Origin of the sequence: Virgibacillus salinus (assembly GCF_900102415.1) — a bacterium.
GTDB lineage: Bacteria > Bacillota > Bacilli > Bacillales > Amphibacillaceae > Lentibacillus > Lentibacillus subterraneus.
On sequence record NZ_FNKD01000004.1, the window covers coordinates 115,343 to 173,013 of the forward strand.

General features: G+C 38.8%; 60 protein-coding genes and 2 other annotated features (1 of these 62 cut by a window edge). Of the genes, 33 read left to right on the forward strand and 27 right to left on the reverse strand.

Annotated features, from left to right (window positions below; genetic code table 11):
* Window positions 1-47: 47 nt before the first annotated feature.
* The 4 genes from BLS02_RS16160 to BLS02_RS16175 all read left to right on the forward strand — a co-directional run bounded on the left by BLS02_RS16160 (window position 48) and on the right by BLS02_RS16175 (window position 4,816).
* The gene (locus tag BLS02_RS16160; protein ID WP_092494070.1) at window positions 48-674 is read left to right on the forward strand and encodes a DUF4352 domain-containing protein; all 627 of its coding nucleotides are present in this window, start codon (window positions 48-50) and stop codon (window positions 672-674) included.
* 107 nt (window positions 675-781) lie between these two features.
* Window positions 782-1,327: a hypothetical protein gene (locus tag BLS02_RS16165; protein WP_092494071.1), complete on the forward strand. Its 546-nt coding sequence runs from the start codon at window positions 782-784 to the stop codon at window positions 1,325-1,327.
* A gap of 164 nt (window positions 1,328-1,491) precedes the next feature.
* On the forward strand, window positions 1,492-4,071 hold the full coding sequence (locus tag BLS02_RS16170; RefSeq protein WP_092494072.1) for an ABC transporter permease: 2,580 nt from the start codon (window positions 1,492-1,494) through the stop codon (window positions 4,069-4,071).
* A 58-nt stretch (window positions 4,072-4,129) separates the two neighbouring features.
* Complete coding sequence (locus BLS02_RS16175; protein WP_092494073.1) at window positions 4,130-4,816, forward strand: ABC transporter ATP-binding protein; 687 nt, start codon at window positions 4,130-4,132, stop codon at window positions 4,814-4,816.
* 70 nt (window positions 4,817-4,886) lie between these two features.
* Here BLS02_RS16175 and BLS02_RS16180 read toward each other — a convergent pair whose 3' ends face one another.
* Window positions 4,887-5,072 carry a hypothetical protein gene (locus BLS02_RS16180; protein WP_092494074.1) on the reverse strand — a complete coding sequence of 62 codons (186 nt, stop codon included), beginning with the start codon at window positions 5,070-5,072 and terminating at the stop codon, window positions 4,887-4,889.
* A 593-nt stretch (window positions 5,073-5,665) separates the two neighbouring features.
* Here BLS02_RS16180 and ltrA point away from each other — a divergent pair.
* Window positions 5,666-7,462, forward strand: coding sequence for a group II intron reverse transcriptase/maturase (gene ltrA / locus BLS02_RS16185; protein WP_092494075.1), 1,797 nt, complete (start codon window positions 5,666-5,668; stop codon window positions 7,460-7,462).
* Between the two features lie 635 nt (window positions 7,463-8,097).
* On the opposite strand, the gene BLS02_RS16190 is transcribed toward ltrA, so the two are convergent.
* Both BLS02_RS16190 and BLS02_RS16195 read right to left on the reverse strand, forming a co-directional pair.
* Window positions 8,098-9,159 (reverse strand): DUF4030 domain-containing protein, encoded by a 1,062-nt coding sequence (locus BLS02_RS16190; RefSeq protein WP_139180810.1) that lies wholly within the window; start codon window positions 9,157-9,159, stop codon window positions 8,098-8,100.
* Window positions 9,160-9,165: 6 nt separating this feature from the next.
* Complete coding sequence (locus BLS02_RS16195) at window positions 9,166-9,660, reverse strand: sigma-70 family RNA polymerase sigma factor (protein WP_368073029.1); 495 nt, start codon at window positions 9,658-9,660, stop codon at window positions 9,166-9,168.
* A 303-nt stretch (window positions 9,661-9,963) separates the two neighbouring features.
* Between BLS02_RS16195 and BLS02_RS16200 the strand changes: the two genes are divergently transcribed.
* The 4 genes from BLS02_RS16200 (at window position 9,964) to BLS02_RS16215 (ending at window position 13,271) form a co-directional block, all read left to right on the forward strand.
* Window positions 9,964-10,266 (forward strand): MGMT family protein, encoded by a 303-nt coding sequence (locus BLS02_RS16200; protein WP_092494078.1) that lies wholly within the window; start codon window positions 9,964-9,966, stop codon window positions 10,264-10,266.
* An 86-nt stretch (window positions 10,267-10,352) separates the two neighbouring features.
* Entirely contained in the window at window positions 10,353-10,637 is a 285-nt protein-coding gene (locus BLS02_RS16205) for a YhdT family protein (protein ID WP_092494079.1), read from the forward strand.
* Window positions 10,634-12,061: a sodium/pantothenate symporter gene (gene panF / locus BLS02_RS16210; protein ID WP_092494080.1), complete on the forward strand. Its 1,428-nt coding sequence runs from the start codon at window positions 10,634-10,636 to the stop codon at window positions 12,059-12,061. Before BLS02_RS16205 ends, panF begins: the two co-directional genes overlap by 4 nt.
* A gap of 139 nt (window positions 12,062-12,200) precedes the next feature.
* Complete coding sequence (locus tag BLS02_RS16215; protein WP_092494081.1) at window positions 12,201-13,271, forward strand: DUF4097 family beta strand repeat-containing protein; 1,071 nt, start codon at window positions 12,201-12,203, stop codon at window positions 13,269-13,271.
* Between the two features lie 46 nt (window positions 13,272-13,317).
* Here BLS02_RS16215 and BLS02_RS16220 read toward each other — a convergent pair whose 3' ends face one another.
* Window positions 13,318-15,300: an acetoacetate--CoA ligase gene (locus BLS02_RS16220; RefSeq protein ID WP_092494082.1), complete on the reverse strand. Its 1,983-nt coding sequence runs from the start codon at window positions 15,298-15,300 to the stop codon at window positions 13,318-13,320.
* A gap of 214 nt (window positions 15,301-15,514) precedes the next feature.
* Between BLS02_RS16220 and BLS02_RS16225 the strand changes: the two genes are divergently transcribed.
* Complete coding sequence (locus BLS02_RS16225) at window positions 15,515-16,003, forward strand: DinB family protein (protein ID WP_092494083.1); 489 nt, start codon at window positions 15,515-15,517, stop codon at window positions 16,001-16,003.
* Between the two features lie 24 nt (window positions 16,004-16,027).
* Complete coding sequence (locus BLS02_RS16230; protein WP_092494084.1) at window positions 16,028-16,696, forward strand: chlorite dismutase family protein; 669 nt, start codon at window positions 16,028-16,030, stop codon at window positions 16,694-16,696.
* A 606-nt stretch (window positions 16,697-17,302) separates the two neighbouring features.
* On the opposite strand, the gene BLS02_RS16235 is transcribed toward BLS02_RS16230, so the two are convergent.
* From BLS02_RS16235 to BLS02_RS16255, 5 genes are all read right to left on the reverse strand, one after another.
* Window positions 17,303-17,827, reverse strand: a complete 525-nt coding sequence (locus tag BLS02_RS16235) for a type 1 glutamine amidotransferase domain-containing protein (RefSeq protein WP_092494085.1) — start codon at window positions 17,825-17,827, stop codon at window positions 17,303-17,305.
* A 66-nt stretch (window positions 17,828-17,893) separates the two neighbouring features.
* A complete protein-coding gene (locus BLS02_RS16240; protein ID WP_092494086.1) occupies window positions 17,894-18,142 on the reverse strand; it encodes a DNA alkylation repair protein in 249 nt (82 codons plus the stop codon).
* Between the two features lie 58 nt (window positions 18,143-18,200).
* On the reverse strand, window positions 18,201-18,635 hold the full coding sequence (locus BLS02_RS16245; RefSeq protein WP_092494087.1) for a YueI family protein: 435 nt from the start codon (window positions 18,633-18,635) through the stop codon (window positions 18,201-18,203).
* Between the two features lie 161 nt (window positions 18,636-18,796).
* On the reverse strand, window positions 18,797-18,970 hold the full coding sequence (locus BLS02_RS16250; protein ID WP_092494088.1) for a YfhD family protein: 174 nt from the start codon (window positions 18,968-18,970) through the stop codon (window positions 18,797-18,799).
* A gap of 64 nt (window positions 18,971-19,034) precedes the next feature.
* Window positions 19,035-19,832 carry a TIGR00266 family protein gene (locus BLS02_RS16255; RefSeq protein ID WP_092494089.1) on the reverse strand — a complete coding sequence of 266 codons (798 nt, stop codon included), beginning with the start codon at window positions 19,830-19,832 and terminating at the stop codon, window positions 19,035-19,037.
* Between the two features lie 153 nt (window positions 19,833-19,985).
* On the opposite strand from BLS02_RS16255, the gene BLS02_RS16260 reads away from it, so the two are divergent.
* Together BLS02_RS16260 and BLS02_RS19055 are read left to right on the forward strand one after the other, a co-directional pair.
* Window positions 19,986-21,929 (forward strand): aconitate hydratase, encoded by a 1,944-nt coding sequence (locus BLS02_RS16260; RefSeq protein WP_092494090.1) that lies wholly within the window; start codon window positions 19,986-19,988, stop codon window positions 21,927-21,929.
* Between the two features lie 13 nt (window positions 21,930-21,942).
* Complete coding sequence (locus tag BLS02_RS19055) at window positions 21,943-22,116, forward strand: hypothetical protein (protein WP_175476822.1); 174 nt, start codon at window positions 21,943-21,945, stop codon at window positions 22,114-22,116.
* 88 nt (window positions 22,117-22,204) lie between these two features.
* Here the strand turns inward: BLS02_RS19055 and BLS02_RS16265 are convergent, their stop codons facing one another.
* Complete coding sequence (locus BLS02_RS16265) at window positions 22,205-22,816, reverse strand: spore coat protein (RefSeq protein WP_092494091.1); 612 nt, start codon at window positions 22,814-22,816, stop codon at window positions 22,205-22,207.
* A gap of 225 nt (window positions 22,817-23,041) precedes the next feature.
* On the opposite strand from BLS02_RS16265, the gene BLS02_RS16270 reads away from it, so the two are divergent.
* The gene (locus BLS02_RS16270; RefSeq protein ID WP_092494092.1) at window positions 23,042-23,989 is read left to right on the forward strand and encodes an MBL fold metallo-hydrolase; all 948 of its coding nucleotides are present in this window, start codon (window positions 23,042-23,044) and stop codon (window positions 23,987-23,989) included.
* Window positions 23,990-24,178: 189 nt separating this feature from the next.
* Here the strand turns inward: BLS02_RS16270 and BLS02_RS16280 are convergent, their stop codons facing one another.
* The 4 genes from BLS02_RS16280 to selD form a co-directional block, all read right to left on the reverse strand.
* Window positions 24,179-24,571: a hypothetical protein gene (locus tag BLS02_RS16280; RefSeq protein WP_092494093.1), complete on the reverse strand. Its 393-nt coding sequence runs from the start codon at window positions 24,569-24,571 to the stop codon at window positions 24,179-24,181.
* A gap of 90 nt (window positions 24,572-24,661) precedes the next feature.
* The gene (locus BLS02_RS16285; protein ID WP_092494094.1) at window positions 24,662-25,465 is read right to left on the reverse strand and encodes a metallophosphoesterase; all 804 of its coding nucleotides are present in this window, start codon (window positions 25,463-25,465) and stop codon (window positions 24,662-24,664) included.
* A gap of 1 nt (window position 25,466) precedes the next feature.
* Entirely contained in the window at window positions 25,467-26,528 is a 1,062-nt protein-coding gene (mnmH, locus tag BLS02_RS16290) for a tRNA 2-selenouridine(34) synthase MnmH (RefSeq protein ID WP_092494095.1), read from the reverse strand.
* Window positions 26,529-26,559: 31 nt separating this feature from the next.
* Window positions 26,560-27,603, reverse strand: a complete 1,044-nt coding sequence (gene selD, locus BLS02_RS16295; protein ID WP_092494096.1) for a selenide, water dikinase SelD — start codon at window positions 27,601-27,603, stop codon at window positions 26,560-26,562.
* Window positions 27,604-27,862: 259 nt separating this feature from the next.
* Here selD and BLS02_RS16300 point away from each other — a divergent pair, with 259 nt between their 5' ends.
* The 5 genes from BLS02_RS16300 (at window position 27,863) to BLS02_RS16320 (ending at window position 31,561) form a co-directional block, all read left to right on the forward strand.
* On the forward strand, window positions 27,863-28,237 hold the full coding sequence (locus BLS02_RS16300; RefSeq protein WP_092494097.1) for a GntR family transcriptional regulator: 375 nt from the start codon (window positions 27,863-27,865) through the stop codon (window positions 28,235-28,237).
* A gap of 12 nt (window positions 28,238-28,249) precedes the next feature.
* The gene (locus BLS02_RS16305; RefSeq protein ID WP_092494098.1) at window positions 28,250-28,939 is read left to right on the forward strand and encodes an ABC transporter ATP-binding protein; all 690 of its coding nucleotides are present in this window, start codon (window positions 28,250-28,252) and stop codon (window positions 28,937-28,939) included.
* Window positions 28,936-29,766 (forward strand): hypothetical protein, encoded by an 831-nt coding sequence (locus tag BLS02_RS16310; protein WP_092494099.1) that lies wholly within the window; start codon window positions 28,936-28,938, stop codon window positions 29,764-29,766. The genes BLS02_RS16305 and BLS02_RS16310 overlap by 4 nt, the downstream gene beginning before the upstream one ends.
* A gap of 13 nt (window positions 29,767-29,779) precedes the next feature.
* Window positions 29,780-31,030 (forward strand): hypothetical protein, encoded by a 1,251-nt coding sequence (locus tag BLS02_RS16315; RefSeq protein WP_092494100.1) that lies wholly within the window; start codon window positions 29,780-29,782, stop codon window positions 31,028-31,030.
* Between the two features lie 75 nt (window positions 31,031-31,105).
* Complete coding sequence (locus BLS02_RS16320) at window positions 31,106-31,561, forward strand: ASCH domain-containing protein (protein ID WP_092494101.1); 456 nt, start codon at window positions 31,106-31,108, stop codon at window positions 31,559-31,561.
* A gap of 25 nt (window positions 31,562-31,586) precedes the next feature.
* Here BLS02_RS16320 and BLS02_RS16325 read toward each other — a convergent pair whose 3' ends face one another.
* Together BLS02_RS16325 and BLS02_RS16330 are read right to left on the reverse strand one after the other, a co-directional pair.
* The gene (locus BLS02_RS16325) at window positions 31,587-31,787 is read right to left on the reverse strand and encodes a YbbN family protein (protein WP_092494102.1); all 201 of its coding nucleotides are present in this window, start codon (window positions 31,785-31,787) and stop codon (window positions 31,587-31,589) included.
* 227 nt (window positions 31,788-32,014) lie between these two features.
* Complete coding sequence (locus BLS02_RS16330) at window positions 32,015-32,566, reverse strand: CotY/CotZ family spore coat protein (RefSeq protein ID WP_092494103.1); 552 nt, start codon at window positions 32,564-32,566, stop codon at window positions 32,015-32,017.
* Between the two features lie 458 nt (window positions 32,567-33,024).
* Between BLS02_RS16330 and BLS02_RS16335 the strand changes: the two genes are divergently transcribed.
* The 3 genes from BLS02_RS16335 to BLS02_RS16345 all read left to right on the forward strand — a co-directional run bounded on the left by BLS02_RS16335 (window position 33,025) and on the right by BLS02_RS16345 (window position 35,658).
* Entirely contained in the window at window positions 33,025-34,041 is a 1,017-nt protein-coding gene (locus BLS02_RS16335) for a S66 family peptidase (protein ID WP_092494104.1), read from the forward strand.
* Between the two features lie 69 nt (window positions 34,042-34,110).
* Complete coding sequence (locus tag BLS02_RS16340; RefSeq protein WP_254788799.1) at window positions 34,111-34,971, forward strand: AraC family transcriptional regulator; 861 nt, start codon at window positions 34,111-34,113, stop codon at window positions 34,969-34,971.
* 480 nt (window positions 34,972-35,451) lie between these two features.
* Entirely contained in the window at window positions 35,452-35,658 is a 207-nt protein-coding gene (locus BLS02_RS16345) for an SHOCT domain-containing protein (protein ID WP_092494105.1), read from the forward strand.
* A 59-nt stretch (window positions 35,659-35,717) separates the two neighbouring features.
* Here the strand turns inward: BLS02_RS16345 and trpA are convergent, their stop codons facing one another.
* The 8 genes from trpA to BLS02_RS16380 form a co-directional block, all read right to left on the reverse strand.
* Entirely contained in the window at window positions 35,718-36,491 is a 774-nt protein-coding gene (trpA, locus tag BLS02_RS16350) for a tryptophan synthase subunit alpha (RefSeq protein WP_092494106.1), read from the reverse strand.
* On the reverse strand, window positions 36,484-37,689 hold the full coding sequence (gene trpB, locus BLS02_RS16355) for a tryptophan synthase subunit beta (protein ID WP_092494247.1): 1,206 nt from the start codon (window positions 37,687-37,689) through the stop codon (window positions 36,484-36,486). Before trpB ends, trpA begins: the two co-directional genes overlap by 8 nt.
* Window positions 37,690-37,694: 5 nt before the next feature.
* Window positions 37,695-38,288, reverse strand: a complete 594-nt coding sequence (locus tag BLS02_RS19060) for a phosphoribosylanthranilate isomerase (RefSeq protein WP_175559515.1) — start codon at window positions 38,286-38,288, stop codon at window positions 37,695-37,697.
* Window positions 38,278-39,078 carry an indole-3-glycerol phosphate synthase TrpC gene (gene trpC / locus BLS02_RS19065; protein WP_175559516.1) on the reverse strand — a complete coding sequence of 267 codons (801 nt, stop codon included), beginning with the start codon at window positions 39,076-39,078 and terminating at the stop codon, window positions 38,278-38,280. The genes BLS02_RS19060 and trpC overlap by 11 nt, the downstream gene beginning before the upstream one ends.
* Before the next feature lies 1 nt (window position 39,079).
* Complete coding sequence (gene trpD, locus BLS02_RS16365; protein WP_092494107.1) at window positions 39,080-40,105, reverse strand: anthranilate phosphoribosyltransferase; 1,026 nt, start codon at window positions 40,103-40,105, stop codon at window positions 39,080-39,082.
* A complete protein-coding gene (locus BLS02_RS16370) occupies window positions 40,089-40,688 on the reverse strand; it encodes an anthranilate synthase component II (RefSeq protein ID WP_092494108.1) in 600 nt (199 codons plus the stop codon). Before BLS02_RS16370 ends, trpD begins: the two co-directional genes overlap by 17 nt.
* Window positions 40,672-42,078 carry an anthranilate synthase component I gene (gene trpE / locus BLS02_RS16375; RefSeq protein ID WP_092494109.1) on the reverse strand — a complete coding sequence of 469 codons (1,407 nt, stop codon included), beginning with the start codon at window positions 42,076-42,078 and terminating at the stop codon, window positions 40,672-40,674. The genes BLS02_RS16370 and trpE overlap by 17 nt, the downstream gene beginning before the upstream one ends.
* 68 nt (window positions 42,079-42,146) lie before the next feature.
* Window positions 42,147-42,390, reverse strand: a binding site (T-box leader).
* 38 nt (window positions 42,391-42,428) lie between these two features.
* Window positions 42,429-42,678: a binding site (T-box leader), on the reverse strand.
* Window positions 42,679-42,850: 172 nt separating this feature from the next.
* Window positions 42,851-44,161 carry a DUF2254 domain-containing protein gene (locus tag BLS02_RS16380; protein WP_092494110.1) on the reverse strand — a complete coding sequence of 437 codons (1,311 nt, stop codon included), beginning with the start codon at window positions 44,159-44,161 and terminating at the stop codon, window positions 42,851-42,853.
* Between the two features lie 324 nt (window positions 44,162-44,485).
* Here BLS02_RS16380 and BLS02_RS16385 point away from each other — a divergent pair, with 324 nt between their 5' ends.
* From BLS02_RS16385 to ddlA, 3 genes are all read left to right on the forward strand, one after another.
* Window positions 44,486-44,668, forward strand: a complete 183-nt coding sequence (locus BLS02_RS16385; protein WP_245736118.1) for a DUF2188 domain-containing protein — start codon at window positions 44,486-44,488, stop codon at window positions 44,666-44,668.
* 351 nt (window positions 44,669-45,019) lie between these two features.
* Window positions 45,020-46,810 carry a M3 family oligoendopeptidase gene (locus tag BLS02_RS16390; RefSeq protein ID WP_092494111.1) on the forward strand — a complete coding sequence of 597 codons (1,791 nt, stop codon included), beginning with the start codon at window positions 45,020-45,022 and terminating at the stop codon, window positions 46,808-46,810.
* A gap of 120 nt (window positions 46,811-46,930) precedes the next feature.
* Window positions 46,931-48,037 carry a D-alanine--D-alanine ligase gene (gene ddlA / locus BLS02_RS16395; protein ID WP_092494112.1) on the forward strand — a complete coding sequence of 369 codons (1,107 nt, stop codon included), beginning with the start codon at window positions 46,931-46,933 and terminating at the stop codon, window positions 48,035-48,037.
* A 477-nt stretch (window positions 48,038-48,514) separates the two neighbouring features.
* Here ddlA and BLS02_RS16400 read toward each other — a convergent pair whose 3' ends face one another.
* Window positions 48,515-49,075 (reverse strand): nitroreductase family protein, encoded by a 561-nt coding sequence (locus BLS02_RS16400; protein WP_092494113.1) that lies wholly within the window; start codon window positions 49,073-49,075, stop codon window positions 48,515-48,517.
* 202 nt (window positions 49,076-49,277) lie between these two features.
* On the opposite strand from BLS02_RS16400, the gene BLS02_RS16405 reads away from it, so the two are divergent.
* The 8 genes from BLS02_RS16405 (at window position 49,278) to BLS02_RS16440 (ending at window position 55,425) form a co-directional block, all read left to right on the forward strand.
* Window positions 49,278-49,568: a cupin domain-containing protein gene (locus tag BLS02_RS16405; protein ID WP_092494114.1), complete on the forward strand. Its 291-nt coding sequence runs from the start codon at window positions 49,278-49,280 to the stop codon at window positions 49,566-49,568.
* A 41-nt stretch (window positions 49,569-49,609) separates the two neighbouring features.
* Window positions 49,610-49,795 (forward strand): hypothetical protein, encoded by a 186-nt coding sequence (locus tag BLS02_RS16410; protein ID WP_254788800.1) that lies wholly within the window; start codon window positions 49,610-49,612, stop codon window positions 49,793-49,795.
* Between the two features lie 128 nt (window positions 49,796-49,923).
* On the forward strand, window positions 49,924-50,379 hold the full coding sequence (locus BLS02_RS16415; protein ID WP_092494115.1) for a nucleoside deaminase: 456 nt from the start codon (window positions 49,924-49,926) through the stop codon (window positions 50,377-50,379).
* Window positions 50,380-50,656: 277 nt separating this feature from the next.
* A complete protein-coding gene (gene abc-f / locus BLS02_RS16420; protein ID WP_092494116.1) occupies window positions 50,657-52,450 on the forward strand; it encodes a ribosomal protection-like ABC-F family protein in 1,794 nt (597 codons plus the stop codon).
* A gap of 44 nt (window positions 52,451-52,494) precedes the next feature.
* On the forward strand, window positions 52,495-52,890 hold the full coding sequence (locus BLS02_RS16425; RefSeq protein WP_092494117.1) for a hypothetical protein: 396 nt from the start codon (window positions 52,495-52,497) through the stop codon (window positions 52,888-52,890).
* A gap of 16 nt (window positions 52,891-52,906) precedes the next feature.
* Window positions 52,907-53,776 carry a fructosamine kinase family protein gene (locus BLS02_RS16430; RefSeq protein ID WP_092494118.1) on the forward strand — a complete coding sequence of 290 codons (870 nt, stop codon included), beginning with the start codon at window positions 52,907-52,909 and terminating at the stop codon, window positions 53,774-53,776.
* A gap of 212 nt (window positions 53,777-53,988) precedes the next feature.
* A complete protein-coding gene (locus BLS02_RS16435) occupies window positions 53,989-54,441 on the forward strand; it encodes a DUF2269 family protein (RefSeq protein WP_092494119.1) in 453 nt (150 codons plus the stop codon).
* Window positions 54,442-54,879: 438 nt separating this feature from the next.
* Complete coding sequence (locus tag BLS02_RS16440; protein ID WP_092494120.1) at window positions 54,880-55,425, forward strand: hypothetical protein; 546 nt, start codon at window positions 54,880-54,882, stop codon at window positions 55,423-55,425.
* Between the two features lie 54 nt (window positions 55,426-55,479).
* Here the strand turns inward: BLS02_RS16440 and BLS02_RS16445 are convergent, their stop codons facing one another.
* Window positions 55,480-57,363, reverse strand: a complete 1,884-nt coding sequence (locus BLS02_RS16445; RefSeq protein ID WP_092494121.1) for a PTS fructose transporter subunit IIABC — start codon at window positions 57,361-57,363, stop codon at window positions 55,480-55,482.
* An 11-nt stretch (window positions 57,364-57,374) separates the two neighbouring features.
* Window positions 57,375-57,671, reverse strand: partial view of a 1-phosphofructokinase gene (gene pfkB, locus BLS02_RS16450; protein WP_092494122.1) — the 3' end only. It continues 621 nt past the right edge of the window; only the last 297 of its 918 coding nucleotides appear in the window; its start codon lies off the right edge, out of view; the stop codon is at window positions 57,375-57,377.

Here is a 57,671-nt window from a genome sequence, read left to right on the forward strand (position 1 = left end):
AGTATGATACTAAAAATCTACAAAGAATGTAAGGGGGGGGATTTTAGTTGAATAAACACATAAAAATATTAGGCATTTTCGTATTGGCATCAGGCTTAATAGTTGGCTGCTCAGAACAATCTGCAACAAAAAATGAACCTTCACATGACGTTGAAGGAAAAACGCAAGAAGAGAACCCGAATAAACAAGTAAATGAAGAATCTGAAGATGAGTCTAAAGAAGAACCTAAAGAAGAACCTAAAGATGAACCTAAGAAAGTACTTATTAATGAGGTAAATGCTTTACAAATGGGTGATACTGCAGACATCGGTGGTATAAAGGTTACGGTTACCAGTATTGAACGTTATACTGGAGAGATGAGACAGTTTCGTGCATTGAAACAGGATCATGCAGTTAAGATTGGAGCCATAATTAAAAATACAAAGGACAGCGAGATACATCCTACCTCATATAGGTTTACTCTGTATGATGTTGAAGGTAATAAACTCAAATATGCCTGGCCAGCCTGGCCCGGTGGTAAAACTAGATTAAGAGAAGATCTTCCACCAGGAAAGAAAATACAGGGTGATATTTTCTTTGATGTACCTGCACAAGAAGGATCGTGGACACTTAAATATTCATCTGTAGTCAATTATGCAGAACCAGCGGCATTTTGGGAGATACCAGCAAAATAAAATTGGTAATCAACAAACAAATTTAATTATATAAAAAACTAACAAAAGATTTGCTTTGAGCATTATCAATAACTTTAATGTTGCAAATATATCTTGGGGTGATGTAAATGTTAATATTTACATTAATTATTTCAATTTTTATTATAGTTAACCTTTTATTAATTTCAAAACAATTAAAAATTGGTTTCTATTTAAAAAATGCTTTTTTAAAGGAAAATACAAGGAAGCAATTTGTAAATGGAGATAGAGTTAAGAATATTATATTATATAATCATTTGCAGCAGGAAATAAGTTTAGAATCACTGCTAGACAGATTAACAATTTTACTTGTGGTCGATACCGGCTGTGACGTTTGTGATTTGGATTTAAAGGAGTTTGCAAGCGAGTCTCTGCAATACGGATATGAATACAATTTTGTACCAATAATTTTCAATCCAAATACCCTCGATGACAAACTAGATTTTGGAAGGAATCATTTTAAGGAAATATTATTCGCAAATGATGATTTTATAAAAGATTTCAAGATTAGCTTATTTCCTACATTCCTAATAATAGATACTGATAGCAGATTTATTTCCTATGTTAACTTTGCAAGAGAATTTAAATATATAATTGATCCAAAACTCACATCAAATAATCAACCCATATATTAATTTTGTTAAAAATATAGATCAAAGATAATTCCTATTTGCTGATAAGATTTAAACTTTTAAAGTAAGAAGAGTACTTAATTTTTTCATAACATTTTTATAACAAATTTACTGTTTACCCAGATCAATTTATTTCAGATTTATTATAAGAATGGAGGGATATATTTGTGATATCTCTTTTAATCAAACAATGGATGCGAAATAAAGAACGATTTCTCCTATCTATAGTCGGGGTGTTATTAATAAGCGGAGTTCTTATTTATTTATTCAGCTTAACAGAATCGACAAAAGGAACGGTTACTGAGACATTACAAAAGGAATGGAAAAGTGCATATGATCTCGTTGTTACGCCATCAGATACTGAAATACTTAATCAAAATAACTTAATGAAACCAAACTACATAAAAGGGATAAATGGCAGGATTAGTTATGAAAAATATGAAACAATTAAAGAAATAACAGGTGTAGAGGTGGCAGCTCCCCTTTCTGTTATGGGGTATACACAACTTTCGCTGTCTGTAAGAGATGCTTTTAATGTAGCAGATCCAGGGCTATACAAATTAAATATTCAAAAGACACATCATAATAATTTATATAAATCAACATTATTAGATGTTACATATTATACGCTTGCAGGCTTGACCGGTTCACGTCCTGATCTAAACTTTGGTACACATCTTTCTAACCCCAGTTTTACTTTAAGAAACGATCAGTTAATTGTTGGAATAGATCCTGAGCAAGAGGCAAAATTGGTTGGACTTAATGACAGCATAATAAGTTCAAATAATAGTAGATATTTAAACGAAAATGATACAGGAAAACAAGAAAAAACTGATAATGTATTTCATTTACCTGTTATCTTAAACCAAAACAGTTTCGCTAACAGTAATTATAAAGTAACGTTAGAAAAACTGGATATACCCTTTAAAACCGAAGCGCAACAAAAAGAAAGTGCCGAAAAAATTAGAGAAGGAAATGGTGAGGAATTTCTCAACCAAATAGATACGGAACCCGTTGATGAATATACTGTTACAGGAAAAGAACTGGAAGAAATATACTTTCAGACACTACAAAATCCTAGTAAAAATCGATCAATGGATATTGGAATTTCTCAATTAATTTATGCATCGAGTCCATTAAACTATCAAAAAATAAATAGTCCGTTTCCTAAAAGGTGGTCATCCAGTTTTCAAGTTCAAAATCAACAGGTTAACGGTGATGAGGGTTTGTTCCCAAAAGAATACTTACCACCATATGTGTTCAGACAACCTAAACCTGCACCTTACAAAGTCGAAAATGGAAGGCCCTCCTTTACAGTATTGAATTTTAATGTTATTGGTAAATATGATCCTAGTAAACTACAAGTCAGCATGGATCCCTTGACAAAATTACCGCTCCAAACCTACCGACCAGCGGAGGCAACGGTAGTACTAGACGAAAATGGGGAGCCACTAAATCCGGTGAAAAAGATAGAGGGGTCTGGTGCCCCCGCAGCTCTATTGCCAAATCCGCCTAACTTATTAACCACTGTAAAAGCGGCAGAAAAGCTGCTCGGTGGTAACAGTATTTCTTCTATCCGGATAAAGGCAAAAGGAATTGAGGAATTTGGAAATGATTCGCAATCAAAATTAGAGTCGATAAAACAAGAAATTATGGATGAAACAGGTTTACAAGTAACCATCACACGAGGTTCATCTCCACAACCAACTGTCACGAAAATCGTTAATAAAGGGAAAGCTGAGGGATGGATGGAACAGTCATGGATCAACATTGGCGCTGCAATTGCTATTTTCAGAGAAACATCCCTTGGTTATACAACTGTACTACTTGCAGTTCTGCTAATCGGAATTATGTATGTATTGGCGACATCTTACGTGTCTTTTTTAACGAATCGTAAAGAGTATAGTATCTTGCTGGCACTTGGCTGGCGAACTAATAAGCTGCGACAAATGATTGTAACAGAAGCTGTGTCTTATGTTTTATTGATAACTATTTTGGCGATTGGTGTAGAGTATATTCTGGCACAGAATGGAACATCGTTTAGCTTAGCAAAAGTAGGATTAGTTGGTCTAACATCATTTTTCATTTATGGATTTGGCATTTTAATCCCACTGATTCAGGTCGGAAAATTAAAGCCGTATCAAGGGATAAAAACGGGAGAAATTCATTCAAAATCCAAACGAATCTTTAAAAACCAATCCATAACCGGCTTGGTGACAAATCAAATTATGCAGCGTCCCGGGCGTAATTTACTGTCTATATTAGCCATAGCTTTACCATCAACGTTACTATCATTCTATATTTTTGTTTCATTCCATTTGGATGGCGTACTATACACCTCCTATTTAGGAGAGTTTGTCGCTGTTGAAGTGAATGAGTCACATTATTTCATCATGGGGGCCGCATTACTTGTCGCCGTTTTAACAACCGGTGAAATGTTGTGGCAGAACATTGTAGAGCGAAGAAATGAATTAGCTTTGTTTAAATCAATCGGTTGGAAAAACAGGACCATCGGCTTTTCTATTATATTGGAAGGAGCACTAATCGGGTTTCTCTCTGGAGTCGTGGGATTAATTTTATCTATTGCTTACATCGGCATTATGTACGGAATTTTTCCATGGGATAACTTGACTATCCTGTTACTAACTATTTGCATTCCAACGGTTATGGGGATTATTGGCGCAATTATACCAACTGTAAAAGCACTGCGAACCAATCCATATGAAGTTCTTAAGGAAAGTGCGTGAGGATGTCTTCATAAGATTATCTATATAGTAATACACCAGCAGTTAAGGAGATGTGTATATGAGTACTTCAATTAAATGTAAGGATTTAGAAAAGTCGTATAAAGGGGATGGGGTAGAAACCCATGCCCTGCAAGGTATTAACTTGTCATTTAACAAGGGAGAATTTACGGCAATTGTTGGACCTTCAGGATCGGGAAAATCAACCTTATTAAGTTTGATTGGAACACTTGATCAACCATCATCAGGGAATATCTCATACGATGGAAAAAAACTAGCGAGTATGAAGCAGAAACAGATTGCTGATTTTCGGTTTGAACATATCGGATTTGTTTTCCAGCAGTTTCACTTATTACCCACACTAACTTCCTTGGAAAATGTCATGGCACCATTGTTTTCCAGAAAAGTTCCGTACAACAAAAAGGAGCGCGCCCAGGAAGTATTAAAACAAGTAGGCTTGGAAGACAAGGAAAATTCATTGCCATCACAATTATCAGGTGGGCAGCAGCAACGTGTGGCAATTGCAAGGGCGCTTGTCCATGAGCCAGACTGGCTGCTGGCTGATGAGGCTACAGGAAATCTGGATACTGAATCAGGGGAAGTTATTTTTGACATCATTCAACGTCTTAACTCTGAAAAGAATTGCGGAGTTCTATTTGTGACACATGACCATGATTTAGCGAGCAGAGCTAATAGAGTTATTAAGATGAAAGATGGGTCTGTAGTTTCGAGTTTAGTGGAAAGGTAAAGATTAAGAGAAAAGAGAAGAGACTAAATCGTATAATATTTTTTTCAAATAATCTCGGTTACTGTAATACTCAATATTGTTGTGACAGACTTCCGATTAAGGTTAAGGTTGTAATAAATACTTGTTCCGCAAACGGGCGCCGATCGACAAGTTCTGTTATAAGCGTGTTAAACGTGAAAAACAGAAGATTATAAAATAATAATCTTAACGTTACAACCGAGGATGGGAATGACGGAACCATGTTTCCCGAAACCATCCCGTCAATACTCCTGCATGCGTCATGACTGACAGGTCATGGGGTCTGAAGTACAGGTAGATTCGGCAGAACGGAGGCTGAAGCCACTCCATTGGAGAAGGTATGCCAATGGATATGCCGCGCGGCTGAAAAACTGGATAAGGTGAGAATGGTTTCAGCGAAATGAAACTGACGAACAACCGAATGTACGGGTCTATAGTTTGAACATAAGGAAACTTATGGGTCATCCAACGATGACGTGAGTGGTGTGAAGTAAAAATGCGCCCTCTGAAACACGCTATACCGGACGACGGCGGTATCCAGCTCACAGGCTTACAGGGGAACACCTAAGTTCAGAATGGATAGCTAGGTTGTAAGGGACTTGGAAAACTAGGAACGTTGTAACAGGGGCTGTCACCCTAAACGGTTACTATAAGGCTTATGCCGAAAGGTATTTATCCTTTTGAGGGTAGGGGCATGACTGATGAAACTCCTGTAACGGGAGTGGAGGAACAGCCCCAAGTCTAACGATAAAGAAAGGTCATTTTCCATACGTGCATTGCACCGATCGGGTAGGAACGTGGGAACATCACTCCGCAGGGAGGGATGCCACAGTGCAAGCTCTACGCTATTGGGATTACTACAATATGACAGATGCATTTACGGATTTGTACGATAAAGCCAGTCAACAGTATTCCTTTTCTCGTCTTTTTGATGTTATTACATCCCGGGAAAACATTCTACTGGCCTATCGTACCATAAAATCTAATAAAGGATCTAAGACACCGGGAACGGATGGAAAAACCATCACAGACATTCAAAAGTTGTCCGAAAAAGAATTGGTGACAGAAATCCAAAACAAACTAGAGAACTATCGACCGAAAAAAGTAAGACGAAAGCTGGTTGATAAAGGCAATGGTAAATGGAGACCCCTTGGGATTCCGTGTATGCTAGACCGAATTATTCAACAAAGCTTCAAACAGGTACTGGAGCCTATTGCTGAAGCCCAATTCTATAATCATAGTTATGGATTCAGACCGCTCCGATCCGCACACCATGCGATGGCAAGAATTCAGTTCCTTATCAATCAAGCCGATTTTCACTTTGTGGTAGACGTTGATATTAAGAGTTTCTTTGACCATATTAACCATACATTGCTGATTAAGCAACTATGGAACATGGGGATACAAGACCGAATCGTCCTGGCATGCATATCTAAAATGCTAAAAGCTGAAATTGATGGAGAAGGTATTCCTACAGAAGGTTCGCCCCAGGGTGGGCTGTTATCGACATTATTATCAAATATCGTCCTCCAAGATTTAGATCAATGGGTGGCTGACCTATGGGAGTTCTTTCCATTGTCCAAACCCTATCAATCAAAAGTAGGCGAAAGAAATGCCAAAAAACGTTCCAATCTTAAAGAAGGATACCTAGTCCGCTATGCGGACGACTTTAAAATTCTTTGTAAAGATGGAAAAACGGCAGAAAAATGGTACCATGCGATACGGCTGTACCTTAAAGACCGCTTGAAACTGGATATTTCGCCAGAAAAATCACAAATTGTGAATCTGAGAAAACGGGATTCTGAGTTTCTTGGCTTTACCATCCGTGCGAATAAAAAGGGCAAAAAGAGAGTAGCACATACTGGCATTAAAGCTGATAAAAAGCGAAAAATCAAGGAAGAAGTAAAAAAACACATTCGAAGAATAAAGGCTTCGCCTTCTGCTCTTAATGCACTCCTTTTTAACAGCTTTGTTTTGGGGATTCATCACTACTTTAAAAGGGCAACACATGTCAATCCAGAGTTCTCACGTCTTGCCTATGATCTGCAGGCATTCATATACAATCATCTCAAGCCGGTCGGGAAATATGAGCATCCTGCCAATCCTCCCCCGACGTACAAAAGGTTGTACAGCTTGGGGTTTAAAACATTTAAAATAGCTAGTGTTTATCTATTTCCCCTTGCGGATGTTAAGACAGTAAATACTATGGGTTTTAGCCCAAAACTTACACCTTATACCAAGGAAGGAAGAGAAGGAATATACAAAAGGCTTCGCCCAGACATTCAGCGAGAGGTTGGCACCTTGATGAAATCAACGATCCTGAATCGGAGTGTCGAATATATGGATAATAGGATAAGCCGATACAGTATGAAAATGGGGAAATGTGAAATTACAGGCATGTATTTGTCTGCCCCCGAAGTTCACTGTCATCATTACGTTCCATTGCACCTTGGAGGAACCGACCAGTTTCATAATTTACGGATCATCCATAAAGAGGTGCACAAATTAGTCCATCACACAGACAAAGAGATGATTGACGTACTCATACGTAGATTTAGCATAACCAAATCTATGCTTGATAAGATTAACCAGTACCGTGAAGAGTGCGGATTACAATTAATTGAATAATCCTAAACGAGTGAGTAACGAGGAACTTATAATCGAGTAATATCGTTAGATGGAGCGCGGAATGCGGGGAAACCTGCACGTTCCGTGTTGAGCAGGGGAAAAGCTGGAGATGATTTCAAAGGCTTACCTATTGCTGACGATTGTTTAATAAGCTTTTCTTCTTCACCTAAATGGTGCTTTAGTTGAACAAGGAGTTGTCGATTTGGTAGCTCCTATTACTTATTGAGGTAACACCTTTCTTAAGCAAGAATATTCATTAACGGGTAGCTTTAGTTTAACAACAGATATTGGAAAAAAATGGATTGGATATTTTTCCAAGCTTTTTTACTGTGAATTTAATGGTGAAAGTAATGTGATTATAGATAAGATTTAACTTGTGGATCGTTGTTTTACACCTCACAAGTGAACCCGTTAATAATGGTCGATGTATTTTTGTTTGCCTAATAAGCTGTTTATTGGTGGAATGAGTGCCTGGGTTCTTTTCGGATTGCGCGATACGAGCACTCATTAGGGGTATGAGAACCCGGATTCTGTTAAGTAAAAAAGGAGACCAAATCTCTCTCTATGCGATTTGGTCAGTTACTCGTATATGTTACTCCACCAAAGCTAATCAGTCGCAGTGGCTAAATCCTTTTTTAGTTTATTATCTTCTCATCTTTATTGTATACATTAATCTTATACGGGTCATCCTGCACATTTTCTTCAACTTCCCCTGACTCGATAAATTGCCGAACTTTACTTTCTATTCGTTTACCTAACTCCTTTGCATCGGAGTCTGGAGAGTCAATTGATGTTCTGATTGACAGCGTAAGTGGCGAAGGATAGAAGGAATAACCGATACCCTCAACTTTTAGTTCTTCAATACCTAGCAGCCCCGTGGAGATAGTGGATATAACAGGCCTCCATCTTTTATCTGCCTTTTTCTTCTCCGGATCCGTTTTATATACTTTTATTTTGAAGTCGCCCATATCTTTTTCTTTTACTATATTTCTTACAATTTGCTTCATTTCGTCTACTCTTTTTTCTGAAACAGGTATTTCTAATGGAATAAACTTCTCAACATCATTGATTCTGACATGTGCAGAAAAGATCTCGTAATTCTGTTTTTCAAATGCTTCTAAAATAGTATTTTCCACCTGATTACTTTGCTTTGCATATGATTCATTTTTCTTCTTCTGTTCTTCGGGAATCTCTTCTGGTACGTATTCCTTTTTAACTTCCACATTATAGGCATCCAGCCCTTTAGCGTTTAAAACATTTTTTACTTCCTTCTCTACTTCCCCTTTGACTTCATTATAATAATTTTCATCTCCCCTGATAGATATCCCTATAGTCTTATCCCGGACTGTTAGAGAGGCGCCGCTGATTTTGTAACCTTGTTCATCAAGGTTATCGGCAATTGTCCCAACTAGAGAAGGATACGGTTCTGATTCTGTCTCTTGCTCAAATAATGTATTTAAAATGGGAACTTGAGCCAAGACATTAGCGACAGTCGGTGAAGCAAATGCAGATCCAATTAATATTCCAATTAGTAGTACTGCAGCTGAGCTAATGTACATTAATTTTTTACCAATACCCATTTTTACCTTTTCATTTCTTATTTCATCAAAAACTGCATTCTTAATTCTATCCGTGGTTCCATCCTTATAGTATTTGCTAAAGTAATAATCCTTTAGCTTTCTGAAAATTTTATCCACAAACAATCACTCTCCTTCAAAAGAAGTTATCTTTTGTTTAAGTTTGTCCCTGCCTCTAGCCAATCTAGTTCTCACTGTGTTGGAATTAATATTGAGAGATACCGCAATTTCATCAATTTTTTGCTCATGGAAATAATATAAAACTAAAATCTCCCGATATTTAATAGGCAGCCTGAAAATAATCCGTAACAGTTGATCTTTCCGGTTTTGTTTCATGAAAATTTCTTCAGAACTCTCACTGTCTAACTTATTTTCAAAAAATTGACGAGGGTATATTAAATTAACTACTTTATTTTTTCGTAAAAAATCCTTCGAGGTATTGACGGTAATACGATATATCCAAGAAGTTACAGAAGCCTCGCCACGGTACTTATCCATGTGTCTGTAGCATTTGATGAAAACTTCCTGAGAGATATCTTCTGCCATTCCACGATCTTTTACAAAAGAGTAGGCAAGCAGATACACTTTCTGTGAATGGGCTGTCATCAGTTCATTTAATATTTCTTCTTTATCTTTATCAGTTGTATACGTTTCGCCTTTACTTAATTAAATTGGGTCATCGCGATAACCACTCATGTTACTTCCCCCTTACCAATCACTATTAAGACCTATTTAATTTGTTTTATGTTTCAATTATTTATAAATTATTTCTAGCAGTTATGAAATTGATTCAACTACTTTTTATTGCATAAATGCAGCCAGGGCACTCGCATTAAGGCATGGCGATTGCCAAGTTTTCTAAAAAGGTGTTTCTCCAATGAAAATGATAGAATATAAGCGGACGATATTATGACGGAGGTAGTTATGCAAAAGTTCACGGCTGATGTTATAGACATTATATCAAACATACCAAGTGGAAAAGTAATGACATATGGGCAGATTGCTAGACTGGCTGGCAGCCCTAGAGGAGCAAGGCAGGTATCCCGAATTCTTCATTCTATGAGCAGGAAATATAATCTTCCTTGGCACCGGGTTATAAATGCCCAAGGGGAGATTAGTATTAAAGACGAGGAGTTATACAATGTTCAGAAACTATCACTTGAGAGTGAAGGTATATTATTCAATGGAAACACAGTTGATTTAGGGGAGTATCAGCAAAAAGTATAAGATATGTAATTTTCAAATATTTACAACGGTAGGTGCTTTCCGTTATATTATAAACAGTTAGCTCTAGATAAAAGGGAGCGTGGAAAATGAGAGATTACCAAGTGCAAGATAATGATTATCGATATAAGATCGCGAACCGCGAGGCATTAATAGGGGTCGGACTGGTTATTTTTAATTTTGTCTGGTGGTTCGCGTTTGCTTATGGATTGGGCGGAAAAGACCCGTCTGAGTATTCATATGTAATGGGGTTTCCTGCATGGTTCTTTTACAGTTGTGTGCTTGGATTTGTAGTAATGGCAGTACTGGTGACGGTAATTGTCAAAAAATGGTTTGTGGATATACCCTTTGAGGAAGAGGAGCATGACGAATGAACTGGCAGGCGTTAATACCGTTAATTGGTCTGTTATTGATAATTTTTGGTGTGGGTATATGGGCAGGAAAGTTTATAAAGTCATCAAATACATTTCTTCAGGAGTACTTCCTTGGTGGACGGAACATGGGTGGCTTTGTTTTAGCAATGACGATGACTGCCACATATGGAAGTGCAAGCAGCTTTATTGGTGGACCAGGTGTCGCATATAACGAAGGCCTCGGCTGGGTATTATTGGCAATGTCTCAGGTTGTGACTGGCTATTTTGTTTTAATGATTTTAGGCAAAAAATTCGCGATTGTTACCCGGAAATATAATGCGGTAACGATGGTGGACTTTTTGAAAGAACGCTATAAATCTAAATGGGTCGTCTTACTTTCTGCATTAAGCATTATTATATTTCTATTTTCAGCGATGGCAGCCCAATGGATTGGCGGTGCTCGATTAATTGAGTCACTTGTTGGCATTTCGTATACGAGTGCATTGTTTATTTTTGCGTTGTCAGTATTGATTTATGTTACGATCGGCGGATTCAGAGCAGTTGCATTAACAGATGCGATTCAAGGAACAATCATGTTTGTTGGAACGCTTATATTGCTGATTGCGGTTGTAATTGCCGGGGGCGGGATCTCCGCTATTATGACAGATCTCAGTACAGAGAATCCAAATTTGATTACCCCATTTGGAGCTGACGGCAGTCTCACGCCTACATATGTTTCATCTTTTTGGATTCTTGTCGGTGTTGGTGTTGTGGCCTTACCGCAAATCGCTGTCCGGGCAATGTCCTATAAGAGTGCCCGTTCCATGCATCGTGCGCTGATTATCGGGACAATTGTTGTCGGTTTTATTATGCTGAATATGCATTTAATCGGTGTATTTGCCCGCCCGGTTTTACCAGGGATTGAAGTAGGTGATAAGGTAATGCCGCTGATTGCACTGGAGGTATTACCGAATTGGCTTGCGGGCGTTGTTTTGGCGGCACCAATGGCAGCGATTATGTCGACAGTAGACTCACTTTTGCTGCTCGTTAGCTCATCAATTGTGAAGGATTTATACTTAAATTATGTCAGGCCAGACGCATCACATGTTAAAGTTAAACGATTGAGTATTGGGATTACTGCTGTATTAGGAATTATTATTTTTATAATGGCATTAAACCCGCCAGATTTAATAATATGGTTAAATTTATTTGCGTTTGGTGGACTGGAAGCGGCATTTATTTGGCCAATTGTAATGGGTCTCTACTGGAAGAAAGGGAATAAATACGGTGCCCTCGCCTCAATGGTTGTCGGGGTAGGGTTATATATCTTATCAGAATCATTCTTCCCTCAACCACTGGGACTTCATTCGGTTGTATTGCCGATTGTTTTGTCGTTCGTTGCGTATGTTGTGGCAAGTTTTAGCACTCAAAAAAGACATATTTAATTGTTTTGGCGCTTTCGATGCATTCGGGGGCGCTTTCTTATTTAAGACTTAAGATGGAGTGCAAATCAATCTAAGGCGGGTTTCTTGAAAAAAATATTCTAGTTAAACTAGAGTTATTAATAGAAAAATAGAGGTGGAAATGATGAAAGAAGGGAAGACAGTTGGTAAAGTAATTGAGAACGTATTGCATGGAGGCAGAAAAGCGGTAAACAAAGAAGTTATCACGCAAAAAGATACGATTGATAATGTTGCTAAGTTAAAGGAGCTTAACATTTCAACATCTGAAGCCTCTGTTAACGTTAGTACCCATGAAGACAAGAAAGTTGATCTGTTCCTGGAAACATATGAGGGTGGACCGGAATTAAAAATAGATTACTCGGGGGACAGTTTGAGCGTATCGGCAAAAGGATCAGAGGCTTATAAGTCCTTAAATACTCCTCCCTGCATGCTTCACGTTGTGGTTCCCAGTGAAATTTCTGGAAATTGGAGTATCATTTCATGTTCAGGAGACATTTCTGCAGCTAATCTTACATCCGACTTATTCGATATTAGATCAAGTTCTGGTGAAGTAAATATTGCTAATTTGGAAGCGCAAAAACTACATTTAAAGACATCATCTGGCAAAATAACGGTCAGCGAAGTTAAAGTTAGTGATGTTTATTTTGAAACGTCATCCGGGGAAGCAGCATTGTATGGAATAAAGGGGGACCTCACAGGTTCAACGAGTTCAGGAGATGTGACTGTGATGAACTTTCAAGGAGAAAAGTTTCATGTTGTTACTTCTTCTGGGAAGATACAGCAAAGTAATGGCATTGTTAATGATATAAGTCTAAAAACTTCGTCTGGCAGTATACAAGCGGACAGTTTGAAGGGTGAAAAGGTAATGCTTCACGCAAATTCTGGTGATATTAAATGTACTCGTTTTACAGGAGATGCTAAAGGCTACACGATATCTGGAGATGTATTGATGTCACTTTTAGATGAAAGCTCGCTGGATCTTGAATCATCTAGTGGAGACATAACATTACTTGCTGGAAAGGTAAATTTGAATGCAATTGTTCAAGTTAGTACAGGTTCAGGAGATATCTTCAATAAGCTACCATTGATGAGTGTTAAAAAACACTCAGGTAATCATTTAAAGGGAGTTGTTGGAGAGGGTAAAAATCCTATCTCGCTCAAAGCAGGATCAGGTGATGTGATAATTTCTTAGACGTAAGAGAAAAACCGAGCTTGGGCGAACAAGCTCGGTTTGTTGCTCACTGTCTTTCTTTTGCAAAAGATATAAAATAATCCAGTGACTTCTCATTACTTAATGAGCCTTTATTTACTACTTTATCCACTGGTTTACCCATCAAGATTTTTTTGACTGGAATCTCCAGTTTTTTACCGTTTAATGTTGTCGGTAATTCAGGAACTTCGTATATTCCAGTTGGAACATGACGCGGTGAACAGTGCTTTTTAATTTCGTTTTTAATGGTCTTTTTAATAGACTCTGTTAACTCCTCACCTTCTTTCATGGTGACAAATAATGGTGTGCTGGAGTCACCATCGTCGGCAGGGATATCTACTATTAAGCTATCAGTTACTTGTTTCACATGATCAACAGCACGATATATTTCACTCGTACCAATCCGGATACCTCCGCGGTTTATTGTTGCATCCGAGCGCCCATAAATAACACATGTATGTCGGTTGGTAATTTTCAAGTAATCACCATGACGCCAGATTCCTGGGAATACATCAAAATAGCTGTCATGTAAGCGGCTGCCATCCGCATCATTCCAAAAATAGATTGGCATTGATGGGAAAGGTTCCGTTAAAACCAGTTCGCCAACTTCTTCTGTTTGCGGTTCTCCTTCATCGCTAAAACTTTCAATTTTAGCACCAAGCCCACGGCATTGAAGCTCACCGGCATACACCGGCTCAGTCGGAATTCCAAGGATAAATGCTGTACAAACATCTGTACCGCCGCTAGCGGATGCAATCCACAGGTCTTCTTTGACATTGTCATAGCACCATTGGAATCCTTCAGGTGGCAAAGGTGACCCTGTTGAGCTAATATTCTTCAAATGGCTCAGGTCAAATTCTTCACCAGGAGTAAGCCCGTCATCTTTCATGCATGCAGTAATGTAGCTTGCACTGGTACCAAAGACAGTCATTCGTGTATCTTCAGCAAATTTCCACAGCATTTTTTTATCCGGGTAGCCTGGATTCCCATCATACAGAATTATTGTACTGCCTGTAAGAAGCCCGCCAACAAGGTAGTTCCACATCATCCAGCCTGTTGTAGTAAACCAGAAGAACCGGTCTTCATTTCCAAGGTCGGCATGGAATGTAAGTGCTTTTAAATGTTCGAGTAAAATGCCGCCCTGACTCTGTACGATTGGTTTTGGTTTACCAGTTGTTCCTGATGAAAATAATACCCATAATGGGTCATTGAATGGCACATGCTCGTAAGTGAGCGTATGCTGCTTACTTGTTTGTACTGCATCATTCCATAGCGTTACATTTTTTAAATGATTAAAGCTGGAGTTTTCATTTAAATAAGGGATTCCAATTGTTGCTTCTAACGATGGAATCTCTGCTTGTATATTTTTTACAACTTCTGTCCGATCGAACTCTTTCCCGCTATAGCTGTATCCGTCAACGGTGATCATGACTTTTGGTTCGATTTGTTTAAAACGGTCGATGACACTTTGTGTACCGAAGTCAGGTGATGCACTCGACCAAACTGCCCCAAGACTAGCAGTTGCTAGAAATGCAACGACTGATTCATAGATATTGGCAACATAGGCAACAACACGATCCCCTTTTGTTACGCCAAGATCTTTAAGGGTTTGCTGTAGTGCAGCAGTTTCCTGGTATAGCTGCTTCCAGGTTATTTCTGCATTTTTTCTTGTTTCTGAGGAGTGGACGATTGCTGGTTTATTTTCATCCCGATTTCTGAAAATATGCTCGGTATAATTGATTGTCGCCTCTGGAAACCATTTCGCCCCGGGCATATCGTGTGAGGTTAATATCGTTTGGTAAGGTTGTTCTGCTTGAAGATCAAAATATTCCCAGATAGATTCCCAAAACAATTCCAGCTCATGAACAGACCATTTCCATAGTGAATGATAGTCATTAAATTGCATGTTCTTATGTTGTTTTAACCATTTCATATAATTATAGATATTTGATTGCTGTTTACGTTCTTCATCTGGTTCCCATAAAAGGGTGCCCTCATTAATTTCACTCATCGTACCCCTCCTTGATTGAACAGTCACTAATCTTATTATATGAAACCGTTTACCAGGTGTAAAGGAAACAAAAGTAAGAACACGCAACCTAAATAGTCACAAAAAAGCCATAATCTCTTCAGAAATGTGATTAACATCACATATTAATATGAAAAACTTAATTATGATTGTTTTGTGGAACAGAAAAAAACTTTACATATACGAGGTGAAAGGGATGTTAATTTCTAATCTTGGCAGGACACGAACAAAACTATTAACTAGTTTCCAAGATTTAAGTGATGAACAGTTAAATCAGAAGCCATCTGATAAAAGCTGGAGTATTGCTCAAGTGCTTCATCATTTATATACATCAGAAAAGGCTATGGCAGGACTTGTTTTGGATGCTTTGCAGGCTAACACAGAAAAGGTGGAGGAGAAAGACCTATCTTTTGTAACTGACAGAACCAAAAAATCCAAAGCAATGAGTGAACCACCGAATGAAATGATGACAAAGGAAAATTTACTTCAGTTATTAGAGGAATCCAGGTTTCAGCACTTACAGTTTGTCTTTAATGAAACACACGAACGAATTTTGGCTAAAAAATCTATGAAACATCAGGATTTTGGAGAAATAAGTTTAAAAAATGCAGTCGATCTTATCTGGCTGCATGAAAAACGCCATATCAATCAAATACAGGAAATCAGACAGCAATTGAACTTTTAACTCAAATTTAGGGAGGAATACAACATGGAGGAACAATTTACGAACCATTTGGCAGTTAAATATACATCACAATGGGATGAGCTTTCAGTCGGTCAAAAGAAAGAAGCTGTAAAGGATGCTGTAGCAATCTTTCATAAATATGAGGATACAGTTGGTCTAAGGGGGGCATACGTAACACAGGGATTTCAGGCGCATACCGATATACTATTTTGGATGTATGCGGATCGATTCCAGGATATCCAGGACCTCCAGTTGGATTTACGTCGCTCAACATGGGGGAAATATATTGATATTCCACATGCGTTTACAGGAATGACTAAGCCATTTGAGTTTTCCGAGCACCCGACTTCTTTTCAAATGGGAGTTCCAGCAAGAGAATACTTGTGCTTCTATCCGTTTATCCGGACCCCTGAATACTATTTGTTACCGAAGTGGGAACGAAAGGCACTAATTGGTGATCATGGAAATATCGGACATGAATTTATTCCTGGAATTTTAACAAACGGAGTGTATGGATTTGGACTAGGTGACTACGAATGGCTATTATCATTTGAAACAAATGACCTGGGATTGCTGGTTGATTGTGTCCGCAAACTGCGGGAGTCAAAATCAAGGCTGTATATGCAGCATGAATGGCCATTTATCGTAGGACGGCACTTTGAGCTAGAAGATGCTTTATCACAATATATTTGATATGTTTGCGACGGAATGTGGGAAATACTTGAGTGCTATGACAACCGCTAAGGAAGTACAGTGCGCGCACCTTAGGGGCTGTCGAGTCTCCTCAATAAAAACAAGTATAGCTCAAATTTCACCAATGGCTCAGTTTTGGGGAGAGAAAAATGCGCCCTATTGTTGAATATCCCATTTATTAACGGAATGAGGATCCGCTTCGACTGACTTGGCGGATCCTCATTCCGTTATTTGCCTGAAAACCCTCGTTTTAAGCTTGGGTTCGAATCCTCGTTCCGCTATTTGTCATTTCGGCCTCAAATTTGGCTGGTTTTTGGCTTTTAACGGAACGAGGATCCGTCTCACCCTTCCGAGAGCACCTTTTCTGCTATTTAGCGGAATGAGGATTCATTCGACTGATTGTTGGATACTTATTCCGAGCGTCAATACTTCAGCCTCTTATTGTATAATCCTTCCAGCAGTTTAAGGTGTACTGAATAGTGAGTTTTATATTGTTTTCTCCCCTAGAACTGAATTCGCTAGATTAAAGCTGCGCTCCTAAGCATAAGGAGTTCTAAGAAAGTAAAATACGCCTTCATAATAATTCCGATATACCAGTATTCTAATCTATTGCTCAGCTAGTTTGTCGGCAAATGCCTTTGCATAGGCTGGCAGGTCTGGTGGACGTCGACTAGAAACGATATGTCCATCGACAATAACCGCTTCATCAATCCAAGTTGCGCCTGCATTTGACATATCATCCTTAATGCCTGGTGTGCTGGTAACTGTTCTCCCTTGTAAAATATTAGCAGAAATCAGCACCCAGCCTGCATGACAGATTTGCCCGATTGGTTTTTTGGCATCGTTCATTACTCGAACATATTCGAGTACTTCCGGATAGCGCCTCAATTTGTCTGGTGCCCATCCTCCTGGAACAAGAATTGCATCATAATCTTCAGCATTAACATCGGAAAAGGCATAATCTGATGTTGCGGGAACACCATATTTACCCACATATTTTTTGTGTGACTCTTTTCCGACCAGGTGAACATCAGTTCCCTCTTCCTGAAGTCTAAGGACTGGATACCATAGTTCAAGATCTTCAAAGTCATCTTCTACAAGCGCAATTACTTTCTTATCCGTTAATCGCATAAATAACCCTCCGTATTATTGTTGGTCCAAGTGTACCAAAGGGATGGCACGATTTCGAATGTAGTGTTACTGACCACTGTACTTGGCAAATTTCACAAACGTGTTTTCATCTTCAATAAGCCCGCAGGCGCCACATTGAATTCTGTATTCCGGTCCTTTGTAGGCAATGTGAAAGACATCCATATTATCATTGGTGTATTCATTCGTTATTTCACCTGTCTGTGCATCCAGCTTCACTGGTTTTACTACTTGTTCGATAATGTTGAAGCGTGAACGATTTGTTTTGCAATTCGGGCAAAGGTATTGTTGTGTCATTTGAACACCTCCAACCCTTATTATTCCTGAATTGCATTATATTATGAATTGGAGTCTATTATGTAAACCACCGTTTTACTTTAGAAAAAAATGATGCAGGTTCTTCGGGTTCATCCTTTTCTTCTGTATTTTGTACAAAAATATCTTCTTTGTCGATAGCGTAATCATATGTTAACACAGCGCCTATGTCTGTATCGGCATCATTGTTGGTGATGACGGTGTATGCGATATTGTATTTTTTGGCCAGAGCCTTTTCTTCCTTTAAAAATTTGGAAGATACGTGTCCGTTGATTAGTAGTTTGGCATCATTATTGCTCTTCATTGCTTCATCCAGCTTTTTTAGCCCTTTGTCGGTCATCACCTGACCCTTGGTAAGTGCGATAACTATTCTTTCTCTAATTGTTCCTAGAAATTGCTTGCGTTCAGCTCTCTTTGTTTGCTTGGAACCGTAAATCCCTTCCGTGAGATAATCCTCAACGTTCTTTTTTCCCATATCTGCACCTCATTTATTCGCTTATATACCAATTGTATAATATGACAAACATATCAGCCAATTTTAAATATTATTCGACAAAAACCGGGAAGTGACAGGCACGTACCAAAACACCGCAATACCAACAAAAAGTGCCCCGATCTGCTGGGGCACTTTGAATGTTACTTTCGTTTGGCGCGTTTATCTGCTTGTTGACTTCTTGCTTGTGCTTCTTTATCCTCGTGGTCAGCAAATTCCTTAGAAAACTCAACATCACGGCCATCTGTTTTTTGGTTCTTTGGTGTTTGTGCCAGAAAGTTTTTTCCTCTTGGTTTGTTGTGTTCATCTCTACCCAAGTTATCCACCTCTTTTTAATAGTTTCCTGGGTAGTATGTGCAAAATCAAGTGACTTTATAAAGTCTATTTTCTGTCTCCGCCCAATAAATCGAACAAACCTCCAGCTACACTTCCTTCACCCTTTGATCCGCCTTTCTCTGGTGCTGCCGCAAATATTCTGCTTGCCAGACGGCTGAATGGAAGTGATTGAATCCAAACCTCTCCAGGACCTCTCAGTGTTGCGAAGAATAGTCCTTCGCCACCAAACATCGCCGTTTTGATACCGCCTACAAATTCAACGTTGTAATCAACATCACCTGTCATTGCTACAAGACAACCGGTATCGACTTTTAATGACTCGCCCGGTTCAAGTACTTTCTTGTGAATTGTTCCACCTGCGTGAACAAAAGCCATGCCATCGCCTTCAAGCTTTTGCATAATAAATCCTTCACCACCGAAGAAACCTGCTCCAACTTTCTTCTGGAATTCAACACCAACAGAGACACCCTTTGCTGCGGCCAGGAAGGCGTCTTTTTGACAGATTAATTTCCCATTTATTTCACTTAAATCCATCGGAATAATCTTCCCAGGATATGGTGAAGCAAAGGATAGGTGTTTTTTTCCTGATCCTTCATTTGTGAAAGTAGTCATGAATAGACTTTCGCCAGTAATGACACGTTTACCTGCACCAAGAAGCTTTCCCATTATTCCACTTCCTTGATTAGAAGAACCGTCACCAAATATGGTTTCCATGCTTATTTGCTCATCCATCATCATTAAGCTTCCTGCTTCGGCAATAACAGTTTCCTCTGGATCAAGCTCCACCTCTACAAATTGCATATCATCCCCATGTAGTTCGTAATCGATTTCATGATTATTCAATTTTTACAGCTCCTTTACCTTGTTTTTAGATAATACGTGATAACTCATCAAGAGATTCGTATATCTTACAAATAATTATAGGCTTTTTTTCATATACTAAAAAAGTATACTAGAGTATAAAAATTTATATGAAAAGTAAATAGGAGGAATTCTATGCCGTTGAACATCACACAAAAGCTTATAAAAGACCATCTAGTGGCTGGAAAAATGGAAGCTGGGGAAGAGATAGGGCTTAAAATTGATCAAACGTTAACACAGGATGCTACCGGAACACTAGTGATGCTTGAACTAGAAGCAATGGAACTGGAACGTGCAAAGACGGAAGCTTCAGCTCAATATGTGGATCATAACTTGATTCAGGTGGATAGTAAGAATCCTGATGATCATTTATTTTTACAAAGTGCAACTAGACGGTTTGGGTTGTACTATAGTCGTCCTGGCAATGGTGTTAGTCACCCGGTTCATATGCAGCGACTAGCGAAGCCGGGAAAAACGTTACTTGGATCAGACAGTCATACTTGTGCTAATGGATGCATGGGCATGCTGGCAATGGGTGCTGGGGGGATTGATGTAGCACTTGCTATTGCGGGTGAACCTTTTTATGTCAAAATGCCTAAAGTGTGGGGGATAAAGTTAACAGGGAAGTTGCCTGACTGGGTCAGTGCTAAGGATGTTATTTTTGAATTGCTCCGTCGACACGATGTAAAAGGTGGTGTCGGGAAGGTCATTGAATACTTCGGTCCTGGACTAAAGGAACTAAGTGCAATGGATCGTCATGTTATTGCCAACATGGGTGCTGAACTTGGCGCTACAGGTACCGTATTCCCTTCTGATAAAGAGATTAAGCGATTCTTAAAGGAACAGGACCGCGAAGATGATTGGATTGAATTGTCTGCTGATAAGGACGCAACATATGATATATATGAAGAAATTGATTTATCTGAAATCGAGCCCCTGATTGCTAAACCATCAAGTCCAGGAAATGTGGTATCAATCTCGGAATTAGTCGGCACCCCGATTTATCAATCATACATCGGATCATCAGCAAATCCAGGGTTTCGTGATTTTGCTATAGCTGCACAAATTGTACATGATAAGCAAATTGCAGATGGAGTCTCGCTGGACATTAATCCAACGTCAAGGCAGATGCTGACAGATTTAGTTAAGGAGAGTCACATTGCAAGTTTGCTTCAGTCTGGCGCGCGGATGCATCAGGCCGGCTGTAATGGATGTATTGGAATGGGGCAAGCTCCAGCTACAGGCAGGAACAGTTTGCGTACTACCCCAAGAAACTTTCCAGGCAGATCTGGTACGAAAGAAGATAGTGTTTACTTATGCAGTCCAGAAACAGCAGCAGCTTCAGCTCTAACTGGGCAAATTACCGATCCTAGAACACTTGGAATGGATTATCCGAAGCTAAAAGACCCCAAGAATCCTACGAATGATATTAGCTTATTGGATACACCACTCCCGCTTGAGGAAGCTAAGAAAGTCGAATTATACAAAGGTCCGAATATCGCTTCCATTCCAAAGATGGACGAAATGGCTGATCATTTAGAACTCCCTATACTGTTAAAAATGGGGGATAACATTTCTACTGATGAAATATTAGCTGGCGGGGCACGTGTACTGCCATTTCGAAGTAATTTGCCTGAAATTAGCAAGTTTACGTTTGAGATTATTGATGATACTTACTATAAACGAGGGAAAGCAACGGTAGATAAGGGTGGGCATGCTGTAGTTGGTGGATATAACTATGGTCAAGGTTCAAGTCGCGAACATGCTGCATTGGCACCTAGGTATCTTGGTTTACGTGTTGCTTTGGTAAAAGATTTTGCTCGGATTCATTGGCAGAACCTAGTTAACTTTGGTGTATTACCACTAACATTCGTGAATGAAGAAGACTATGATTTACTCATTCCTGGTGACGTTTTGGAATTAACAGATTTACGGAATAAAATTCAACAGGGAAATCAATTTTCGATAAAAGTAAAAGATAAGGACCAGGAAATAAATGTTCAACATGCCCTATCAGAACGTCAACTTGAAATTATGCTAAAAGGTGGAATTATTAACTGGGTGAAAAATAAACAATAATGGAGGCTAAATTATGAATAGAGAAGACACCTGTAAAGCATGTGAGGGAACAGGAATGCTATCAGATGATGAAGGCTGGCAATACCAATGCAGTGTGTGTCACGGAGACGGAAAATACGATCTAGCTGATATTACAAGATCAGCCAGAATAATGGAAGTAGACGAAAATAACCGACTGCTGGATTAGTAGGTGCCTGTCACTCCCCGAATTTTGTCAAATTTTGACGAATAAAAACTACCTGATCGCATCAAGCGAAACAGGTAGTTTTTTATAATTAGTGCGGCATTGTCCCCTGAGCAGGTGCATAGCTGTTCTGGAAGGCTTGCATGTGCTGTTGCTGCAACTGTGGAACTTGATAATATTGATTCTTATTCTGATATAAAAATACTTCATAAGCCATCTCAACCATGTTTGGAACACTATCTGCCATAATACGCCGCATAATTGGATTTGTCATTTCCAGTGACGTCATTGTAAATGCAGATGCGGCTGATTTCATTGAACCTAACATGAAACCGGAAATACTTTGATCATTTAGCTCTGTGACAGATTGGGCAGGTGTCTTTGGCTGTGAAGGCTGCATGCCATACATGACATCGTTATTTTGGTCCATTTTATAGGATTGTGTCGGTACAGCAGGGTCTTGTCCAGTTTTTAGCGTATCAACAATTGTATTGTAAAGTTGGGTACAGAATGCGCGATGCTTTTGGCACATTGCTTTCAATTCCTGGTCTTGAATATGCTGTTCGTATAATACGCCTTGCTCCATTGCGCCTACTAATGTTGACATGGCTTCATGAGCATCGAACATGTCATGCCCACCATAGTGTTGTTGAGGCGGCATTTGAGAAGTTCCCTGTAAATTCTGTTGTTCTTCATTATGCATCAATAGATGACCTCCTTTAAATAGTCAATGTTATTTTGAACTAAAAAGGGTTTATTATGTATGTATGGAGGTGAAAATTTTCATTTCCGTCCTTGCTTGATTTTGTCGCTTACAGCTGTCTTTGTATTGTTGGTGCTTGTGAAGAATTCGTTTATTTAAGGCAATTCATGTATAATTTTCAGTAATAACATGGATTGGAAATGAAATTAATTAGGAGGTAAGAAAATGGAGGAGAAAGAACCGATTGAGCTGGATAAGCGAATTCATTTAATTGATGGCTTTGATTTGGCCATACCAGAACGTACCGGTACATATGTGATTGACGATGATGAATTAACGATAGTTGAAACAGGGCCCAGCCCGTCAGTAAAGTATATAAAAAAAGGACTGGAGTCTCTCGGGTTTTCATTAGAAGAATTAAAATATATTATAGTTACACATGTTCATCTTGATCATGCTGGTGGTGCTGGTTTATTCCTTAAGGAGTGTCCGAATGCAACGGTAGTTGTTCATCCAAAGGGTGCAAGACATTTGGAAAATCCTAAAAAGTTAGCAGCAGGTGCAAGGGCTGTTTACGGAGACAGCTTTAGTGAACTATTTGATCCGATTGTCCCTATCCCAGAAGAGCGCTTGCTTGTTAAAGGAGAAGGCGATACATTAAAAATTGGAACTAATTGTACATTGGAATTCCTGGACACACCGGGACATGCTAAACATCATTTCAGCATCTATGATCCGGTTAGTAATGGTGTGTTTACCGGCGATACTGTTGGAATTCGCTATCAGCAGCTAGCACGTGATGGTATTGATTTTTTTCTGCCATCAACATCACCAAATCAATTTGACCCCAACGCCATGCAAACAGCAATTGAGCGTATGCAGAAAATGAATTTGAGCAGAATATATTATGGGCATTTTGGAATGACTGAGCAAGTAGACGTTGCACTCGATCAGGTTTCGGAATGGCTGAGGATTTTTATGGAAATCAGTGAAGAGGCGATAACAGAGGGGAAGGGATATGATGTTATTGCTGGTAAACTTCTTCATCGTGTAAAAGATCACTTGAGCAGTCTTAATGTTCCTGAAGATCATGACGTCTATGTACTGATCAATTTGGATATGCAAGTTAGTGCACTTGGAATTATAGATTATTTTAATAAAGTGAAACAATAAGAAAAGTGCCTATCAGCGGTGATAGGCACTTTATATTTGTCTCCATTTATTGCTTTGAATAATTTAGCTACCAGGAAATGCGGTTTCTGTCTTTTATAATGGCGTGTTTAGCACCCCAAAATGTATCAATCTTTCCTTCTTTTGCAAGCTTATTATAAATTGCTATGGACGGACAGGTTCTGATTTAATTTATTTCTCATCTTCGGTTTTCATAAACGTTAGTACTGCGAAGAATAAAAAGCTTAACAGCAATATGGAGCCACCAACGATGAAGAAGACGGTTACTAATCCATCAGCCAAATCAAATGGTCTTAAGTAATAAAGCCACATGCCAACTGTTAAGCCAACTGACCCAATAATGGCTGTCCAGACATGAAATGCTGCCAGTACCTTATTAGCTGGTGTGAAAATTTTGTAATATACTGCCCATGCGAACAGGGTTAGCCATCCGACAACTAATATGTGTGCGTGAACGGTTTTAAACGCAAGACTGCCTGCCCCGGCCATGTGGGATCCCAGGAATGCACCTACTAAAGCGAATAAAGCCGAAAACCGCAGTAATGTTTTACTGTACGTATTCAAGTTTCTCTCTCCTTTGCTAAATCAGCATTAAAACCAGAGTAGCTTATTCATATGAACGGAATATGAATAATACATTACATCTGAAAACGGTTAGATTTCAATCATTTTAATTGCAGAAGTTATTTCTTCCTCGGCTGATTCGTGTGTCCATTCATATGGGTAGTATCCTAATGGATTACAGATAATTTCCATACCATTGTGCTGTTCATGGTATCGTTTATGCACATGTCCGAATATATACTTTTTAACATTGTACTTATCAGCTAATTGACCAAATTTTTTACTACCCATCATGGAATTGAAGAAGTCCCAACCGGGTTCGTCTTTATATTCCACATATTTTGCATAGGGAACGAAATGAGTAACCATAACAATATTTCGATCGCGATACTTTTCCAGCCAGTACGATAATTTGAGTGTGTAGCGACCAACGACATCTGAATCCGACTCAGCCCAATTGGCATACAATTTATCAGGCCATGTAAAGTTGTTAAAGGTTCCTTTTTTAAAATCACTTTTCGAATAATCAGGAACCCCGAAACTATAATCATACCAGCCACCATCACCTATTACGACCCAATCATCATTTAGTTCGATGACACCATTTCCAAGGTTCCCTGGAAATTGAAGTAATGTTTCATACGCATTTACGGAGTTCTCTTCATAAATATCATGATTACCGTGGACAAAAAGAATTGTTGTGTCAGGACATTCCTTTTGTAGCTGTTCTAATAATGCGAGTGTCTTTTTTGAACTATCAGTTATGTCACCGCTTATAATAAATACATTAGGACGCTTAGTTGTTATCCATTTACTTAAAATCGACATTATATTTGATTGGGTTTCTTTACGGTTAAAATCTTCATGAATGTCGGAAAGTACACCAAGTTTCATGCTAATCCCTCACTTTTATTTTTATTTTGTTTCCTACCTCAGTTAATTCGTCTTCAATCTGTTGGAGGGCGTCATCGATATTTGTAGCTTGAAGGTGAATTTTTCTTCCATTTGGGAACTGTTTTGCCGAATGCTCATACTTCGGATCGTAGTAATATTCCAAGAGCAGTTTTACCGCATTATGATAATTACCATTTTGCAGATCATGGTCAATCTCCGCAGCAATCGGTGTGTGTATTCGTTTTTTTATAAGTCGAAATGCCTCAAGAAATTTATCTGGTGAATTCCAAGGCTGGTAGTCATCCAAGATATTTCGTACCCGCTCATCTACTGGCAGGTCGATGAATAACTGCAGCCCTTGTTCCTTTCTGTTATATAGAAAGTCTGGAATAGTTACTTTCCCGATTCGTTTGCTTTCACCTTCTAATAAGACAAAAGGTGCATCCTTGTAACGCAACAATTTCTCAACAAGCAGCGATTCAAATTTCTTCTGATTGCTTGGCACAAGTCCAATTTGCCCAAAGATGGACCCACGGTGGCCAGCCATCCCTTCCAAATCAAGTACAGGGTAACCTTTTTGCGAAAGCTGTTTTAACAGAGCTGTTTTGCCTGATCCTGTATTCCCGTTCAGCACAAGAACAACTGGCTTAAATTCCGGATTATCCAGCATACCGACTATCCATTGACGGTAGGTTCTGTAGCCACCTGTTAATCGTTGCACTTCTATTCCCATCAAATCAAGTACGGTTGCTGCCGTTTTACTGCGCATTCCACCACGCCAGCAAAACACTGTTTTAGGTGTTTCAATTTGATTAAACGCTGCTATAAATTCAGGAAGTTTAGCAGAAAAAATGGCAAGCCCTCGCTCTTTCGCTGCGTCCTGACCCACTTGCTTGTAGAGTGTCCCAACCTCAGCACGCTCATCATTCGTAAAAATAGGGATGTTTATGCTGCCTGGAATTGTGGCATCATGATATTCCTTTGGAGAGCGTACATCAATCACAGTATGGGGTTCATTATTCTGTTTATTAAATAAATCCTGTAGCGTTATATCCTGAAACATAAATTTCGTCACTTCCTAGTAAAAATTAATTCTATTTTACGGTGATTTTTCCGTTTTCGCCGTTTACTACATCTCCGATTATCTCTGCTTCTACTCCATTTTTCTGTAAATCATAAACAAGTGAGTTTGCATCCTCATTTGCTATGGAAATGAAAAGACCTCCAGATGTTATAGCATCACACAGAATCCACTTATCAATCTGATCCATCTCTTCCGGATAGGTTACAATATCTTGTACATGACTAAAGTTACTTTTTGTTCCACTAGGTACAGACCCTGATTCAGCAAGCTCTTTAACTCTTGGCAAAAGAGGGACATCCTTATAATTAATCCGGATTTCAACGTCACTGCCACCCGCCATTTCAGAAGCATGGCCAAGCAACCCAAACCCGGTTACATCTGTACAGGCATGGACATCATATCCTTCCATTGTCTCAGCAGCTGTTTTATTTAACGTTGTCATGACTTCTGTAACACGGTTTATTTCCTCATCATTTAATAAGTTATTTTTAATGGAAGTTGTTGAGATACCGACTCCAATTGGTTTGGTTAAAATAAGCTTATCCCCGGGTTTAGATCCAGTATTTGTTCGGATTTTTTGGGGATTTATGGTCCCTGTTACTGCAAGTCCGAATTTTGGTTCCTTGTCATCAATGGAATGGCCGCCAACCAGAGCAACCCCTGCCTCGGCCAGTTTTTCCTGGGCACCATGCAGTATTTCAGCAAGGATTCCTTTATCTAAAGTAGATATTGGGAATGCAACGATGTTAAGAGCAGTTATTGGCTTTCCTCCCATTGCATATACATCACTGATCGCATTTGCAGCAGCAACTTGACCAAAAGCAAAAGGATTATAAACAATTGGAGTGAAAAAATCAACTGTTTGTACGATAGCCAGTTCATCATTTAGTTTATATACTCCGGCATCATCACTAGTATCAAGCCCTACAAGTAAATTTGGATTAGAAGCGGTGGGAGGAAGGGAGCGTAGGACCTCGGATAAATCAGCGGGTCCAATTTTACAGCCACAGCCTCCTTTAGAAGATAAAGATGTGAGTTTTATTGAATCAGTCATATGTAATCAATCCTTCCATAAATTACGATATTCTATAATTTAATTCTAACATACAAGAAGTTATGACTAGTGTTTTTAGTGTCTGGTTTGAAATAATTCTAACAAAACATGTTGACAATCTAACTGTATTAACCGTATAATACATTCATGGTCGTATTAACTGCTTAATACAGGGATTTTTTGACTTTGGTGTATTAATCAGTTAATACACGAAATTAAAAGAGAAGCTACACATCTGAGGTAAATAGGAGCTGTGTTTATGCAAATAGACTTAAACAATCGTGATCCGGTCTATATTCAAGTAATCCGTTATTTTAAGGAACAAATTGCTACTGGAATGTTTGAGCCGGGGCAGGAGATTCCTTCAAGGAGAGAATTAGCCAACAAGATAAAAATAAATCCGAATACGGCGCAGCGAGCGTATAAGGAAATGGAGGAGCAGGGATTGATTTATACAGAACGAAATTTGCCTAGCCGCATAACGAAGGATGAACAGATTCTTGGTGCGGTTAGAGAAGAACTTATTGTCGAAGCGGTGGAATCCTTCGTTACCTCTATCCGTTCAATTAATGTTCCGGTTGATGAAGTATTGGATTTGGTGAAAGAACAGTATACCAAAGAAAGCAAAGAGTAGGAGGGTTATAAAATGATTGAAGTAAAGGATATTAAGAAAAAATTTGGTCGTAAAAAAGTTTTGGACGGCGTATCTTTCACTGCTAATAAAGGTGAAATCACATGTCTTATTGGTATCAATGGAGTTGGTAAAACGACCATACTAAACGCGATTATGGCCTTAACACCACTAAACAAAGGTGAGATTTTAATTAATGGAGAAAAATTAAATAAACATAGCTTTGAAAAAGTCACCTTCATCCCAGATGCCATTACAATGTTGCCGCAAATGACGATTGCAGACGCAATGCAATTTATGCAGGATTTTTATAAGACTTGGAATCAGGAGCGTGCAACGGAATTACTTGGTTTTTTTAGGTTAGAGGAAACGGAGAAAATCGCAAGCTTGTCCAAAGGGAACACAGCAAAAATAAACCTGCTGCTTGGGTTGGCACTTGATGTTGATTTTCTTTTAATGGATGAACCATTCTCTGGGATTGATATTTTCAGCCGTGAACAGATTGCCGAAGTCTTTACAAGTCATTTAGTGGAAGGCAGAGGCGTTATTATCACAACCCATGAAGTACATGATATAGAACATTTAATCGACAAAGTTGTGTTACTTGATAATGGCGTTGTACTAAAGGAATTTAACAGTGAGGAAGTTCGGGAAAATGAAGGAAAGTCGGTAGTTGATGTAATGAGAGAGGTGTATCACGGATGAATCGTTATTTAAAATTAGTTAACTTTGAATTAGGACGTTTTATAAAAGTATATCTTGTGTTGATTGCCATAACAGTTATTGTACAAGTTACAGGCATTATCGTGAAAGCAAATGAGTATTTAGCACAAGCAGATAAAGCTATATATGAAGATTTAATGCCTCAATCACAATTTATTGAACAATATGGCCAAATGTCATTTTTGAACTTCGCCCGTAGCTTATGGTTTATGGGGCCGATTGCGCTATGTGCTGCTGCGTTAGCCTTTTATATCTTTCTTATTTGGTATCGTGACTGGTTTGGTAAAAATACATTTATATATCGCTTGCTAATGCTGCCAACTGCACGAATCAATGTATTCTTTGCAAAGGCTACTTCTATTTTTTTAATGGTACTCGGACTTGTTTCGGTTCAACTTATACTCCTGCCGTTGGAAAGTACTATTTTGAAGTGGGTTGTTCCAACAGACTTTAGGGTTGATTTGGCGTTAAGTGAAATAATTAAATTTGATTACCTGGCAATACTTGTTCCGCAAAGTTTTATTGAGTTTATTTTATATTATGGTGCAGGATTCATATTGGTTTCTGTATTATTCACTGCTATTTTGTTCGAGCGAAGCTACAAGTGGAAAGGAATCCTTATGGGAATCGGATATACTCTGCTTTCTATCGTGATATTTGCAATGCCTGTACTGTTGATGATCGTGTTTAATCAGGATTACTTGTATCCACTTGAAATGCTTGCCGTGGAAACATTTTTGGGGATAGTTGTACTTGCTGCTTCTATCTGGATGAGCGACTTCTTATTGAAGAAAAAAGTAACAGTTTGAGAGGAGTAATAGGATGAAACGCTATTGGAAATTAATTGCTATCACATCAATTGTTGTGTTCACCGTTGGCACATTTTATATAAATTCTGCTTTATCGGCTAACAGCTATCCGGAGATTGTGTTTGAAAAAGTTAGCGGAAATGAAGAAGAATTAGATTCTGTAATCATTAATGGCAACTACCGTATAGGTCGTTATGGAACAGGTGAAAGTGTTCAGGCTACTGCAGAGGGGTCAACTTATCTGGGAGAACTATCATTTTTTGAGCGGATGCAGGGTATGTATAGTCCTGAAATGAGCCAATTACAAGATAAGTACCGTAATTTCATGCGCGGGAAAAATGGAGTTGTATCTTCATACTATGATACGAAGGATACACTTGCATATGTGGATATTATTAATCAGAGACTAGGCAACTCACCAAGCGAAATGGAGTTTGATATAGAGGTGCTGAATAAAGAAAGTAATGAAACAATATCATTTAATGTACCGGTGCCTAACCGTGCTATGTATATGAACGTTCACGTTGAAGATGTACAAATGATTGATGGAGAATTGAAGGTAGTTACACAAAATAATCTTAAACAAACAGGTGGAGGTTTTGGTAATAATGAATTGCATATGTATAGTTTCAATCTCTCCAAGAAAAATATAAATGGAGAAGAGAAGTTTGCAGCAGTTGAACAGAATAATAACAACAATATGCATAAACATATAGGCTCGATTCGGGACTCCGATGCTTTAAGTGCTCACAAGAACATTGTCTTTTCTATAAACAAGGAAAATAAAGGGCAGAAACCTGAAGGAAATATGACTGGTGAAGTTAACGAGGCTGATAATGGCAACCAGCAATACTTCGCATATAACCTGGAAACTGGGGAAAAGAAAGCACTGGATTTTCCGAAAAAACATCAAGATAAAGAAGTTATGGTATATGATGGCTCTATATTGTATCTAATGGGCGAGAGTGAGGATGGACGTGAGTTTGCTCTATATAATACCGAATCCAAAAGTATGGAAGATGTATTTGTAATTCCTTCGCAAAGTACAGAAAGTATTAAATTTGGAGTGCAGTCGAACATAGAAATTTCAGACGGAAAAATGTATGTATTAAATACAACAAATAACGATGAGAATGATGCTCCCTCTACTATCATGGTAATCGACGCAAAATCAGGTGATATATTATATGAGGGAAAAATTACAACAAAGGAACCCACCGATAAAGAATATAGGTTGGCAGTTTATGGGATGGAAATTAAGTAACTTGCTTAAGAGAGTCTGCTTCTGTACACAGTGGCAGGCTTCTTCTGTTACTTTATCATAAGGAAGGTGATACAGATGGACGCAAATATAATGTGGAACAACTATCTACAGACATTAGATGAAGGAAATCGAGAAAATAAGTCATATACCGCATGGCCATTTGGCAGTGGCCCCGAAATGGCAAAAGAGTTAGCGGGTTTGGTGAAGTCCGGTGAGAAAACAGCGACATGCTCATTGCATCTATTTTATGAAATAGATGATGAGCCACTCCCAAAGGTTGGCGACTTCAATGTGATAACTGACTGGGAAGGTAATGCCGAGGCTCTGACGGAAACGATAGATGTAAAGGTACTGCCGTTTAATGAAGTAGATGCAACATTTGCTTTTAAGGAAGGGGAAGGAGACAAAAGCCTTTCCTATTGGAGAAATGCGCATATTGACTTTTTCATGAATGAACTTGCTGAACTCGATAAAAAATTTAACGAAGATATGTTAGTTGTATGTGAAGAATTCAGGGTCGTATACAAATAACTAACGTGGCCGGATATGTTCATTCTTATCCAATTAAATTTTTGTATATCTTATTAATTTTTTGATTAAAAAGGTCCATATGTACGATTCGTGCTTCGCGAACATATTCCTGACCTTCTACAAATACTAATATAACCGGTACTGTAAAAATGGTAAAAGATCCTGCAATTTCCTGTACTTCGTCTGCATTAACATGACCAAGTTTAACGGCTGGGTAATCTTCCATCTCTGATCCTTAATAATTTGGTTGTCAATTGAAATGTAGTTCTTAAAAAGTTTGCACTGTAAATTCTCTTGAAAAGAAAAAGCATGAAATCGTTGATTCATCCTCTAGTGAACAAAAAGCATGCAGGCGAAATGGAGTAAATAATATGCCCCTAGCCATACCGAGCTTGGGGCATAAAAGGATAAAAATAGCCTAAAATCATAGTATGATTTTAGTTTCAATAGAAATTAAGGGGCAGGTACAGGTGTTATGGGGTCCAAACATGTGATGGCACAGAAGCAGTCAAGATCTACTGTTATACAGACTCCAGAAGCACGCAGGTTACGAGCAGCGCCAACACCTTCCCCCCGGAAGAATTCACATACGGTATCTCCGCCACTAACTGGGTTGCCACCAGGGTTAACAACCTCTAATAATTCTAGCTTCACACAGCATTCTTCATCGTCCACAAATTTCTTAGCGCGTAAGATAGGTGATTCTACACAATCAAAGTCAAAGCCGCTATCCCTTGGTTCTTGGGTTACGCCAGTTCCAATGAAAGGTTTACAGTCCCCTTTACAGTAAAGAATAAATGGAACCGTAGTAAAGCCATTTCCATTTCCGGTAGTTGGTGATAGCAATCGATCAATTGAACGTTCACAGCTGGTACTGCAACAACCGTCACCGTTATTAGCTACCTCATCTTGCGCAGCAATGATGTCACTTATCACGTCACAAACACAATTTTCAAAACCATCACCATTACTTACCCCTCCGACACTTCCTCTGTTACAACTCATAAAAAAATCTCTCCCTGTTATTAGATTTGTTTGGTGCACTATTAAGCTATGTGAGGGATTCCATATTGGCTGTTTACTAGTCTATTTCTATTAAAAATGAGCAACTTGTCTAGGGTATTAGCAGTAATATGCGGTTGTATTAGAGTATATGCCGATACAACTTTAACTGTAGAAAATATAATTTAGTATAAATCGATACAAGTCTTGTAATAGATTTTAACCCATGAATTATTATAGAAAACCGCACATTCTATTGGAATGTGCGGTTTTTGTGCCTTTCCGGTTTTTTTAATAATCTTTAAGAAATTTATAAGAAACTATATCCACTAAAGAATCGTTTCATTCACAGCATATTCCGATTTCCAATTCGGATACAAAGGTTATTTTGTGAGATAGCTGTATATTAGGCCATAATGTGATATGATAACGAATAATATTTTATGAGAGGTGGCTGAATCATGATTGAGTATCCATTGCTAAAAAAGAATGCGACCATTGGTGTAACTGCACCTTCCTCAGGTGTTGAGCCTGAACTGCATGATATGTTTAAGCAGGCTTGTACCCGAATGAGAGAAAAAGGCTATCAGGTTGAATGTGGGAAAACTGTCTGGACGCAAATAAAGGCGAAGTCTGCATCTGCTGAAAAACGTGCTGCTGAGTTTAATAAAATGATTCAGGATGAAAATATCGATATGATTATCCCGCCTTGGGGTGGAGAATTACTAATGGAGATCCTTAGCAAGTTAGATTTTACCTCCATTCCTGCCAAGTGGATTTTAGGGTACTCTGATACGAGTGTTCTCCTCCTATCTATTACATTGAAAACAGGAATTGCAACTGCGCATGGCACTAATTTGGTAGATTTACGCGGTGATTACTCGGACAAGACTACTGCCATGTGGGAGAACGTTCTGTCAGCGGAAGATGGTGATTCCATAATTCAGTATTCTTCAGAAAAATTTCAAAAAGAGTGGGATCATGAAAATCCTTCTCCACATGTCTTTCACTTAACGGAAGAAACGGTATGGAAAACGGTTAGTGATGAGGATGTTTTGGTCAAAGGCCGTTTGCTTGGTGGATGTATTGATGTAATAAGGCATCTTATTGGCACACCATATGGTAATGTTCGGGATTTTCAAAAGAATACAATTAGCGGTGAACCAATCTTATGGTACTTTGAGAACTGCGATATGCCGACAACTGATTTAAAGCGAACGCTGATTCAAATGAAGCTTGCTGGATGGTTTGATAACTGCACAGGTATCATGTTTGGAAGGAGCAGTGCAAACTATTCGGTTGAGGGTTATCATGTACAAGATGTTTATCGGGAGCTTGAGTCAGAATTGAATGTTCCAATCATATACGATGTTGATTGTGGCCATGTCCCACCTCAAATGACATTTGTTAATGGTGCGTATGCAAAAGTAAAGGTTGACAATGGAAATGGTCGTGTAGAGCAGTGGTTACTGTCCTAAAATAGCATAGAATAACAGGATATGAGAACACGAGAATGCTAAGGTTGAATTAGGAAAGGAGGGGCGCACGTGGAAGGACTTCAACGTATGGTCGCAAGTATTAATTATATTGAAAATAACCTGGAAGCGGAATTGCATATTGAACATGTTGCTGCAGTTGCTTGTATGTCGAAGTTTCATTTTCAGCGAATGTTCCATATGTTAACGGGAGTAAATGTTGCAGAATATATTCGTAAACGCAGGCTAACGATGGCTGCACAAGAACTAATACATTCGGAGAGAAGAGTTATTGACGTTGCATTTAAATACGGGTATGAAACGCCAGAGTCATTTTCAAAGGCATTTCGTAAAATACACGGAATAAGTCCATCTGCCGTTCGTAATCAAAATAAACAATTGAAGGCTTTCCCGCGTCTCTCGTTTCAAATTCAATTAAAAGGTGATGAGGAAATGGATTACAGGATCGTGGAAAAGGAAGATTTTAGTATTGTTGGCAAGGGTATTCGTACGACAACAATTAATGGGGAAAACCTTCGCAGAATTCCAGCTTTTTGGGATGAGATTAATGGTAATGGTGTGTCAGATAAGCTGGAGAATAGTTATGGTGCAAAGGTCATCTACGGTGCATGCATGGAATTTGACAAAGTACAGGAAAAATTAACCTATTTTATTGGGGTTGAGTCTGGTAGGAAGTCATCCTTCGATTGGGAAGAAAAAGTAATACCTGCGTCAACCTGGGCAGTTTTTCCGGTTATCGGTCCGATTCCTGATGCAATTCAAAAAGTCTGGGAGCGTATTTTTGCTGAATGGTTTCCAGCAACTGGGTATGAACATGCGGGTGGTCCAGAACTGGAGGTCTACCCTACTGACGGAGATGTAACTGCTGAGGATCATCATTGTGAAATCTGGATTCCGATTGTGAAAAAATAATACGTTAAGTCTAGCCGGTTCAGCTTTAGGGTAGAAAAAAATCATACTATCTAGGAGTAAAAACTCATAAGTTTGTGACTTAACTGGCAGGATTTTTCAATAAGAAGATGAAGTATTGCCACTCGGATCGGCCAAACAATCGAAGTGAATCCTCGTTCCGCTAAATAGCAGAAAAGGTGCTCTCGGAAGGGTGAGACGGATCCTCGTTCCGTTAAAAGCAGAAAATCAGCCTATTTTGAGGAAGGAAATGACAAATAGCGGAACGAGGATCCGACCCCAAGCTTAAAACGGGGGTTTTCAAGGAAATAACGGAATGAGGATCCGTCAAATCAGTAAACTGGATCCTCATTCTTGGCAGTTAAGAAAGTATACTTTCATACTGCATAAGTGCAACTAAGTCTTATCTATATCGATAAGCCAAGTTTTCTAAATCATGCTTAAAACCTACAAATCAGGAAATAGTAACAGTGAGGTGATATCATGCTGTTATCTATACTAACAGAGGGTTACATCAGATTTGGTTTATACATCATTGTTGCGATTATTCTTATTGTTATTTTAATTCGCTTCAGGGCTAAAAAGAACCCTGCTAAAAGTTCTCTTGATATCCTTAAAGAACGTCACAGCAAGGGTGAAATAACAAAAGAAGAATATGATGAGGCACGAAAACAGCAGAAATATGAATAAAATTTGGTTCCTGCCACGCTTCGGTTTAAAAACTTTGGGCCGAGGCGTGACAGGTTTATTTATCTGCTTTCCAGCAGCAGTTCTCTAATTTCATCCGATTTTCCTTGATTAAACAGGTCGACAATTTTACTTCCAATGACAACACCGTCACAAGCAGCAGCCAATTCGTGTGCTTTTTCAGAGCTGGAGACACCAAATCCAGCTAGCACCGGACTTTCTGTTGATTTTTTCAGCTTCTGTAAATAGGTTTTTACTTTGCTGTCATGTGTTGTTCTTGCTCCTGTAGTTCCAGTAACAGAAACAGCATAGAGAAATCCTTCCGTACGTTGGGTGATTTTTTCAATTCGTTCCTGAGGACTTGTCATAGCAACCAGGCGAATACATGAAATAGAATGTTTCTTTAAATAATCTATTATGATTGCTTCTTCTTCTAACGGCAGATCTGGAATAATCACACCGTTAACACCAGCACTTGCACAATCTTTAGCGAAATTTTCAACACCATAGGCATAGATAGGGTTCAAATAAGTCATGAGAATAACAGGAATTGATCGTCTTTCACGAAAGCGTTGCAGGGTTTCCAGGACGCTAGTAAGCGTTGTTCCATTTTCAAGTGCTCGATTTCCGGCATCCTGAATAGTAGGTCCATCTGCTACCGGGTCTGAGAAGGGAATCCCAAGTTCAACAGCTGCTGCACCACATTCCTGCAGAAAATCCAATCGATCTTCCAATATATCCAGACCACCATCGCCAGCCATTATATATGGAATTAATATATTTTCGCCTGCTTCCTGTTTTTCTTTTAGAGCTAAGTCTAAGTTTTGGTTACTCATTTGGATTACCTCCTAGTACATCTTTTGCTGATTCAACATCCTTGTCGCCACGACCGGATAAACAAATAACAATCGACTCTGATGCTTCCATCTCTTTTGCAAGTTTCATGGCAAATGCAACAGCGTGGGCGCTTTCCAAAGCAGGGATGATCCCTTCTGTTTGGGAAAGGAACTTAAATGCGTCAATAGCTTCCTGGTCCGTAATGGATGTATAGGTCACTCGGTCTGATGAGTGGAGGTGGCTGTGTTCTGGACCAACTCCAGGGTAATCAAGTCCGGCAGATATCGAATGTGCTTCTTCTATTTGACCATGTTCGTCCTGTAGCAAGTGGGACATAGTTCCGTGTAATATACCAATACTGCCTGCAGTCAGTGTTGCAGCATGTTTGTTTGTTTCAATCCCGCTTCCACCTGCTTCAACCCCATACATCTTGACACTTTCATCCTGGATAAATGGATAGAACATGCCCATTGCATTGCTGCCACCACCGACACAGGCAATAACTGCATCAGGTAGAGTGCCTGTTTCCGCATGGTACTGTTGCTTTGTTTCCTCGCCGATAACAGCCTGGAAATCACGGACGATTTTGGGAAAAGGATGCGGCCCTACGACGGAACCGATAATATAGTGCGTATCTTCAACATGACTTACCCAATAGCGTAATGCTTCATTAACAGCATCTTTTAGTGTTCCGCTTCCCTGTGATACACTTTCGACTTTAGCTCCGAGCAATTCCATCCGGAAGACATTCAGTTTTTGCCGCTTAATGTCTTCTGCACCCATGAATACAACACATTCAAGGCCGAGGAGTGCGCAAACTGTAGCGGTAGCAACACCATGCTGGCCGGCACCGGTTTCGGCGACAACTTTCTTTTTTCCCATTCGAAGGGTCAATAATGCTTGACCGACGGTGTTATTAATTTTATGTGCGCCTGTATGGTTGAGGTCTTCGCGTTTCAGATAAATAGAAGGTCCGCCTAATTTATTGGATAAATTTTTGGCATGATAAAGCGGCGTTTCACGTCCTACGTAATTTTTTGAATAGTAATCTAGTTCTTTTAAAAAAGCAGGGTCCTTTATTGCTTCTTCATAGGACTCTTCCAATTCGAGAAGTGCTGGCATTAATAACTCGGGAACAAATCTCCCGCCGTAATTGCCGTATCTTCCTTTTTCATCTGGCATTGTATATGTTGTCATTGTTTTCATCCTTTCGCATTCCTGATAAATTGGTTTATTTTGGCTAAATCCTTCTGTCCATCTGTTTCAACTCCACTTGATACGTCCACACCTGCAGGGTTTGCAGTTGTGATTGCTGACTGTACATTCTTGGGAGTAAGTCCACCTGCTAAAATAATTTTCGATAGGTTCAGGTCTTTTAATAGATTCCAGTCAAATGTTGTTCCATTACCGCCACGGTTTGGCCCTTTTGGACTGTCAACCAGATAATAATCACTTGGATATGATTGCATTGCATTTTTTTGTTCCGTAATCATCGGAAATGCTTTAATTACTGTATATGGGAGCTTTGCAGCAAACTCAGCTGTCTCATCACCATGAAGCTGTATAACATCTAACCCTACTTGCTCGGCAGTCTGTAAAATATTTCTTTCCGACTCGTTTACAAATACACCAACTTTTTTAACAGAAGAAGGGATAGCAGCACTAATCTGTGCAGCCTTTTCTGGTGTGATTTGCCGTTTACTTGATGCGAAAACAAATCCGATAAAATCAGCACCAGAGTTAACAGCCTCTTTGGCAGCTTCTACAGTTTTTATACCACAAATTTTAACGAGCATTTGGTATACCTCCTTTTGTTATGGGGATTTTCAATTCGTTGAAAAGCGCTGCTATGTTATTGGAACGCATTAATGTTTCACCGACGAGTATGCCGTTTATATCCTCTTTGCCGACTTGAATGACATCATCGCGGGATTTAATACCACTTTCACTAATCAGAATTGTATCTGGATTTTTGACCATGGATGCCAGTTGCTCTGTAGCGGACAAATCAACCTCAAAGGTTTTTAAATTTCGATTATTAATCCCAATAATCGTTGCCCCAAGTTCGATTGCTCTCGTCATTTCGTTCGCATCATGAACTTCACAAAGCACCTCAATCCCTTGATGTGTTGCATATTCAAATAGTTCTTGAAGCTTATTATCTGAAAGTGCAGCGACGATTAGGAGAATTATCGAAGCACCTGCAGCTTTTGCATGGTCAATTTGAATCGGATCAATCATAAAGTCTTTACAAAGAATAGGAAGATCGACAGCCTTGCGAACGTTTCGTAAATCTTCCATCGAGCCGTTGAAAAATGTTTCATCGGTCAGGACAGAAATCGCGCCAGCACCACATGACTCATATAACTTTGCTTGTTTTACCGGATCAACCGCCATATCAATTTCTCCTTTTGATGGGGAGGAGCGCTTAATTTCAGCGATAACATTCATTTGCTGTGTGTTATGAAAGGAATGTTCAATTTTTTTAATCGATTTGGCAGCCCCCGAAAATTCAGGCAATGGCTGTTTTTTTAATAGCTCAACTTCTATTTCCTTTTGGCGAATAATTTTATCTAATATAGTCATGTCACATCGCCTCACTTGAAACTTTATTACTGTATTCCACTAGTCGTTGCAGTTTTTCCAATGCTGCTCCACTATCGATACTTTCCTTAGCTTTCGTAATACCTTCTTGAATGGATGATGCAGCACCATTTGCGAATATTCCAAGCCCTGCATTCAAAAGTATCGTATCGTAATAGGGACCTTCCTTTCCTTGTAAAACCTGCAGTAAAATCTTTGCGTTATCCTTTGCGTCTCCGCCAAGGATTTGCTGGTTATCATAGACAGGCAAGTTGACCTCAGATGGGTGCAGTGTAAATGAAGTGATTTTTCCCTGATCCAGTAATGTGATATGGTTCTCACCAGCAAGTGAAGCTTCATCCATATGTCCAGCACCGTTTATCACAAGTGCGCGTTTTCTGCCTAATTTGTGTAGCGTTTCAGCAAGCATAGGCAGCATATCGCGACGATAAACGCCTAAAAGCTGTGAGTCTAAATCGACAGGATTTGTTAGTGGTCCAATTAGATTAAAAATCGTTGGTATTCGTAAATCCTTGCGTACTTTCATGAATCGCTTCATTCCCTGATGAACATGTGGAGCGAATAAAAAAGCGATGTTGTTATCGTGCAGCATTTCCTCTACATGTTGTTTTGAAAAGGATAACGAAACACCCAAATGTTCCAGTACGTCTGCGCTTCCTGTTTTACTTGTAATACTGCGGTTACCATGCTTGGCGATTGTCACACCAGCACCGGCAATCACAAACGCTGCGGTCGTACTAATGTTGAAGCTGTATGAGCGATCACCACCTGTACCGCAATTATCCATTACATTTGGAAGGATATTTGTGGTTTGGTTTGACTCGGAACGAACAACTTCAACAAGACCAGCGATTTCCTCTGGTGTTTCCCCTTTAGCTCTTAATGCTGTTAAGAACGAAGCGAGTTCACTTTCACTAACTTCATTTGAGAAACAGTATGCTGTGGCATCTTTCATTTCCTCCAGATTAAGGTTTTCTTTATTCAATAATTTTTCAAGATAGTTTTTCATGACGAAACTCCTTTCCGATTATTTCTAAAAAGTTTTGAATCATCTTCATACCAGTTAATGTGCCGATTGATTCAGGGTGAAACTGTATGCCATAGACTGGGTACTGTCTGTGTTTAATTGCCATAATTTCGTTGTCCTCTAAAGACTTGGCAACGACCTCCAATTCGTCTGGTAATGTTTGTTGGTTGATTACCAGCGAATGGTAACGCATTACTTCAAGCGGCTGTGTCAAATAATTAAACAATCCGTCGCCATTATGTGTAATTAAGGATGTTTTGCCATGTTTGATTGTGTTTGCCTGTTTAATTGCAGCACCTAAAGCATGTGCGATTACTTGATGCCCTAAGCAAATACCCAGAATCGGTGTGTTTTTATGAAATTCTTTTACAACCTCTGTACAGATTCCAGCATGTTCTGGTACTCCGGGGCCAGGGGATATAATGATAACTTCCGGATTCATTTCAGAAATTTCTTCAATGGTAATCTGATCATTCCGACAAACTTTTACTTCGGCACCTTGGCTGGCAAAGTAATGAAAAATGTTATAGGTAAATGAATCATAGTTATCAATTAGTAAAATCATAATTCGTCACCTCCATTAATGATCTTGCTTTATGCAATGTTTCGTTGTACTCGGTCTCAGGATCTGAGTCATAAACAATACCAGCACCGGCCTGCAGGTAGGCGTAATTATTTTTTACAACAAGTGATCGGATGGTTAGGGCAATGTTCATGTCATAATTAAAGCTGATGTAACCAACACCGCCTGCATATACACCACGCTTTAAAGTTTCTAAGTCATTAATAATCTGCATCGCCCGGATTTTTGGTGCTCCGGAAACTGTTCCAGCAGGCAAGCAGGATATCAAAGCATCAATACTCGAAAAACGGGAAGTTAACTTACCGTGTACTTCAGATACCATGTGCATAACGTGCTGATACTTTTCTACCGTCATGTAAGTTGGAACAGAAATACTATTAATTTCACAAACTCGGCCAAGATCATTGCGGCTTAAATCAACTAGCATCCGATGTTCGGAAATTTCTTTTTCGTCAGCAAGAAGTTCCTTGGTCAGTTCCTTGTCTTGATCCTTCGTTTTGCCGCGAGGACGCGTTCCCGCGATTGGGTTTGTAATAATATCCTGACCAGTTGTTTCAATAAGACTTTCCGGCGATGCTCCCAAAACGACATAATCGTCAAAGTCGATGTAGAACATGTAAGGGGATGGGTTAGTCTTTCTTAACTTTCGGTAAAACGAAAACGGATCACCATGTATGGTAGCTTTCATTCGTTGTGATAAGACAACTTGAAAGATATCACCCTGGTTTATATGTTCTTTAGCAATTTCAACGTTACGCATAAATGTTTCCTTATCCATTTCAGGTTCGAATGTAATCTCTCCCTCAGTCGTTGGATCTGTTGTTTGATTTGATAATAATGCTTTTTTTAGTTCCTCTAGACGTTTATCTAATACAGATTCAGACTGCTGTTCAAGATTAGTGGCGACTAAGTAAACCGATTCATCGTTGTGATCAAAAATAATAACATTCTTATAAAGCATTAAATGAATATCTGGCATTTCAATAGCATCAGGTAAATCATCGCCAATGTTTTCATAGGAACGGATTGAATCATATCCGATGTAACCTACAGCACCTCCGAAAAATGGAAACGGCAGATCTACATCCATTTTGGGCAACTGTTGTTTTAAAACAGATAAAGGATTTTCTGTTTGTTGTTCCTTTTTTTCATGCCCATGATTGAAAATAGATGTTTCGTTTCCTTCTCCAATGATTTCCTTGTAAGGATCTGTACCAATAAAGGAATACTTACCTTTCTCCTCATGTTGGAATGAACTCTCTAATAGAAATTTCTTGGTGCCATGAAGGTTTTTGTATATTCCAATTGGGGTTAATGTGTCGGCGTTTTGTTTAATAAACTTATAATCGAGTGTTTGTGTTTTTGTTTCCATTCGTAAAACTCCTTTCCAGTTTCTATGAAATAAAAAAATCCCCTGCAAAACACATATGGAATGTGCTTGCAGAGGACGATTGTGACCGCGGTGCCACCTCTATTGGAGAGTCTGAAAAGTCTCTCCATCTTTTTCGGATACGGGAAAAACTTAATATCCTATCCGTGTAACGGCGGAGCTCCGTGTTTCCCTACTGCCATTCAGGAAACCTCTCGTAAGTCCATTCGGCTATTATTCACGTACCGGTATCTCACCACCACCGGTTCTCTTGAACGCTGCAAAAAGCTTACTCCTCTTACTCGACGATTTATTATATGTAGTTTTTTTGAATACAAAAAGGTCCCCCATCCGAAAAGGACGAGGAACCGTGGTACCACCTTTATTAGCTAAAAAATCAGCTCTCTTTGGCAATATCAAGTAATGAATTACTTAATATTTGTCTCGTATAACGATGAGACATGGTCGCCAAAGCCTACTGACTTACAAGTTTCGGTTTGGAAGCTCAGAAGTCCATTCATCTATACGCGCACACTGACTTACACCACCCGTCAGCTCTCTAAAGTGTTCATACAGATTACTAATCTTCGTCATTGCTAAATCGATTTAAATTGTTGTTAATAATCATAGGGTAGTTTATTAATAATGTCAAGGTATTTTTAAAAATTTGGCTATTTATTTAGTAGAATTAATTGAGACTGATTTCCGACTTCAGTAGAACCGCTTGGAATTAGGCTTTTGTCCTTCAACTTATGGTAGTCGGTTGGTTCTTTTTTTATTCCCAATCCAATTCTTCTCCTGAAAGACGAGCAAATTTTTCTACTATATCTTTAAGGTGTTGATAGTCCAATGACGGAATATTCTCTATATCTACAGCTTCCAAAATGTATTTATTGAAATGCCATACTTCTTTTTGTATAGACGCCTCACTAACAAGAGCAATCTTATATAATGCATCTATAATGCTATATACAACCGAAATGTCATCTTTTCCGTAATGCTTAATTTGGTAAAAACTTTTATATAAATAGTCTCGGAATTTCTTTTGCTGCATGATCATTCGTAAATCTCCATCTGAATCGGAATAAAAGGTGACAGGACGGTAGTTTCCGGCTAATTCCGTAAGCAATCCACTAATGCGGTGAATACAGTTAATTGCCGTGTTCGGGTCATTCATACTGGTCGAAAGTGCTTTTACAGCAATCTCCACTAACTTTTCTATCGAAAATCCAATATCCTGAAGATCCGTACGTTCGTTGCCGATTACCAAAAAACGGTCGTGTTCGGCTAATTTATCGTTTCTGTTCCCTAAAGACCAAAAATAAAAAACCGACATTCCTTTAGGTACATAATCACCGACTTGAAAAGTTGCCTCTAACACCATGTCATTGTTAGTAGCCCAGTTAATAAGATAATTATAATTTACTTGTTGAATGTAGCCCGAACGCCTGGCATTAATCGTTTGTCTATCTTTTTCTCTTATGTCTTCAATCTGGGAATGGTCCCAATGCTGATGTTCTCCATACGTTCTCTCTGAAAAGGTTTCTTTAATTAATTCCGATGTTTTGTTACGTATGACGCCAATAAGGAAGTTCACTTGCGCCCAACGTGCCGAAAAATGGATAAATAAAATAAAAAAGCCAAGCGAAATAATCATAATAATAACGGTGAAAAAGGGGCTAAGCAAATCTTTTTGGTTTGTCTCTGTTAATAACCATAAATTAATAAGTACAAAAATAAATCCAAACGTGTAAACACCTAACACGTGTTGTGTGATTTTGCTTTGCATAAAGTCCTGAAGTGCTCGAGGCGAAAACTGGGATGAATACGTCGTTAACATCACCATAATCGTCGAAAAACTTATCGTTGTCATAGTCAGTATAGCTGTGATTAAAGCAGAATAAAGCTGCTTGGCTATACTTTGACCCGTAAGTAAAATGTTCGGAATGCTGCTGGATACTTTAGCGACTAACCAAACATCCAAGGCTGTTATTACAGCTGCTGCAATTATTGAACATAACCCATATACAATGGGAAGAAACCAGAAACTATCGCGAGAGATCGTCCACAATTTGGTTTGGTTCATTCCAACCCTCTTTTCTAAACAATAATCACCACATACCCTGATTAAGCATTAACAAAACTTAAGACAAATCTAAAACAAATAATGATCTTATTGAAATATACCCCTTTTCACATGAGGTGTTCCATGTTTTAACAAAATGGCCCGTTCGTATTGAGAAACACCTTTATTGTCACTGATTGCCTTGCTTCTTTTCAACGAGAAAATGCTTCCTGTCCGATGTTTCAAACACATATTGACAGGGAGTGCACAAAGTATGACGTCATATGACAGCTTATAGTGTAGCATCAAACCTGGAAGTAACAGCTTGGATTGTGAAGCTGGAGGATGATTCCTCCCGCAGGTGAATTTGAGGCAAAAGATGATGCCATTGCGAATGCCAGAGAATTATCCAAAGAAAATACTTCAAGTGAACTTTCAATTTTTGACAACGAGCATAATGTTATCAAGAAGGACGATTTTAAGATCAATCTGACTAGTGTCGGCTGTTACAACACAAAGGCTGATTAATTAGCTAGCAGAATTCGGGATGATAACCGAATTCTGTATTGAGTGAAAAGGATGAATTAAGCACTAAGCCGTTGAGAATGGGGTTGTATGTCTGGATCTTGAACGTGATTATTCTCTGATGAAGTTAGAAGCTTAGAGTAATCGTATAACCCCCAAAAAATAGTCTGTTCTAAGTATTTGAGTGAAAACGTAAACTTATTCAAACAACTACCTGATTGGAAAAAGCAACAATCTTGTGGAGGACTTCGAAATCAACCTTGATAACGATGGTTAATAAGTCTTGGGGCGGATACATGAAATTCAGAAATAAACTATACTATTAGTTAGTGAGAGTCTAGGGGAGGAATTTTAATGGAGAAAGTAATTGGCGAGAATTGGAGTCTTGATTCCCTGTATGCAGGTGGAAAAGAATCAAGTGAATTAAATGGATTAATTTCGCAGCTAAAGCATGATATGAAAGGGTTTCAGGAAATTGTTCAAACGTTTGATCAATTTTATTCTGAGAAAGACTTAATTGATCTTTTACAACAAATCCAAGAATTCAAGCAAGCGTCTTTTGAACTGGATGAATTTATGGTTTGTCTCTATGCAGTAAATGTCGATGATCCAGATGTATCTAAATTAGTTGATGAAAGCGCAAAGCTTCAAGCTGATTATGAATCTCTAAAAATTGATTTAGATGAAATCTTGGCTGGAATTTCAGAAGCCAAGTGGAAACATTTAATGAATCACGACGAAGTGAAAGAATATCAATTTTACTTAGAAGAGCGCAAACAAAAAATGGACGATAAGTTACCAATAGAAATGGAAAAAGTGATAAATAAGCTTTCCGTCAATGGGTTTATTGGCTGGGAGGATTATTATGAACAAATGATGGGTGCTCTGCGGTTCCCTGTTGAAAAAGATGGTAAGAAAGAGGAAATCTCATTTGGGCAAGCGGGAAGGTACCTCTTTTCAAGTGATCGATCTGTACGGCAAAATATAGCGCGAAATATTGTTGAGGTATGTGAGGAACAAGCAGAATCCTTTGCAACAGTTTTAAACAGGATCAATGGGTTTCGGCTTGATGTCTATAAACAACGTGGCTGGGACAATGTGCTAAAGGAAGCTATGGAAGAGAACCGAATTAATGAACAAACAGTTCAAACAATGGTATCAGCAATAAATGAAAATAGAGAAGTCGCTCATATTTTTTTTAAGCGGAAGGCTCAAGTAATGGAGCTTGAAAAACTAGCCTGGTATGACATGGAGACACCGAGCTTTACATCGGATAAGAAAATTTCTTATCAGGAAGCTGCAGATATTATTATTACCCAGTTTTATAAGTTCAGCGACAAGCTTGGTAAGTTTGCTGAGAACGCGTTTCAAGAAGGCTGGATTGAAGCTGAAGATCGCAAAGGTAAAACGCATGGAGGGTTTTGTGCCTTTATGCCACTAAAAAAAGAAAGTCGGATATTCCTAACATTTACAGGTAGCTATCAGGACGTTGTGACAATTGCCCACGAGCTTGGACATGCTTACCATAACTATATTTTGCAAGATGAGCCTGCTTTTACACAGGAAATAAGCACAAGTGTAGCGGAAACCGCATCGACCTTTGCGGAAAACCTAGTACTGGATGCTGCTATTGAGCATGCATCAAGTGAAGAAGATAAATTGTCCCTACTGGAAATGAAAATTTTAAATGGATTAAAGTATCAGGTTACCGTCCCAGCTATGTTTCAATTTGAACAAAAGTTATATGGACAACGAATGCAAGGACCGCTGACAGTAAATGAGATATCAAGTTTAATGGAAGGCATGATAAAGAAAATTTATGGCGATGCTTTGGATGAAAATAATAAATATTTGTGGATGACCATACCTCACTTTTTTCATACAGATCTAGCTTTCTACAACATCCCATATACGATTGGTTATCTATTCAGTAATGGTATCTACGCCATGGCAAAAGAACAAGGAAAACAATTTCCGGAACAATATGATGCCTTGCTGCAAAGTTCTGGAAAAATGACAGTAGAAGATTTAGCAAGTCGTTTCCTCAATAAGGATATTGGAGAGAAGGAATTTTGGGAGGCATCTCTGGAACCAACTATTGAAGCGATAAATGAATATATGAAGCTGACAGAGAAGATGATATAAATTTTTAAAAAACGGACAGTAAAGTAGGGCGCTGTTCGTTTTTTTATTTTTCTTCTGTTTCAAACAACCCTTTTTGTGCTATTTTAGATATATATGATTTTTTTCAAGGGAGTTCTGATGATGACGAAGAAAAAAGTTGGTATTATATTTGGCGGAAAGTCGGCTGAACACGAAGTATCATTACAATCAGCTAAAAATATTGTTGATGCAATTGATAAAAATAAATATGATGTTGTTCTTATCGGGATCGATAAACAAGGTAAATGGCATATAAATGATCAATCTTCCTACTTAATTAATGCTGAAAACCCAAAATTAATTCAATTAAACAAATCAAACGATACGATAGCAATAGTGCCTGGAGAGACCGATAATCAAATGATACATGCAGCAAATGCAGGTGCGCTGGACCAGCTTGATGTTGTGTTCCCGATTGTGCATGGCACATTAGGAGAAGATGGCAGCTTACAAGGAATGATGCGGATTGCAAATCTCCCATATGTCGGTTCAAACGTCTTGGGGTCATCTGTTTGCATGGATAAAGATGTCGCGAAACGTTTGCTTAAAGAAGCGGGTATTAATGTTGCGAATGGCTTAGCTTTTTCAAGTGCAAAAAAAGATAAGATTAATTACGACGAAATAAAAGAGCAAATTGGAACACCAATGTTCATAAAGCCAGCAAATCAAGGCTCTTCAGTTGGGGTTAGTAAAGTTTCATCGAAGGAAGAATTTTATAAAGCGGTTGGCGAGGCATTTCAATATGACCATAAGCTTATTGTAGAAGAAAGTCTTGTTGGCCGTGAAATAGAATGTGCTGTATTAGGAAATGAACATCCTAAAGCATCAGTGCCAGGTGAAATTTTGCCACAAACGGAATTTTACTCCTATGAGTCAAAGTATATTGATGAAAGCGGAGCAAAGCTGGAAATACCAGCAGATCTATCAGACGAAATGGTTGCAAAAGTGCAGAAGGCAGCTGTTGAAGTGTTTGAAACACTTGAGTGTGAAGGCTTAGCCCGTGTTGATTTCTTTTTAACTGAGGACGGAGAAGTGTATGTAAACGAGGTTAACACACTACCTGGATTCACTCGAATTAGCATGTATCCGAAGCTATGGGAAATCAGTGGGGTTTCCTATCCGGAATTGATTACTCAATTGATCGAGCTAGCTATTGATCGTCATCAGAAAAACAGTATGCTGAAAAGCGCTGTATGGGATGAGGAATAAGGAAAAGAGGTGGCCGCTGGGGTTACAGTTGTAACTCTAGCGGTCTTTATTATTAAATTATGTGTGAAAATATCGACCGGAGAACGAATATATCAACTTGAGAATGAGTTTATCGACCGGAAAATGAATATATCAACTTGAGAATGAGTTTATCGACCGGAAAATGAATATATCAACTTGAGAATGAGTTTATCGACTGGAAAATGAATATATCAACTTGGGAATGAGTTTATCGACCGGAAAACGGGGATATCAACCTTGAAATGGAATTATCGACCGGAAAACGAATATATCAACTCGAGAATTGGTTTATCGACTGGAAAATGAATATATCAACCTTGGAATGAGTTTATCGACCGTAAAATGAATATATCAACTTGAGAATAGATTTATCGACCTCAAAACCTCAACAGACATCGCAAACATCACAAAATAAGGGTGTCATATTAAGCATTGCTTACATGACACCCTTTTCTATTATCCTTTAAACGTTGAGAATTTCTCGCTAACTGGTACTCTGCCTTTTTTAATAGGCTTTTCATCAAAGTACCCAAGATGGATGAACCCTACTATTTTCTCATCCTCACCAACATCGAGGATTTCTTTTACTTTTGGATCATAAATGTGTGGATTGGTTTTCCATACGACACCAAGCTGTTGTTCCCAGGCAAGCAACCAAAAGTTTTGAATCATGGATGCTGTTGCTCCAAAATTTTCATCCCATTGCTTTTGATTATCGGGTACATCCATCACAACTATTAGGAATGCATTCGGTTCATTCAGATACTCTCTGCGATTTTCCCGCTTTTCTTCTGGGTATGTGGCAGCAACTTTTTCGGCAAATGCCTCTTTTTGCTCTGGCCCAACAAAAATAAAGCGCCACGGCTGTCGGTTGCCGTGAGTTGGTGCCCATGTTGCGTCATCCAGTAAGTTCACCACCGTTTCCTCGGTTACAGGTTTATCATTATAGCCTTTTTTAACAGCGCGGCGTTCACGGATAATGGTTGCAAGCGCTGTTGAATTTTTTGTTTGTTCCATTTGATGTCCTCCTCGTTGTTCCCTCTATAAATTTATATGCGCCTAAATGATAATTATTTTCAACTAAATTGTAGCCGATGAGACAGTAAAAATCAATGGACTATAAAAATATGGTGATGTGTGATGTTTATCACATTAATTGATTGTGGTATTGGTTACACTGTAGGCAAGACTTAAGATAATTAATGAAAGGTTGTGTCAAATGCAACTTATAAGAGTAGACCATGAGATAACGAAGCCTGTTGAGGGGAAAAGGGTTTTTGATGAGGATAACCGTGAGATTATGCACATCAAATTAAAAGCTGGCGAAGAAATTGAAGAACATGACTCACCGAAACACGTGTTTATATTTGTTAAAAAAGGTGAGGTTGAATTCACGCTTAACAATGAGGGTTATACGATTAATCAGGAAACGATATTGCGTATGGAACCATATGAGCGCCATGCATTAAAAGCTCTAAGTGACGTAGCTATCCTTGTTATGAAATGCTAGTTTAATTAGGATTAAGGCCTTTGGCAAGTTGGGGTGAAAAGATGCTGAATGTACAATTGGAAGGGAAAAGAGCTATCATTGATCTACGTGAGCGGATTTTAAACGGAGAACATCCGCGTAACGAGGTGTTCAATTATGTAAAACAAGCCCCTCTAGGCATGATAATTGAGGTACACGTACCACATGAAGCGCAGCCTCTAGCCGGGGACTGGAGAGTTTTGGTCTAAATGTGATTACTGATCAGCTTGAGATTGGACATTATCGATTAATGACAGTAAAGTTAGGTTAAATAATGTAGAGGCAGTTATCTTATGAAGGAGATAGCTGCTTTCATAGTATACGAGGAGGGTATAACATGGACAAATTTATGGAACGAGCAGTAGAATTAGCTTCAGATAATGTTCGTAATGGTGGTGAACCTTTTGGTGCAGTCCTGGTGAAAAACAATAACCTGGTTGATGAAGGGGTCAATGAGTTACATAAACGCTTTGATATTACTGCACATGCAGAGATTCAAGCAATGCGGAGGGCACAGAAGAAAATGCATACGCATGTTTTACAGGGCTATACCATGTACGCGAGCGGAGAGCCGTGTCCGATGTGCATGACAGCAATGTATTATGCTGGGATTGAAACAATATATTATTGTGCCACAGCTGAGGATGCTGTTGAAGCAGGGTTAGGAAAGTCGGAGTTTGTTTATGGAGAGTTAAAAAAACCAAAGGCTGAACGTCAAATTCGTATGGTACATATGCCATTAGAAGAAGCGCAGGAAAATCCGATGAAATTGTATAAAGAAGAAAAAGCGTAATTTGACACAGCAGCACCACATCCGTATGATAAAAGAAAGATTAACCGAAGGAGGACCTACCTGACAATGAAGTAAACCCACGTTTTTTCCAATCAAGTTTGAATAACTTCAAACGAGCGTTTCTGTCTGAATGAAACGAATGGGATACGTGTGTACTTTTAACGGGTAGCAATCATAATTAAAAAATTTTCCGTGATCCCGTATATCCATATATCCATTGTAATCATTCACAGGCAGATTCCTGTGTTTTTTTATTGCTAAAAATGGGGGTATGGATATGTTTATTTTTAAGGCGAAAGGTCTTTGCAAGGAATGGAACGGCAATATGATTTTTCAAAACATCGATATTGAGCTGCAACAGGGTGAACATGTGGCACTATTTGGTCGGAATGGATCAGGTAAAACATCGCTTCTGAATGGATTGCTCGAAAAAACAGCATTTGACTCGGGGTCTATTCAACGAGTTATTCCGTCTGATGATTGGGGTGTGCTTGAACAGGATCCATCTGTTGATTCAAACCTAACGACCCTGGAATTTGTCCTAAGTGCTGCTGGAAAAGTTTATCACTTGAAAAAAGAACTCGAGCATGTACTAACGCAACCCGAGATCAATATGGAAAAATATACAGCAATCTATAATGAATTTATAGGTCTCGATGGATATAGTCTGGACGCTAAGGCAGAATCTGCACTGCATCAAGTTAAACTAACTTCAGAAGTGTGGGGAAGTTCGTATGATCAGTTAAGTGGTGGTCAAAAAACGAGGGCTCAGCTTGCTCGCCTTATTTTACAAAATCCGGAATGTATTATTATGGATGAACCGACAAATCACTTGGATAAAGAAACGATTGAATGGCTGGAAGAATGGCTTGTGAATTATAAAGGTGCTGTGTTGTTCGTTTCCCACGATCGTTTATTTCTGGACCGTACAGCTCATGCAATTTATGAACTGAATTCGGATGAATGCAAGCGATATGAGGGAGGTTATTCTGCTTACCGTGAACAAAAAGAAGTTGAGCGACGTACACAGGAATTGACTTATCGTAAGCAAGAACAGAAAAAAGAAGGTCTACTAAAGACAATTCGAAACTACCAACAATGGTTTCAGCAGGCTCATAAAGCAGCTGGACAAAATGACTTCGCGCGATCAAAAGCAAAGAAAAACGTATCACGGTTCAAGGCGAAAGAAAAGGAACTGGAACGACTGGAAAATAATAAAGTGCAGAAACCCCAAGCTGGTAAAAAATTAAATGTAAAGCTGGAGGACAGTACTTTTTCTGCAAGAAGATTGCTGCAAATAGAGAATCTATCTTTTTCCTACGATAAGGAAAAGGTGCTCTTTACCAACTTAAACACCTCTATATACAGGGGTGATCGTATTGGAGTGGTTGGTCCGAATGGTTCGGGAAAGTCGACTTTATTAAAGCTTATTACAGGTGATCTTACTGCCGAGAAGAGTGGTATAAGGCAAAACCCTCAAACGAAGATCGGCTATTTCGCACAGGAACTGGAAAACCTGGATGAACAAAAGACGATTCTGGATAGTATGCTTGAATTGCCAGGTATGACGCAATCTGATGCAAGAACGATTCTGGGTTGTTTCTTGTTTTCAAGGGAATCTGTTTTTCAGCAAATTTCAACCTTGAGCATGGGAGAGAAATGCCGCATAGCCTTCCTCAATCTTTACTTCAGCAACGCCAATCTGCTAGTGTTGGATGAGCCAACAAACTTCCTGGATGTCGATACGAAGGAAGTTATCGAGGATGTTTTACAAGCATACCCAGGAGCACTTGTCATTGTTTCCCACGACCGTTATCTAATTAAAAAGACCTCAAATCGTATTATCGAAATGGGAGGTCAGGGAATGATCGACTATGTTGGAACCTATGACGAATTTCTGGAACACAAAAATAGTGCTACTGAAAGTGATCCGAGCAACGATAATGAAATTCGGGAACTTAAACTTAAACTGACCCAGCTAATGAGTATGGAAGCAGAAGACGAACAGGAAAAAGAAGGAATTCTCTATGAAATTAAAAAAGTTCAGAAAATGCTCCATAATAAAGAGTGATTTCATGATAATATAGTGCTAAAGATAGTTTCAGGGGGATATTAATGTTAAAGAAACTTTATTACACATCGGAAATAATGGCCGCAACTATTATTGGCTCTGCAATCATGTTATTATTTTTTATCGTTGAAAACATTATGGGAAATAATGTTGAGGCAAACGGACTAATTACAAAGTCTATTATTGTGATAGTACTCTATTTTATCGTTTACTTTATTGCGTTTTTCTTTTTAATAAATCCGTTTTATGATTTTCTGAAAGGAAAGCTAAATAGACAGCTTACGGCAATTATTATTCTCATCATCGCGAATCTAATATTATTCGCTGGTTTATATGTGGATACATCTCAGACACTACTGGAAGTAATTATAGATAATTATAGTTTATTTTTAGCAACGAATCTATCGATAGTTTTCTTTTCCTTCAAAAAATTGTCATAGAAAGTGAGGCATAATAATGAACAAATTCATCGAACAAGCATTACATGCGGCAGGTGACTTTTCAAGACTAAAGCAGGTTAAGCAAACATTCGGTGGATCAATTAATGAAAGCTTTTTTGTTGAAACAAATGAACGAAAGTATTTTATTAAATATCATACAGATGCGCCTGATCGTTTTTTTGAGCTGGAAGCGAAAGGTCTTCGTTTAATCAGGGAAACAAATTCGGTTTCTGTTCCTGAAGTGTTGGCATATTCTGATGAAAAAAATAATGCGTTTCTTGTAATGGATTGGGTTGAAGGACGAAAATCGCAGGATACAGAAGCAAAGCTAGGTGATCGAATAGCAAAGATGCATCAGACCTTTGGCAATCAGCATGGCTTTCCGGATGATACATTCATTGGCGTGCTGCCACAGCCGAATGGATTATTTTTAAGCTGGCTGGAATATTACCGGGATAGCAGGCTTTCCGCCCAAATGACACAAGGGATTGAGCAAAACAGTATTACGGGAAATCGACGACTCCGAATGGAAAAATTACTGTTGAATCTGGAAAAGTGGATACCTGATGATGTTGAGCCATCTTATTTACATGGTGACTTATGGGGTGGAAATTGGCTTGTAGGCGCAGGTGGCAACCCATATGTGGTTGATCCGTCATTCTTGTATGGAGACCGACATTTTGAACTTGCTTTTACGGAACTGTTTGGTGGCTATTCCGGGGATTTTTATCAAGCTTATGTAGAACGTTTTCCTTTGAGGGATGATTACGATGATATTAAAGACTTATACCAGCTCTACTATTTGCTTGTTCATTTAAATATTTTTGGGGAGTCCTATGGTCCCAGGGTCGATGCAATTCTGAAACGATATGTAGGGGTGTACTAATTTTGGACACAATTTTGTTACAAATTTACTAATAAATGTGTGGAATGTCACAGCCACTATGTAGGTAAATTTATATGATTGCAGTGAACCAAGTTGTACTTGAGCTTATGAAACTATAAAATTTAAGTGTTGTTGGATAATTGGACTACCTGATCAGCCATATCCAGCTTCAGCGCCTAGCGCCTGCGCTTTTGTTCCAGGAGGCAATTAAAATGACATTTTATGAGTTGCTTGTTTTTATCCATGTTTTCTCAGCAATATTAGGTATGGGCCCAGGGTTTGTGATGATTTATATTGTGACTAAAGCAACAACAATGACTGAATTAAAGCATGCTTACATAATACGTAACCGTCTGCATATCTTTGTAATGGTCGGTGGGACGCTGCTATTGATAACCGGCTTGTTGATGGGTTATCTACATCCATATCTATTTGAACAAGGCTGGTATGTAACCAGTTTGCTATTGTATTTAATAGCGTTAGGATTTGGCCCTACTGTACTATCACCAAGATCCAAGCCAATTAAGGCGATGTTAAAGGAACACAATGGTGATGAAATTCCAGCTGACTATTTCATACTTTCCAAAAAACTGTTTTTCTCCGAGCGCATTGAAAATGTTATTTTTTTAATAGTAATTGCCTTAATGATATTGAAGCCTTTTTAATGGGGATAAAACGCTTTGCCAAAACAATTGGCAGAGCTATTTTATTATTTAAAAGATAAAAAAGTGGGACCTATTCCACTTTTTAATCGTCTAAAGAAATATTAACTAAAAAGCAGGTATTAAATTTTGGAGCAAAGGGATAGGGATACCGAGATTTTAGAGAAATCCAAGTTAGAAATTAAGTGTTTATTTTTTACATACATATGATAAGGTACATTAGATAATGGAATTGTGGCAAAAATTACAGGGGAAAATGCTTTGAAATGGAAAAATGACAAGGGACATCTTCGTAAGTTATTCGTAAGTTATCTGTAATGGAACCTCCTGACGCTTCGGAGTCCCATTTTTCTATAGATGATGTAGCAAATATCGCAAACTCAATCCAATAAAATTCAAGCGAATCGTTATGTCTTAAAAATGAAAGAGGTGACTTAAAGCATGTATATTGTAATTGGCATTTCTCTCATAGTCCTTATAATACTTTTAGTAGTGATTGATAAGTTTGCCACTTTTTCGGAGTTCATGAGCAGCTTTAAAAAGGGAACATTTCCAAAGCTTATTATCGGGCTTTCCATTGCTGCTGTATTATCTATTTCATATGGTATTTATCATGAAATTACGTATCAGCCACCTTACCTTGATATTCATGTAAATGGCAGTAATTATACGGTGTTTGGAGATATCGGAGAAATTGGCTATTATGCTGATAGTCTGGTAACTCAAGACCAGGAATCTAAAATCCATTTAGTGTCTTGGGATAACTTAAATCTAAATAACGATAGCAAAATTACTGTAGAATATCCATCGGGTAAAGAGGAAATTTGGAATCCGTCTGTAACTTTAGTTGAAGGTACATCCCAAAGTTTGAAAGATGAATATGAAATCGAAGAAATTTATGAACTTGAACCTTACTCCTTTAGTGAATCCGGTGAGGTTAGTTTAACTATTGAAGGTGACAAGGAATTTTCTATCGACGTGAAGTAAATATTAAAAAGCCAAAGCGCATCCAAAACTAAAATGATGCGCTTTGGCTTTTGTTTATGCTGTTTTACCTACGTTCTTTTTCAGTAAGCCGGCAAGTAATGCTGTTACTACTGATCCTATAATAATGGCTACTAGATATAATAGAATTTTACTAGCTCCACCATCGACAAGACCGATTACAAATATCCCGCCGTGTGGTGCGCGTAAGGCGATATCAAACATCATTGTCAGGGCGCCAGTTACTGCGGAACCTGCCATGATTGATGGAATAACACGTGCAGGGTCAGCTGCAGCAAATGGAATAACACCTTCCGTTATAAAGGATGCGCCTAGAGCGTATGCTGTTTTGCCTGCTTCACGTTCTGTTTTTGTGAATCTATTTTTAAATAATGTTGTTGCAAGTGCCATTCCTAGAGGTGGTACCATACCGGCAGCCATAACAGTGGCAATAAACGTATAGTTTTGTGCATCTAGCATGGCAATACCGAATGTGTAAGCAGCTTTGTTAACTGGTCCACCCATATCGAATGCCATCATAGCACCTAAAATAAGTCCGAGTAGGATTTGGTTAGAGCCACCCATACCTTCTAAAAATGATGAAAGTCCTGTATATATTTTTGTTAATGGCGGGTTAATCATCATCATAATCAACCCGGTGATTGCGATACTGAATAATGGATAGAATAAGACTGGTTTTAGACCTTCTAGTGATTCTGGTAAACCTGCAAATGCCTTTTTAATTAGTAATGTTACATAACCTGCTAAGAAACCTGCAATCAAACCACCAAGAAATCCAGAGCCACCACCAGCACCTTCAGCACCTGTGACAGTCATCGCTATCAGACCACCAACCATACCTGGAGCAAATCCTGGCCGGTCAGCAATGCTGGATGCAATAAAACCAGCTAACACAGGAACCATTAGGTAGAATGCTTTATCACCACCGATGGTACTTAGCATATTAGCAAACTCGTTATCCGATTCGATACCCCAGAAAAACGAAATAGCTATTAGAATACCACCACCAACAACAAATGGAAGCATGTTGGAAACACCATTCATCAAGTGTTTGTAGAAACCGCTACGTCCTTCTTTTTCACTACTGCCTGAATCTGACTTTTCAGCATGATATATAGGTGCATCGTTATTTACTGCAAGCTGTAGTAGGTCAGTTGCTTCATGAATTGCCTTTCCAACACCGGTCTCAATAACTCGCTTTCCATTGAAACGCTCCATTTCAACTTTTGTGTCGGCAGCAACAATAATGGTGTCGGCTTCTTCAATTTCTTTATTTGTCAGGCGATTTTTTGCGCCACCCGATCCATTTGTTTCTACTTTGATTGAAATACCCATTTCCTTGGCTGTTTCTGACAGTTTCTCAGCTGCCATATACGTGTGCGCAATACCTGTTGGACAGGCTGTTACAGCGAGAACTTTTTGTGATGCTTCTGCCTGTTTTGCTGGCTCTTCTTCAGCATCTACCTCTGCTTCTTTATCGGTTACGGCTTGTAGAACTTCTTCTTTTGTAGCTGCATCAAGAATCTTCTTCCGGAAATTTTCGTCCATTAAAAAGGTTGATAAGCGGGATAGGGCTTCCAAATGATCGTTATTCGCTCCTTCACTTGCAGCAATCATAAAAAACAAATGTGCTGGCTGGCCATCAAGTGAATCATAATCAATACCACCTGGAGATCGACCAAATGCAATTGCAGGATTTTTGACTGCACTGGATTTGGCATGTGGAATGGCAATACCTTCACCAATTCCTGTAGTGCTTTGTGATTCCCGTTCCAGAATTCCTTTTGTAAATGCATCTTTGTCATTTAGATTACCTGCTTGATCAAGCTGCCCAATTAGTTCAGTGAGCACTTCCTGTTTTGAACTTGCCTCTAAATCAAGAATAATCGTTTCTTTTTTCAACAGTTCCGTAATTTTCATATTTTCACATCCTATTCATTGAATGAGTTGATTTTCACTTGGCTTACCAGTGATTCGACATCTTCTTTCCTGCATAAATCTGTTTTAAATGCTGTCGCACTTCCGCTTGCTACCCCATAACGAAATGCTTCTTGGGGATCGTTGGTTTCTATAAAAGATGAAATAAAACCAGATACTAATGAGTCACCGGAACCTACCGTATTAACGATACTTCCCTTAGGGGCTATGGCTTCAAGTGCGAGTTCTTTTGTGACAAATATTGCTCCATCACCACCTAACGAGACTATGACATTTTGTACGCCTCTATC

Coding starts and splice junctions, on each gene's coding strand:
- BLS02_RS16165 (WP_092494071.1), top strand. CDS start 782: ATGTTAATATTTACATTAATTATTTCAATTTTTATTATAGTTAACCTT.
- BLS02_RS16175 (WP_092494073.1), top strand. CDS start 4,130: ATGAGTACTTCAATTAAATGTAAGGATTTAGAAAAGTCGTATAAAGGG.
- BLS02_RS16180 (WP_092494074.1), bottom strand. CDS start 5,072: ATGGTTTCGGGAAACATGGTTCCGTCATTCCCATCCTCGGTTGTAACG.
- BLS02_RS16200 (WP_092494078.1), top strand. CDS start 9,964: ATGCAAAAGTTCACGGCTGATGTTATAGACATTATATCAAACATACCA.
- BLS02_RS16205 (WP_092494079.1), top strand. CDS start 10,353: ATGAGAGATTACCAAGTGCAAGATAATGATTATCGATATAAGATCGCG.
- panF (WP_092494080.1), top strand. CDS start 10,634: ATGAACTGGCAGGCGTTAATACCGTTAATTGGTCTGTTATTGATAATT.
- BLS02_RS16215 (WP_092494081.1), top strand. CDS start 12,201: ATGATGAAAGAAGGGAAGACAGTTGGTAAAGTAATTGAGAACGTATTG.
- BLS02_RS16220 (WP_092494082.1), bottom strand. CDS start 15,300: ATGAGTGAAATTAATGAGGGCACCCTTTTATGGGAACCAGATGAAGAA.
- BLS02_RS16225 (WP_092494083.1), top strand. CDS start 15,515: ATGTTAATTTCTAATCTTGGCAGGACACGAACAAAACTATTAACTAGT.
- BLS02_RS16230 (WP_092494084.1), top strand. CDS start 16,028: ATGGAGGAACAATTTACGAACCATTTGGCAGTTAAATATACATCACAA.
- BLS02_RS16235 (WP_092494085.1), bottom strand. CDS start 17,827: ATGCGATTAACGGATAAGAAAGTAATTGCGCTTGTAGAAGATGACTTT.
- BLS02_RS16240 (WP_092494086.1), bottom strand. CDS start 18,142: ATGACACAACAATACCTTTGCCCGAATTGCAAAACAAATCGTTCACGC.
- BLS02_RS16245 (WP_092494087.1), bottom strand. CDS start 18,635: ATGGGAAAAAAGAACGTTGAGGATTATCTCACGGAAGGGATTTACGGT.
- BLS02_RS16260 (WP_092494090.1), top strand. CDS start 19,986: ATGCCGTTGAACATCACACAAAAGCTTATAAAAGACCATCTAGTGGCT.
- BLS02_RS19055 (WP_175476822.1), top strand. CDS start 21,943: ATGAATAGAGAAGACACCTGTAAAGCATGTGAGGGAACAGGAATGCTA.
- BLS02_RS16265 (WP_092494091.1), bottom strand. CDS start 22,816: ATGCATAATGAAGAACAACAGAATTTACAGGGAACTTCTCAAATGCCG.
- BLS02_RS16270 (WP_092494092.1), top strand. CDS start 23,042: ATGGAGGAGAAAGAACCGATTGAGCTGGATAAGCGAATTCATTTAATT.
- BLS02_RS16285 (WP_092494094.1), bottom strand. CDS start 25,465: ATGAAACTTGGTGTACTTTCCGACATTCATGAAGATTTTAACCGTAAA.
- mnmH (WP_092494095.1), bottom strand. CDS start 26,528: ATGTTTCAGGATATAACGCTACAGGATTTATTTAATAAACAGAATAAT.
- selD (WP_092494096.1), bottom strand. CDS start 27,603: ATGACTGATTCAATAAAACTCACATCTTTATCTTCTAAAGGAGGCTGT.
- BLS02_RS16300 (WP_092494097.1), top strand. CDS start 27,863: ATGCAAATAGACTTAAACAATCGTGATCCGGTCTATATTCAAGTAATC.
- BLS02_RS16305 (WP_092494098.1), top strand. CDS start 28,250: ATGATTGAAGTAAAGGATATTAAGAAAAAATTTGGTCGTAAAAAAGTT.
- BLS02_RS16310 (WP_092494099.1), top strand. CDS start 28,936: ATGAATCGTTATTTAAAATTAGTTAACTTTGAATTAGGACGTTTTATA.
- BLS02_RS16315 (WP_092494100.1), top strand. CDS start 29,780: ATGAAACGCTATTGGAAATTAATTGCTATCACATCAATTGTTGTGTTC.
- BLS02_RS16320 (WP_092494101.1), top strand. CDS start 31,106: ATGGACGCAAATATAATGTGGAACAACTATCTACAGACATTAGATGAA.
- BLS02_RS16325 (WP_092494102.1), bottom strand. CDS start 31,787: ATGGAAGATTACCCAGCCGTTAAACTTGGTCATGTTAATGCAGACGAA.
- BLS02_RS16330 (WP_092494103.1), bottom strand. CDS start 32,566: ATGAGTTGTAACAGAGGAAGTGTCGGAGGGGTAAGTAATGGTGATGGT.
- BLS02_RS16335 (WP_092494104.1), top strand. CDS start 33,025: ATGATTGAGTATCCATTGCTAAAAAAGAATGCGACCATTGGTGTAACT.
- BLS02_RS16345 (WP_092494105.1), top strand. CDS start 35,452: ATGCTGTTATCTATACTAACAGAGGGTTACATCAGATTTGGTTTATAC.
- trpA (WP_092494106.1), bottom strand. CDS start 36,491: ATGAGTAACCAAAACTTAGACTTAGCTCTAAAAGAAAAACAGGAAGCA.
- trpB (WP_092494247.1), bottom strand. CDS start 37,689: ATGACAACATATACAATGCCAGATGAAAAAGGAAGATACGGCAATTAC.
- BLS02_RS19060 (WP_175559515.1), bottom strand. CDS start 38,288: ATGCTCGTTAAAATTTGTGGTATAAAAACTGTAGAAGCTGCCAAAGAG.
- trpC (WP_175559516.1), bottom strand. CDS start 39,078: ATGACTATATTAGATAAAATTATTCGCCAAAAGGAAATAGAAGTTGAG.
- trpD (WP_092494107.1), bottom strand. CDS start 40,105: ATGAAAAACTATCTTGAAAAATTATTGAATAAAGAAAACCTTAATCTG.
- BLS02_RS16370 (WP_092494108.1), bottom strand. CDS start 40,688: ATGATTTTACTAATTGATAACTATGATTCATTTACCTATAACATTTTT.
- trpE (WP_092494109.1), bottom strand. CDS start 42,078: ATGGAAACAAAAACACAAACACTCGATTATAAGTTTATTAAACAAAAC.
- BLS02_RS16380 (WP_092494110.1), bottom strand. CDS start 44,161: ATGAACCAAACCAAATTGTGGACGATCTCTCGCGATAGTTTCTGGTTT.
- BLS02_RS16385 (WP_245736118.1), top strand. CDS start 44,486: ATGATTCCTCCCGCAGGTGAATTTGAGGCAAAAGATGATGCCATTGCG.
- BLS02_RS16390 (WP_092494111.1), top strand. CDS start 45,020: ATGGAGAAAGTAATTGGCGAGAATTGGAGTCTTGATTCCCTGTATGCA.
- ddlA (WP_092494112.1), top strand. CDS start 46,931: ATGACGAAGAAAAAAGTTGGTATTATATTTGGCGGAAAGTCGGCTGAA.
- BLS02_RS16400 (WP_092494113.1), bottom strand. CDS start 49,075: ATGGAACAAACAAAAAATTCAACAGCGCTTGCAACCATTATCCGTGAA.
- BLS02_RS16405 (WP_092494114.1), top strand. CDS start 49,278: ATGCAACTTATAAGAGTAGACCATGAGATAACGAAGCCTGTTGAGGGG.
- BLS02_RS16410 (WP_254788800.1), top strand. CDS start 49,610: ATGCTGAATGTACAATTGGAAGGGAAAAGAGCTATCATTGATCTACGT.
- BLS02_RS16415 (WP_092494115.1), top strand. CDS start 49,924: ATGGACAAATTTATGGAACGAGCAGTAGAATTAGCTTCAGATAATGTT.
- abc-f (WP_092494116.1), top strand. CDS start 50,657: ATGTTTATTTTTAAGGCGAAAGGTCTTTGCAAGGAATGGAACGGCAAT.
- BLS02_RS16425 (WP_092494117.1), top strand. CDS start 52,495: ATGTTAAAGAAACTTTATTACACATCGGAAATAATGGCCGCAACTATT.
- BLS02_RS16430 (WP_092494118.1), top strand. CDS start 52,907: ATGAACAAATTCATCGAACAAGCATTACATGCGGCAGGTGACTTTTCA.
- BLS02_RS16435 (WP_092494119.1), top strand. CDS start 53,989: ATGACATTTTATGAGTTGCTTGTTTTTATCCATGTTTTCTCAGCAATA.
- BLS02_RS16440 (WP_092494120.1), top strand. CDS start 54,880: ATGTATATTGTAATTGGCATTTCTCTCATAGTCCTTATAATACTTTTA.
- BLS02_RS16445 (WP_092494121.1), bottom strand. CDS start 57,363: ATGAAAATTACGGAACTGTTGAAAAAAGAAACGATTATTCTTGATTTA.